Source organism: Peribacillus sp. NPDC076916, assembly GCF_050269675.1.
In the GTDB taxonomy this organism is placed as follows: domain Bacteria; phylum Bacillota; class Bacilli; order Bacillales; family DSM-1321; genus Peribacillus; species Peribacillus aracenensis.
The window spans coordinates 57,519-115,189 of sequence record NZ_JBNNIU010000008.1 but is presented as its reverse complement, the minus strand read 5'-3'; the positions used below and the strand labels follow the sequence as shown (position 1 = coordinate 115,189).

Sequence of the window (57,671 nt, the reverse complement as noted above, 5' to 3'; positions counted from 1 at the left end):
GTTGCAGCATTTTTCGAAAAGTCCTCCGGAATGGTAACGACCATATAATATGTACCATCATCAAATCCTTTTTTCGCCGCTTTTTCCGATACGAAATGCCATTCCAAATCATCATTGTCCTTTAAATTCTCGATTAGCTCATTACCGACTGTTAAGGTTTTACCCTCATATTCCGCCTTCATATCCTTATTCACGACTGCAACAGGCAATTTGCCTGTATTTCCGTATGGATTCCAAGCGGAACTAAGGAATAACCCCCCATAAATAATCGGGACGAACAGTAAAACGATCGCGACACCGACCAGTTTTCGATTTGTAAGGAAAAGCTTCCATTCTTGTTTAAGCATGTTCACTTCTTTTCACCTTTCTTTTCACGCAGTACATCACTCAATGACGTTGAATTCCAATTAAGAGTCGGTATGTCCGTGGTGCCAAAGCTTTCTTTCAGCAAATCTGCCACTGTTTGGCTGGAAAAGAACTCTATTAAAAGTTGATCAGCCCGGGAAAACATCCGACGAAGGACATCCATCCCCTTCTCTGCATACTCTCCATCTTTAAACGCTTTTTCTATAAGTCCCGTATCCGGAAACATCGAAATCGTGCCTTCCATCGCCTCAATAATTTCAAGGTTTTTAATCTTATCTACACTTTTGGCAAGAGTAAGTCCACCATTATTACCAGGAACGGAAGTGATTATCTGCTTAACGACCAGTTTCCTTATGATTTTTTTCAAATAAGAAGGAGACACCTCCAATCGTCTGCTGATCTCATTAGACGAAAGCGGTACATTTTTATCCTGGGTGGAGAGGATAACAATGATGCATATAGCTTGCTCGACCCCTTTTGTTAATTGCAAATCCGTTCACCTCTTTCAGCATCTATGTGGATGTTTGATATCCATAATGGATATTCCGTATCTATAATTAAAACCCGTTTCATCTTAGAAATCAAGTTAATTTTAGAAAAAATTTCTAAAAAAAGGTGAACCCCTTTATGACAGCATCATAAGGGGTTCACCTTTCAAGGTTTTTATAGGTCATTTAGAAATTCATTGACCGCTTCTGGAGTTTTAGCATTTGCACTGTGCAGATGTGCAACCTTTTCCCCATTCTTAAATACTAATAGTGATGGAATTCCCATTACCGTTTGCTCTTCAGAAATCTCTGGGAACTCGTCACGATCGATTGTAAACCACTGTTTATCTTGATGTTCTTGTGTGATTTCATCGATGAACATGTCTAAACGTTTGCAGTCTGGACACCATGTTGTCGTAAAAACCCCGACCGTCAGTCCCTCTTGATTGATTTGTTCACGGTATTCTTGTTCAGTATTGATATTTTTCATGATCTTCTCCTCCGAGCTTTCTTATCATCATACTTAATCCATGAATTAATGTACTCAAGGATTAATATATAATTAATTCCTATACAACACAAACGGTTCATCCTGGATCCATCTAACTCTTGCCCGGTTCATGTACCTTTTCTATGCTGCCCCCATAACTATGGCCAATTAAGGCTAGATAGCTTGGATTTGTAGAACGAAGCTTAATATCTTATTAGGATTTACCCTTAAAGGGGCTAATTCCTGTTATAATGTGTTTCTTAATTAGTAATACCTGATGGAGAACTAACCAACCCCAGCTCGACCACTAATACATACAATCACAATATCTTCTCACATGAATTTTATCTCCCTTGCTTTAATCGCCATTAAAAATTTATATTAAACAAAATGTTAGGTAACAGATCCTCTTTACTTCGAAATGGAGTTTTTAAAGGAATTTATTATATATTAAACGACTTTATTATTATTTAACTCCGGGAGCCGAGGAACTTATTCAGGCGACGGAATAAACTTCATATATGAAAAAAGACCCTTGGGACAAAGTATACCATCCTCGCCCAAGGGTTCAGCTCTTGCAACACTATGCTATTGCACCACCCGGTCGATACATGCAATTAAGCGGTCTTCAATATCTTGGGCAAATCCTTTAATAGAGGAATCGCTGACCATTTCAATTAAAGATGTTGGTCTTGGCATACCTATTTTCGTCTTGCCCCCATCTTCATAAACAACAATTTTACACGGCAAGAAATAGCCAACCATTTGATTTTCTGATAATACCCGTTGCGCTTCTTTTGGGTTACAAACTTCCAATACATGATAGGGTTGATCAAATTCAAACCCCTTATTTTGTAAAGTTTCTTTGATATCAAAATGCCAAAGCACACCGAATTTTTCCTCTTTTAATTTTTCCTCTAAGACTGCCATTGATTCTCCGATTGATTGATTCGTTTCTACGGTGTAATGAAACATAGACTCATCTCCTTATCCACTTTAATCCTATTTATTCCCTGTTTATTAAGGATCAAAACAACTATTGATATATTGCGGCTAATTTCTCCCCTAATATCAAAAGGGAAATATACTCCCTCTTAATCAATGATGGTTATCATTCCCAAGTCAGCACGAATAATATAACCAGAATGAAATAATCCGTTGTTTTTTATTATCGAATTTACACGTTAAACGCAATTTAAATATAAAAAAAAACTAATTTCTCTATGTTGTAAGTGAAGTGAGAAATTAGGCTTTAGTTCCTTCATAAAAGCAGCCATTCAGTTGAATAACTAACAGGACAATCCTTTATTCACATGAAAAAGCAAAATGAGGCCTAGAGAGCTTATCCCCTTGTCTTATTTGTCACTACATTAATTTCATCGTTGTAATACATGTTGGGTCACCTTCGAATGTAGAGAGCTTTAAATCTGCCATTTTTCCGTCGTGCTCTATTTTGATCTGAAAGGTTTTATCTTGCTGTAGCCACAAATCAATAAATCCATTAGATGGAGAGCTAACTACCTCGTCCTGGATAACATTCCCGTCTAAATCCTCAATGTATAAGTTAAACTCTTTATTTGCAAGTTCACCTTGACAACCTGTCAAGCTATGATTCATGCATGGATGGGTTTTATTAATGTAAGGTGCAATCGAAACAAAAAACTCGCCTTTGGGCAAATCATAGGAAGTTTCACTTCCATCATTTTCAGTCACAATGAGTTGTCGAGATGTAATGGAGGCATTTTGTGCATTTTTGTTTTTTGTACTATAATCATTCACTAAGGTCTTAATATCATCTGTTGATTTAACGGGCTTTGCCTCATCTTTACCTGTGCTGGCGCAAGCATTTAGTATAACTACTACTAACAAAGTTAAGAAAAATCCTTTTAATTTCATTTAAGTTAATTCTCCTCCCTTGTCATTGTTAACTATTTATTTAATATATCAAAACTCAAAAAAATATATTTTTTAATCCACAATTAGACATTAATCCACCTTAATTTGACCCATCATTCCATTATCCTCATGTTCGAGAATATGACAATGGAACATATAAACTCCTTTTTCAGGGAACTTAACAGCAATTTTTGCTTTTTGTCCCGGTTTTAAGGAAATGGTATCTTTTAAACCAGATAAATTTTCTGGAGGCTCTTTTCCATCAATCGATATAACTTGGAATTGCGTTCCGTGAATATGGAATGGATGGTTCATGCCCCCCATTGAATCTTTCATATTTTCGATTTCCCATAATTCGGTTTCATTTTGTTTCTGTGTAAAATCGATTCGATTTGCATCAAACTTCTTATTATTAATTGTCACATTTTTTCCCATTCCAGCCAATTTGATTGTTTTTGTGACCTCTTTATTCTTTACTTCATTAGAAATTTCGAGGTTATTTAATGACTTTGTAGTTTTTGCCGTTTTGGAATTATCTGCTGATTCTTTTAAATGAATAGGCAAAATAGTTACGTTATCTTCATTAACAAGTGAAACTTCATTTCCCTTCACTTTTGTTAAATCTACGATAACTTCAACTCGTTCAGCAGGTGCAATTTCAAGCTCTTTTGTTGAATTAGGCTTATTTAAGAAACCACCATCACTTGCGATTTGTTGAAATTCCATATTATTATCAAAGTGTAAAGTGTAACCCCTCATATTGGAACCATTTAAAATACGCAAGCGAACTTTTTCACGATCAGCTTTTAGTTTTGGATTGACAACCCCATTGATCAAAAGAGTGTCTCCTGTTGTCCCATCTTCATTCATTACTTTGTTATAATCAAGTTGTTTATCATCAGTAAATTTTTTATCTTGAAGAATAATTGGAAAATCATCTTCACCATATGTTTTTGGAATATCTAATTTCCTACTATTCTTATCATCAATATAAAGTAACCCAGCTAAGCCTTTAAATACTTGTTTTCCTGTTTCATGCATAGGGTGTGGATGAAACCAGAGTGTAGCAGCATCCTGTTTGACGGTAAAGTGAATTGTTTCAGACTTGCCTGGTTTCAACACTTTATGTGGGCCCCCGTCTTCGTTACCAGGTACTTCAAGACCATGCCAATGGAAAGTCGTATCTTCCTTTAAATCATTCACCAAATGGATGGTGACCTTCATTCCCTTTTCCACTCGAATCACTGGCCCCAAAAAATCCCCATTATATCCGTATGTTTTTGTTTTAATTCCATCAAATATTTCTGAAGTGCCTTGGTGAGCTCGAATGGTATATGAAATGGAATTGTTATCCTCTTGATCTGGTTTTAGTACTTTTGGAAAAGTTAATTCATTTTCTCCAAGACTGCTTTTTAATTCTGTAATGGTTTCATGGCTCATATCCATAGAAGAATGGTCCATACCTTTCATATCCATTGAAGAGTGATCCATATCTTTCATATTGTTACTACTTCCTTGGCTACAAGCCCCAAGTATGCCCAAACTTACAACAATACTCGCAAATATTATTTTCCTCATACTTTCACCATTCCTTTCACTAAAAAGTATATAGAACAGTTATGCAGGAATTATGTAGAAACTGGCATTTGTATACAAAATGTTGTTCCTTTATTTTTGATTTTAGTTTTTGATACTAGATAAACCTTGTTATACAAGGGGTAACGTCAGGAAAATGCGGATTTACAACGTTAAGCATTTTGATACAAGTCTTATGAGACATTACGAGGGCTTGTTATAGACTAACTTTAGATAGGAAACAAGAATAAATAAACAAATAATTTAACTGCTTTTTAGAATGTCTTAAAGTTTTTTTAACTTTTAGACATTCTAAGTACACAGAAAATCATTAGTGCAAACTGATGTGAGCATGATAAAAGGCAGCCGTATTTGCTGCCTTTTTTTGTATACAAAGTTAAAGATATTTAATTTTGCGTATGACCTCGGATAGCAACATCCAAAATAATCCAAAATTCTGATTTTATGAAAATTTTCCCTTCCGCATTTCCTTCGAACATCAAGAAAGGTGTGACTTTCATCCTTCTCTTCAAACTCCTGCTCTTCTTTAATTGAGTTTCTTCATTGAATCACGGCGCCCACCAGTTACCTGAAGCCACGATCATTGTCTGTAGTTTTATCGTATTGGCAAAATAGTCATCATCTTCTTGTTTCTGTATCGTCCTATCCCATAATTGGTTGATCCATTGCTGGTTGGAGGAATCAACCATGGCACTCACCATGAATGGAGCAACGAAGGTTGTACTATTCCCTTCTTCCACGGCTTTTCCGCTCAGCGTATAGCCGGATTGGATATTATCAGGATTGCCATCGGTTTCCGCTTTAATCCAATCATTCATCTTCTTTAATTGCGGCAGGGCTCTTTCATCACCAGTCAGTAAGTAATCGATTGTATAGCGCCAAGGTGTCCTGCTGCTGTTCCAGCTGTAATTGCCGTCATTCTCCCCTTCTAAAAAATCGGCTTGAGCCGGCTGATATTCTTCCCTGGATTGTACAATGAAGTCCGGCATGAGGCCAGTATTGCCGCTTTTCTCCTCATAAATCGAATGAATGACCGTATAAGCCTTATCCGTTACATCTTTCCATTCATCAGTCCCGGCTGCCGCCTCGAATGACTTAAAATGATTGAGAAGAAGGTCGGATGAACGAGTCGATCGTCCGTATACCTCATCTTTATCTTCCGCCCAGTCCCCTAGTTTAACCAGGGACTGCGACCGATTTATCTCATTCGACATGATCGCAGCCAAGATCTCCTTTGCACTGGCTAGATAGTCGATTTCCCCTTCACTTCCCCACTGGCGATCGGCCAATAACAACGAATAGGCGATATCCATATCGCCATCAGTTGCTGAATCGGCGTCCCCTGGCGTATTGATGATCTTTCCCGATTTATCCTTTACTTGCTGCCATGCCATTAAGGACGGGTCATTATCACTTCCATGGGCTTTATAAAAACGATAAAGACCATCGAAGTATTGCTTGTCCTGGCTGCCTGCCATGATTGCCGTTATCATCATCCCATAACCGTGCGCTTCAGAGACGGTCACTGCATTCTTGGGCTCTGCATATCCTTTATCATTGTAAAAAATATAATATTGATCACTTTCAGCAGCTGGCTGCTTAAGATATTCATTTTTCCAGGTTTTATAAAAATTCGCTACGGCAGAATCCAAGTCCTCCTGTGAAACATTGTCAGGCTTTATCGTACCCGCTTGATAGACTGTATGCTGAGGAAATGCTCTTTTACCGAAAAGCTCTTTCTGTTTGGTTTGAGATACCCATGCTATCGAGGCAATGACCCCTAAAACGATCACGCCACAAGCTATCAATAAACTTCTTTTTTTCATGGCTGGCTCCTTGGGTTATACTGCAGTATTCACTGCTATTATATGTTCGGCTAGGAACATTCGATCGTATTGTTCCATTCTTTTAGACTGCTAAACTTGCTGTATCTATTCTTCCTGCTAGCAGCAGGACTTTCCATATGTAATGGCAATATATCATAAGTTATTTTGAATGATTATGTTATGATAAAGTTCGAATTTTGAGTGTTTCTATTCATTTAAAAAAAGGAGTGTATTAATGAAACGAATCTGCAATCAGTGCCAAACTGAAATGATAAATGATTGCAAAGTGAATGTTCAAGGCGGAATGAATGGGATAAAGATTAGTCAAAAGAAAGGGATTTTCAGTAGTGTTTCTGCAAACCCTAAAGCATCTGTATGCCCAAATTGTGGTTATGTAGCTTTCTATATTGATGAGTTTAGAGAATTTAATAAGTAAAAATATAAATATATACAGCTACCTGACGTTTGCGAGAATAGTAAGTCAGCAAGTATATATTTTATGTTTTGTCCTTATCGCTTAAGACGAAATATCAGCTATTTCTTAATCATAGCCTTTTTAAAATTTATTTTTCTCCAAATATTTAATACTGATATTAATCGTAACAAGTTTTTACTTGAACCAGTAATAAGATTAAATGGTGGTTTGGAGATACATCAATGGGCCGAATGAAGTGTTTGACCAAAATATCATTCCACTTTTTTCAATTCCATAACTCCTTTGCCATCTATTGAAATATCCAGTTGCTGATTTATGACTATTGAAAGCGGAAAGGTTTCCGACTCTTTATTCGAAAAAATCCACCGCCGTTTCCTTGGACCTAAAAGTAAAAACGAACCTGCTTCATGTTCCCCCATGAAATTCAATCCATCTTCACTTATTGCTTCACCATTCCTTACAGGTACACCATTACTGATCAACTGGTTTCCGAAAGCCCTTACTTCATCTGTCGTAATGTTTATTTCACTGATGCACAGGACGTTTTGAGCTGAAAAATACTTAGCCTCGGATTTGGGTGATACGGAATATCTCGATATGAACTCGACAATGTTGCCTGAAGGGTCTGTAAAATAAAAAGCATGTGCATTAGAATAGCTGAAATAAACTTCGTCATAATCATTTTCTCTAGTCAATTCCACTTTTGATTTCGCCCATGCTTTTGCCGAAGTGAATAAATTGGTTGGAATGTTCATGGCAAAATGATAAAAAGGCTTTTCATTCTGATGATATTTTTTGATTTCAAGCACACTTTCCCCTGCCTTCATTTCAAAAACATCATCAGTTTGCGATAGTAACTCAAATCCTAGCACATCCATATAAAAATTCCGCATTTCATCCCAAGCATGACTATACAAAGTGACCTTATTGATAATCAACGTTCAATCCCCCTTTCCACCTAACAAATATTGTAAAGTAATCCTGCATTTGTGCAAACATTCCTTACTTTTCAAAATCATATATTCATATACACGCTTCCCATATTTACTATGCCAATTCAAAAAGGACCACCAAATTCGATCGATGGTCACTCGTGTCAGCTCCATTTAGTCATTTTTTCATCTTAAAAGGTTCACTCTTTAATTTTCAGGCCCAGCATGGCTGCAAATACGATCGCTTGGTCCGGGGAAACTTCGCATCCCTTTAAATCTTCCATGGAAACGGTAAGCCTTTGAAATGTAGAACTGCTGATATCAATTCCTTTGAGCGGTGTCCTGGAAAAGTTCACTTCATTTAATCTACATGTTTCGAACTTCACTTTGATGAATTTACACTCATAAAAATCAGCACTTTCCAATGAGCAATGATCGAACTTCACTTGCTTTAAACTGGAATAACCAAAAGCACTTAAATTCAAGTTGCAATTCTCAAAGTAGACATTCCCTAAACTCGCGTCAGACAGGTTAATGCCTAATAGTTTGGATTCTTTGAATTCCACCCGATGAATCGAGCCGCCCATGAAATCGGCATTCGTCAAATCGCAATGATCGAAAATGACATCCGTCAGCTCGATATTCCTGAATGATACATCGCTGAATGTCACATTTTTAAAAACGACCTGGGATAATACGATTTTGTCCATCTTTTCTCTATCGATCGTACAATTGGTTATCAAACATGAATCCAGATAAGGCTCATCTTGATAATATATTTCCTGAAAGTTCGCTTGAGTTAAGTCTTGAGGGATCTTTGGCTGTTCAATTTTGATTTTGCCTGACATCTTATCACCTTTTCACTTTATTTCTTCAATCACTGGAAAACCTTTTCTAACTGCCTCACACTTCTTTACCGGAAACGGTATGATTTATTTTTTAAAGGTCTGAACCGATATGGGTCCACCGCTGGTAATATACTAACCGTAAGCTATATTTCGGTGAAGTTCAATCTAAGAATTTCGCAAAAATGACTATTATTTTTCGTTATTTTATGTCATCTTCCATCAATATTTTGCAAAAAAAAAGCTGCCACATCGGCAGCTTTTTAACTTTAAACTTCAGTATGTAATCCTGTTGGCATCAGGAAATAATATAACGCTGCACCCATTACGGCCATCATACCGCTTATCAGAAAGAAAGCTTGAAAGATATTCCCTCCCACAGTCGGGGAATTGGATACAATACCAGTTGAAAGCAGAAAAAGGACACCCAATCCCAACAGGAAAAGAGCCATTTTTTTAATACTTCTTTTAAATAGGATATATCCCGTAAGTATGATTAAGTACGATGCGGCAAGGACCATAAGAAATGGAAATAGCGGTTTGAATTTAGCGGCATACACGAAATGATCTAAATTCGAAATATCCTTTGCCTCCATCGCCTGAACATCATTTTCTTGTGTGAAATGCGTGGAATACTTCCATTCCCAAGGCTTATCCATAATTTCGCTGCCTTCATACCAGGTACAGAACGTAAAAACCATGAAGAAAAATGCAGCAATAATCATTTGCAACAAATTGTTAAAAGTCAATATCATCTCCTCCAGCTGCCATTATACCAATAAATGGTTTGTATTTAAATATGCCGGTAAAAGCAATATGTAAACAAACACTTTTTCCTGAATAATATAATCTACCCTCTTTTAAGGAGTGTTTGGGAATATGACTATACGTGGAGAAGATCTTCTTCTTTCGGGAGCATGGATACTATTTATTGGTTCACTTATTGATACAACCGGGCAGACCCAGCAAACTTTCACCCACAGCGATCAGGGGAAAGATTTAATCGTAAAAGGAAATGCGATTGAAGCATTCGGAAATTCGTTGCAAGCCATCGGGAGAACTAAGCTGTTAAAACCAGAGAGGGAGCTAGCTCAAATATATACCATCTTCGGTGCTTGGCTTGAGGCTGCTGGTAATAGTACAAATGCAGTTGGAGTAAGTATTGAACTAAATGGTGCTGAGGAAGAGGGAACAAAAATAGATGCCCTTGGCAGCGGCGTCCAAGGTCTTGGTGCAGCTTTTGAAGCAGTAGGTGCATTTCTTGAAGAGGATTCATCCTATAGGGAACTTGCGATTATAGGAAATAGCTTCATTTCCTTAGGCTCTTTTTTAGCAGCGATCGGTAATATTTACGTTTTAAACGAAAAAAGTGTAATTGGAGAACAGATTCTATTGATCGGTAGCTGGATTCAAGTTATTGGTGCATTTATATTACTTCATGCTATTACCCTTGAGGTTGAACACATTAAACACGAGGAACACGAGAAAAATCCGAAACATGGAAACGGCAATTCTTATCCCTATTCTTATAATAATTATTCCTACACCTGATAAAGGCGCTAGCTAATGCTAAAGATGGATGTCGTTAGTTCTTATTTATCATATAGTGCAGTTGCTATGCCATTTTCCTTCATCTTACCAATTAACGAAAATACTTAAGGTGCCGCCAATTCAACTTTCATCCTATCTGGGCCTTCAGAGTAAACAGCATAATGTTCCTTCCCACCGGCGAATGGGTACTTGTCAGCATAGAGGATGGTAATTCCTCTGTCCCTTAATTTTCTGGTGATCTCATCAACCTGATGACGGGAGGTGGCGTGAAAGGCTAAATGGTTAAAACCCACTCGTCCCCGATGATAGGAATGTCAAGATACCTTGTTTCCGATTGTACAAAACCAATGTACATATAATCCAATCTCCAACTCTTCCCGCTTTCCTTGGAATGGCTCATAATTCATTTCCTCCAAAAACCAGCCCCAAAAATCAACGGTCCAATTTAAATTTGAAACATTCAGCTCATGAAAATCCCTGCAGAACAAAAAAGGGCTGTTGCATTACAACCCTTTTCCGCCGACCCCTTTATCAATACCAATAAAGGTCTCTATACAACACTTACGCAGGTCCACTTATTTTAAGATTTCGTCATAAAGCTCGCCGCCGCCATTTATTTTGATAATTTTCAGGCGGTTGGAATTTTTGACGAAAACGGTTTTATATTGTTTTTCACCGTTCAGCTCAATAAGGAAGACTCGTTTATCATCGTTATCCGTTTCCTTATTGAAGGTATAGTCTTCGTTGCCGATTTGCTCGATGATTTTGTCATATTCAGGCAAAGAAGACCACTTCTCATGTTTAGGATTTGCTTGAGTTTCTGTTTGCGAGGGTTGCTTTTGTTGTTCATTTTCAGTATTGGTTTTATTTTCATCTGTTGTTTGTACAGTTTTTCCCTTGTTTTCATCCGCTTTGTCATTATTGCAAGCAGTTAGCATGGTTGCTGCGGCAAGCAACGAGATCATAGGTTTATACATGTTTACATCATCTCCTATTCCTATATTCCCATTCAATTTAACTAAAAACCAAATTTAACTAATCACTTCAAATCCGAGTGGACAGAAATGATTTATTTTGTTATTATAGTTACCCAGGGTAACAATTACTAAAGCTAACTATATATTATATATAAGGGGTGTTTCTGATAGAGACTTACCAAAAGTTCTTTCAGCAATTTTTACTGCTGTACCGTCCGTTTGAAAATAATCTTAATATCCAGCTGAACAAGCATGACTTACACAGGGCCCAATGGTCCATTTTACATTTCTTATTCAATTATGATTCGGCAACGCTAGTAGAGCTTGCCAATTATCAAAGTGTGGAAAAACCCACGATTACGAGGACCATTACCCGTTTGGAAGAGCTGGGATATGTCGAGCATGTGCCCAGCAAAGATAAACGCGAGAAAAGAATGCGGCTTACGGAGCTTGGCTCAAAGATCTACAGTGAAGTCCGCGTGACAATCGATCAATACGAACAGGACATCTTGAAGGGGATTACTGAAGAGGAACAACTCGCAGCCATACGCATCATGGGCGAAATAAGAAATAACATTATAAAGTAAGGAGATAATAACATGGATCAATCAAGACCTAGACTGTGGACGAAGGACTTTGTCATCGTTTCGTCCATCAATTTTTTCATAACATTAATCTTTTATTTACTGATGGTGACACTTGCCATCTATGCTGTTAATGAATTGGATGCTTCTACAAGCCAAGCCGGACTCATATCGGGTATTTTTATTATCGGGACGTTAATCGGACGTTTGTTCATTGGCCGTTTCATTGATTCAATCGGCCGCAAGAAAACATTATTCATCGGTTTGATCTTTTTCACTTTGACAACCCTTCTATATTTTGTGGACCTAGGAATTGGCTTCCTGCTTGTTAACCGCCTGATCCATGGGATGGCAATGGGAATGGCCAGTACTGCGACGGGAACGATCGTCGCGCAGATCATCCCGGCAACTCGAAAGGGAGAAGGCATCGGCTATTACAGCATGAGCGCGACACTTGCGACGGCAATCGGTCCTTTCATCGGTCTGTATATGGCTCAACATACAAGCTTCCAAGTGATTTTCAGTTTCTGCCTGGCTTTAGGGGTGATTTCTTTAATTACTGCATTCTTCCTATATGTCCCGGCATTGAAAGTGGCGGCAAAAGTTACGGAAAGCAAAGGATTCAAGCTTTCCAATTTCATTGAACCTAAGGCACTGCCCATTTCAATCATTACTCTGTTATTGGCATTCTGTTATTCCAGCGTCCTTTCTTTCATCAGCTTCTATGCCATCGAAATCAATCTGGTCAATACAGCAAGCTTCTTCTTTGTCGTTTACGCAGTAGCTGTATTGTTATCGCGTCCTTTCTCAGGACCGTTAATGGACCGGAAAGGATCGAACTTCATTATGTATCCGGCGTTCATACTTTTCGGGATCGGCTTGCTGCTTTTAAGTATCACAACCAATAGTTTCACTTTACTTGCAGCTGGTTTCCTTATCGGCCTTGGATTCGGTAATATGCAATCAAGCTCGCAGGCGATTGCCGTTAAACTTACACCGCCTCACCGAATGGGGATGGCAACGTCCACCTTCTTTATCATGCTTGATGCAGGACTTGGATTCGGCCCTTATATTCTCGGATTCATCATTCCAGTAACGGGTTATAGCACACTTTATGTCATCCTGGGCGTTGTGGTCATCGCAACCTCCGTCCTTTACTACTTCTTGCACGGCAAGAAGGAACGTGCAGCTAGAGCGAATCTGGCTTCCATTTAAATGTTATCAAAAAAAGGGATATCCCATTGGGGGATATCCCTTTTTCATTTAAAGCTTTTGATAGATGGTAGGTCCTTATTTTATTTCCAATTCATCAATATAAAGTCCAAAACTTTTGCTGTTCTTTTTATTTATGACTGTTTTACCTTTATATAAAGTCTTTCCAGTCTTTAAATCGGCTATCAGAAGTTTGGCAGGCTTGTTTGATTCGCCTTCTTGATTCATTTCGTTTAACAGGAAGTACACACGCCCGTTTTTAAAGGCAGCGGTATATTGTTCTTCCTCATTAGCAGCTATATCCAGCTCCGTATCATTCGTTAACGTTTGACTGCTAAGGTCAAATGTTTTAATGCGATATTTTCCTGATTTCATTTCAACTGTATATAGATTTTTCCCGTCTGCATATCCTGATCTTGCCATGTCCAGGCTAAGCGGTCCTTTTTTAACCGTTTCTAATTTTTCCATTTCATAATTATATGATATCAGCTTGCTTTCTTTTAGTTTTTCCTCAAAAGGACCCTCCTCATGATTTACTCCTTTAATTAACGAAATTAATACCATGCTGTTCGGCTGGGAAGGAGCAACATCAATTGGCATTTCAAAATCAACTTGATTAGGGTAAGTAAAGGTTTCAGATAAAAGGGTTTTATCGCTCAAGACTTTTTTATTAGCTAAATCGATCGTATACAGATGAACTTCTTTTGTTTGCTTCTCATTGTTTGAATTCACATCGATCATCGTTAACACCTGTAGTTTTGAATGGACCAACTGCACATCCCTGACATCAACATTCATAATTCTCTCTTGATGGGGAAGTTCAATTTGGAAAGAAGTTTCTCCTTCGTCTTTCTTCTCCAGTAAACCGATATCTAACTCCGCTTCCATTTTGCCGTTATTCGTAAATTCGCTATTCACCCACGCGTAAGCCAAAAAATCATCGTCTTCATATAAAGAACTAATGGAATCCTTGCCACGCATAAACGAACGATGTTCTTTTATTAATCTTTCAATTTGATGATCATATCTGTCAGACCATAATGGCCTATCGCTGCCATATGTGGTTCGATTGGATTCAATCGTCAATGGTTCATAAAAATGACCATTTTCAAGTGTTGCTTGTACGATGACCGGATCAAGCTCTTTATCGCTGCCTTCAATCGTCTTGAATGTATACCTTGGAAGGCTGGAAGCGGAGGAAGCTACTTTGACATAATAGGTCCCGATGCTTAAGAGGACAACCAAGCTAATAATGATGCTGCATAAATAACGTTTCACCTTGTTCACTCTCCTTTTTTGATTGTTTTTATACGGTAACGCGGTTTTTCAATAACCATGAACCAAGCCAAACTGATAATCCTGTCACGATGATTCCCAATGTGAGCAGAAGACCGAATAATTCATTCGAGTAAAAATGGAAAATTCCACTATCCATTATGAAAACAGGAGCTAAAAACAGCGCAGCAGCAACTCCGCCATACACCAACCCCAATATGATTCCTTTAATGCGGAAACTTCGTTCAAACATGATTGCTGTGAATACGACCGACATGACCATAAGGCCGATACCATAGGATAGCAGGAATTCTGTGAAGTTGTTTGGAATGATCATTGCCAAAATCGGACTGGTTTTGGTGATGGTGGGAATTGACATTTTATTCAATAACGCTTCCGGTATTTTTGAATTAAATAGCGCATTTGCCATTGGTAAAATGATGATCTGGAAAGCAACCATTCCTAACACCATCAAGAAGATGGCCGTGGCTTTGGAAAGGTAGATCGATAATCTGGATGCCGGTAGCATCAACAGGCGATAAATGAATGTATTTTTTCCAAACCAATCACGGTACCAAATAAGGAAAATGTAAAAAATAAGGGCAACCGCACACAGAGCAATCGGTCCTGCAAAAAAGAGGGTATGGACGATATTGGTAAAATCAATGGCTCCATAATTGGCAACATAAGCGGCTTCCGATAGTTTTTCATTTGATATGATCTCCTTGGCATCATTAAGAAGACTTTTGGTAACTAAGAGCACTCCTGCAAATTGCGAAACCAAGGTTATCAACAATAAGCTAAGATAGATTTTACTAAAACGGTTGATTTCAAAGTTCAATAGCTTTATATAACGCATCATGCTTGATACACCTCTCTCATTACATCGACTACCGATTTCCCTTCTTCTTCACGCATTTCTTCTGTATTGAACTCTTTAAGCACTGTACCGTTATCCAATAAAATGACCTTGTCGATCAAATGTTCAATATCACCGATTTCATGGGTCGTGATGATGACGCCCCTATCTTCAATAAGGTGGCTCGCAAAGACATCGGCGATTTGCTCGCGGCTGAATATATCGATTCCCGAAAATGGTTCGTCCATCAGCACATAATCCACGTCAAGGGACAGTCCCAGCATCAAGTTAAGCTTAGCCGTATTGCCTTTGGACAATTCCGAAATGCGGCTTTCCTCTTTCAGCTTGAAGAATTCAAGCAATTGAAGGGCCCTTTCCTGATTCCATGAATGATAGAAATCCTCCATGAAAACCATTGCCTGTTTTACCGTCATTTGCGGAAGCATCGTCGGTGCGTCCGGAATGAAGGTGATTTTTTCATAACTATCCTTAGTCATCTTTTGATCATCGATCAGGATTTCCCCTTTATATGGCGTCAAGCCCATGATTGCTTTGAGTGTGGTCGTTTTACCGACACCATTTATCCCGATCAGACAGGTGACTTCGCCTTTATTCGCGGTGAAGGACACACCGTCCAATATTTTTTTACGGCCATAATTTTTGGAAACTCGTTTTACCTCGATCATTTTCCTTCCTCCTCCCTTATTTCTTCCGAATATTTTTCTTTAACGACACGAAGCAACTCATCGACTGGTACATTAATCGGACGAATCGCGTCGACAAACGTATCAACGGCTGCCAAAATCAATTCCTGCCTCACAGCCTGTAAAATTGTTTCATTCGTCGTGATCTGACTGGGAAAATTTCTTTCAGTATGAATCAAGCCCTGTTCCTCCATTTCTTTATACGCTTTTTGAGCGGTATTAGGATTTATGTTCAGTGTAGCCGCCAGTTCTCTTCGGGAGGGAATTTCCTGTCCGGCCACGAATTTGCCTATGGCTATTTGTTCTTTAAAATGCCTAACGACTTGCAGATATACCGGTTCCCGGGTATTTACGTTCATTAAAACCACCCCCTATTTATTTTAAAAAGTCTGATATGCATAAAGTCTTTCGTGTATGTACTATGTGGTTCATACACCTTATAGATGTACTATAACCGTAATACACTTGAACTGTCAATAATGAATTTCAAAAAAACGAAAAGCCCGGATGCGCAGTGCAATTGGGCTTTTTTAAAGGAGATGCTAAAAACTCATTCGAATAGATGATGCAGCAGCCGATCTTTATCTTCAAAAAACTGTTTCATCAGCAAATAGTGATTGGACTCCTCTAAAGTCACTTCACTCATTCCCTCATCTGAAATTTGGAGGATTTTAGCATCCGGGTAGGCCATGATGATCGGGGAATGGGTGGAAATGATGAATTGGGATCCTTGTTGAACAAGCTCATTTATCCTGGCAAGCATCGATATTTGTCTCAATGGCGACAAAGCAGCTTCAGGTTCATCGAGGATATACAATCCATTGCCTTGAAATCGTTCTACAAAAGCTGAAAAAAACGATTCCCCATGAGATTGCTGGTGAAGTGACTTTCCACCGAAGGAATCGATGATTTTCGACCCGAACGATGCCTCCCTGTCCAATTCCTCAATATTGGTAGCTAAATTATAAAAAGTTTCCGCCCTAAAGAAAAAATGATCCTTCGGTTTGTACACGCCTTTTTTCAAACGGAGGTACTCGTCCAAATTGGAATGTGAATCATAATTGGAAAAATTGAAATTCAACGTTCCGCCTTCCGGATTGAAGCCATACGCAATCGCAATGCCTTCAAGCAAGGTGGATTTCCCCATTCCATTTTCCCCGATAACATAGGTAACACTGGGATGAAAAGCCACTTCTTGAAGGTGTTTGATAACCGGCAGGTCAAGGGGGAAATGGTCATACGAAGATATTCGGTCTCTATTCAGGTAGATGCCCCTGATGTACTGTGAATCATAATCTAGTTTCATTTGTAATCACCTTCTGTAGAATATTTGGGAGCGTTGAAATGTCCTTCTTACATTCCACTGCAAACCAAGACGCCATTGATCATCCAAAATTGATGGACTGATAATGGTTTGATTCTAAATGACCGCCCACTTTGGATGCAATTCAATCACTCCCGCTTCTCTTATCAGGGCAGCCAATTCCTTATCCACATACCGTTGATGTAAATATTCATTGTCCCATAATGAGGCGGCCAGGAATCTCCCGGATTGTCCTTTTCCGATTGCACCAGACAGCATGCCCGGTGTCATCCCTTCGTTCCAAATGTCCTTTTGAACCTGCTCAAATCCGGCTGTTTTATCATTTTCAACAGAACAGTCAGCCACCCGAAGTAATTTCCCCTTGCAAAAAAACGCTGTCATGTCTGTTGTTCCTATATTGAATATTTTCTCGTAGATATCGACAGAAATATTTGTATATGTACTTCCTTGGTCACTCTTCCCGAATATTTCATCATGCTGATGCTGCATGAAACTTTGATAGGATTTGAGATCTTTCCAAATGGAGAGAATGCCTGCTTCAAAGGGTTCGTTTCTATTCCACCCTCCGATTTGTCCCATGAAGCCAGCGCAATGGCGCAATTCCCCCCATCCCTCTTGTGCTTTTGAGAATGAACGCTTGTTTTCCTCATTCACTTGGCATTTAATCCACTTCATTAACATGATGATCCCCCTCATTCAAGGACGCCGCCCAATGTTTCGCTCTTTCATCACTCTTTTTTATGAAATCATCTTTCCCGTTTACGTATCCTTTGATATCATCTGGAAATTCCGCTGCCAAGCGCTGCTTTAGCCTGCTATACCTTTGTGCTTCCCCAGGGTGTGCCAGCAAATAATCCCTAAAAGCGAGGTGTCTGGCTATTTCGTCATGTCCTTTTTGAAACAAGTGGATATGGTGCATCCTCTCATCCCCGCCTTTACAAAAAAACCGCCGTCCAGCGATTCCGTTCTCCCCCCTGGCATCATACCCTATCTCATGCATCTCTTTATTGAAATCAGCGACACATTCCACATCTTTTACCACTGCCAAAATATCTATTACTGGCTTGGCATGGATGGCCGTACTGCCAATATGGTATAACTTTATCAACTCAGGCCCGAAAATACCCTGTAATTTTTCGCATTCATCATGAAATAGCTTGGACCATTCTTTCCTATATGGTACGACCTCGACCTTTCTCATGAAAGCCTCCTTTTAGACGTTCCTGGCAGTTATAATTTATGTCGTTTTCTTCATTTGCTGATTCTATGACACTTAATATAAATGGCTCTTTTGCTTTCGTGTACCCCACTATATCAGCAGGATGCTTTTGAGCTAAGGATAATTTTAATTCCTGATATTGTCTTCGTATGTCAGGATGGCTTCTTAGATAGTCCCTGAATGAAAGTTGATTCTTCCACTGTTCACTTCCGTATTTATAGATATGCAAATGGTGTGTTCCCGCTCTCCATTGACCTTTTCTAAAAAAACGCCTTTCGGGAAACTCCTTATGCAGGACAAATTCATACCCAATCGATTTCAAGGGTTCAATGAACATGTCAGCTTCAGCTAAATGATGGACGCCAACCATGATGTCCAAAATCGGTTTTGCTCCCAATCCTTTGACGGACGTACTTCCAATATGCTCAACACAAAGGGAATCGTTCTTTACTACCTCCATTATCCTCGCTTTTTCCTGTTGAAATTCACTAACCCAATCAGGATTATACTCCTCGATCTTCACTGTTTTTTCCATATAAACACTCAACTTTTCATGAAATGGTATTGTCAGTCATTTTTCATCACGTGACCATTTGACGATAGGATCTTGCGTGCTCGGCTCATAGTAAGTTCCGACATACACTTTTTCTTTTCCCGTTATTTTATTCGTCCGGATGACTGTATATCTTCCTTTATCATAATTTTTGGTAAGATAATATTTCCGGTATGAAAACCCTTTTTCCGGACCGGTTAACTTTTCTTTAGTGTTATACCCTTGGGGCTTATTCAAGCTCTCTTTCACTACACTTTTAATATTCAGCGGCGTGCCCTCAAGCTTAACATCACTTCGGAAATTGCCGTTCCTGTTCTCGGTTTTCCCTGACGGCACGGATGCGATTTCGATCGTATCTTGGATTTGTTCCGAGAATGTTTTTGTGACACTGTATGAATAAAGGATATTCATGGAACTTATATTATCTTTCATTTTGCCAGCAAATTCAGGCAGGGCAAAATTCAACAAAAAGGTGATCGATATACATACGATTAATAAGGTAAGCGAAATTTTCTTCATATTTCCTCTTTCTCAACTATGTATTCTTGTAATTCAACTTGTTCATTTTCCTTAGGAATAATCCCAAATTTAGCGATTAATAGAATGGCAAGAAAACTGAAACAGAAAAAACTAGTATTATCACTTGTAATAAATGAAGCCGGTATAATACGGGATGCCAATAATGAATTCAAAATATAAGAAAAAAGAAAACCTGAATAAGATAGGCAAACCAGATAGTTTCCAATCAGTAGCCGCTTGTAATGTGCATACTGCGATTTTTTTCCCTTCCTGATACTAACTATTTGCCGTATTTGTATTATGAGACCGTATGTGAACGCAATGATCAACATTACAATAATAAGAAAACTAATTATTGCTTCAATCACTTTTTTATCCCCCTTTAAAATAGGCCTAACACTAATAGATATAAGCTTTAGGACGGTTAATTACTATCCGTGGCGAAAGTGATACAACCTTTTGAAGTTCATAATCAGTTGGTTTCCTTACTTCCATGAATGAAAGCATCCTTTCTAAGGGCTAGTACATGTTAGTTAAGTAGTTCTATTGCAATTTGAATACTTGTCCTATTAAAAAATATTACTAATACATTTTCTATACTATTTATAAGTATTCTATTGCTTCTATATTCCTTCCCTTAATCAAATTTACATAAAAGAATCTTAATATTATGAGGAAACCTAACAACGACCGCTAACCCCATCCATTTCAAATGGCGTTTTCTTAAATGTGGCTTTCTTGGTTTTTCACGTTCACTACTATCATTCACATCATATACGGATTACGGATGATAAAGTTTCAAAATAAAGGAAGAAACACCAATTTATTTCCGTATAAATAATTAAAAAGACCACCAAATGGTGGTCTTTTTAATTAATTCATATTATAAAACCCAACTGCTTCCATTGAATGTCCCCTTGGAAAGCTATTACCATCAATATCGATGATTCGTTGTGAAGTTTTCACGTTTATCGGTTCGGTTCAGTTCCCGTTGTTATAAAGGCGTTTGTAAGGTTCATTACAACTCTTCCTTAAATCCATAAACTTCATAAAACTTTGTTTTTCTTTTTTTTCATGTAACCGCGAATGATCATTCCGGCAATAATGAGAACCGCCACCACTGCGATTGGCTGGATATAGGGCTTGGCCATCTCATTAATCTGTCCCCAATTACTTCCTAACTTCATCCCGAGGAATACAAAAAGCACAGACCATGGAAGTACGGCAAGTAGCGTATAATTCGTGAATTTTATTAAAGACATTTTAGAAATCCCTGCTGGTATCGAAATAGCATGTCTGACAACCGGAATGAACCTAGCCGTAAAAATGACGCTTGGACCATAGTTAGTAAACCAAGATTCCGCTAGTTCAATATGTTTTTTGTGAATGAATATATACTTTCCATATCGTTCTAAAAATGGTCTTCCCCCATAATACCCGATTAAATAAACAAATATTTGGGCGATGGTTCCTCCAATCGTTCCAGCAATAACCGCCCCAACAAAACTGATGCTACCTTGGGAAACTAAAAAGCCACCATAGGATAATACAATCTCACTCGGAATAATTTCAATCATAAGACCAAGGGTAATTCCAAGGTACCCATATTCCATGAGTGTAAGTAAAATAGTTTGGATAAAGTCGTTCATAATTCAACTTCTCTCTTTCATTTTCGCTTTTTTCAAAACGAATCACAAATGTTGTTATTAACTCCCCTTGTTAATGGGCCACTGGCAACAAGGTTAATGGAATGACCCTTAGCTATAAATAACTTTTGACTGATTTGTGAGATAGGATGGCTTATTGACTTGTTTAAGATTAAGAATCAATTTCATAATGCCCACCATTTCCTCAGGGTTTTCCAATTCCATTTCCTTTTGATAAGTTTCGATTGATTTATCCCACTGATCCATTTTTTTATGGTCCTTTAATATATTAAGCATTTGTTTTTCAAATGAGAATTTGCGATTGATCTCAAATACAAGTTTATTGTCTTTTAAATACTGTAGATTAATTTCCTCCTGTCCCGGCAGCATCGAATGGACAAAAATCGGAAGTCTTTTTCGAAGTGCTTCACTAATGGTAACACCACCTGGTTTCGTAACGATTACATCCACTTCTTCATAAAGGTCGTTCATTTCCGATCTTGATGAAATATAAGGTAATGGTTTAATATGAGCTAAATCCCATGTTTTGATCTCATCAAATAGTTTTTTGTTGTTGCCACAAAGTACAAAGTAATCAAAATTGGTTGATTTCTTTAACTCACCAGCTAAATTCAATATCCCGCCCAGGCCACTATTTCCTCCTGAGATTAAAACTTTGGGCCGATCGGTGTTTTTTAAACCATGGGTCTTTTTAGTGATTTCCTCATGCACAGGAATACCTGTCACCATCATACTATGTTTCGGTATTTGATTCTTGCTTAATAGCTTTTCTTTCAATTTTTGACTTGGAATAAAGTGAAAATCAATCCCCTTGCTTCCCCAGACATTATTAATAAAGAAATCTGTATATACGTTGATAATTGGGACATTGCATTTCCCTTTTAATTTTAACTGGCTTAATAGTTGGGAAGGAAATCCGTGTGTACACACAATTAAGTCTGGATTTTCCTCATCTATCAATTGTTCCATTTTCTTCAAAAATATAAGTTGACACCATTTAAATGGACGTTCCTTTTTCGAGTTAACGTAAAAAAGGTTTTTGTAGGCGAGATTATAGGTTTCAGGTGCATAACGGATCCATTTTAAATATCCGGTCGTTATCATTTTTTCTAAAGAATTATTCGTATAACTTAACAGATCCACTTTTTTCAAAATGACTCCGTTTGTATGTTTTTTTAACAAATCCATTAAGGCCTCTGCAACTTGATGATGTCCCGACTGCATGCGGAAGAGAGGTAAAAACAAAACCTTCTTCATATATGTCATCCCCTATAGAAATCATTCTTTTAATCGATGGATACGTACTAAGCAAAAAGCCCATTTGTATGTTCAAGATCTTTTTCCCCTTACAATATATCACTGTTTTTGTAAAAACCTTTCTTTTTAATCAATTTTTAATGATATGTTCATGGTATTATAAGCCCCAGTCCCCAAACTTAATAGCCCGATTAGAAAACCAATTATAGAACACTGGTTAATCCAATCGGGACGGTAATTTATTCTTTTTTTTCCTCTTCATATAATTGATAAAAATATATATCAATAAAAAGACTAAGAATACGACACCTAAAAGTGGAACATATTCCGGATTTATATGAAAGGCATTCCCTATATAATACCCTGCCACTATAAAAGGGACAGTCCAGAGAACGGTGCCTAACAGGGAAAGGAGAATAAATTTGAACAGGGGAATATGATTGATTCCTGCGAAATACGGACTGATTTGTCTTATTCCAGGTAAATAAAATCCAAACACAATCGTTTTTTTTGTATTTTTCATATACTTTTTCTGTACTTTCTCCCAGCGATCATTGGTAATGCCCACGTATTTCCCATATTTTTTTATAAATGGATACCCCACGTATTTCCCACATACATAAGCGATAAGCATCCCTATAAAGGCTCCGAGAAATGCACTGAGCACGGCTAAACCAAATGAGAGTCTATTTTGCCCAATCAGGACTCCAATTAGAAATAGAAGAGATTCTTCCGGAGCGGGAATCCCCACAATGCCCATGAATAAAAAAAGAAATATGATTAGATAGCCATATAAGTCAATAAAATGCAGGATACTATCTATGTTCATAAAGTCCCCCCGAATCAGTTATAAGTCTTTTAATGTAATAAATTGTGTTCCCTTTTTTATGTTCTCCTCTAGGTAAATTTCCAAAACTTCAATCATATATCGGGGTGCTTCTTTATCCGCCCCTAAGGTTTCCCCACAGTCATGGAGCAGGAGGATCGAATTTTCCGTTGAGGTTGTCCGCAATTGATTAAGCAGGTCATTCCTGCATGTTTCCACTTTCCAATCTCCGAAAATGTCTGACCACATAATCACTTTATATTTCTTGCTGGCTATTTTCGTAAAAATATTAAAATGGCCCCATGGAGGCCTATAAAAAGTGACTTTTTCATGCGTACATTCCATTATCGCCTTTTCCGTCATACTCAACTGTTCCGATAACTGAAAGGGCGAGAGGATCCAGCTTGAAATATGATCAAAATGATGAATTCCAATTGTATGCCCCTCTTCATGCATTCGTTTAATGATATCAGGGCTATTTTTCACTTTACTGCCCACAACAAAAAACGAACCCTTTATCTCGTACTTTTTTAAAAGATCAAGTAATCGTTCCGTATATTCAGGGTTCGGGCCATCATCAAAAGTAAGGGCTATCCCATTATTCCTCTTGTTTTTTTTGGTAATGCCCAGACTGCATACACGAATAATTACAGTAGGGAAAATCGAATAAATTAGAAATAACAATACTATGATACTCAGACTAATTATCCCTATATGTGTCACGCACAGAACACCTCATTCTTGTATTTAGCAGCAAATTACCTTTTGGGTAAGGATAATACCATCTCTGTTCCAATTCCGTCGATACTGGCTACTTTAATTTCCCCATTATGTTGATTCATTATATTTTTGGCTATCGACAAGCCTAGCCCTGTTCCGCCTGTTTCCCGACTCCTAGCCTTATCCACCCGGTAAAAACGTTCGAAGATATTTTCCATTTCATGCTCAGGAATACCAATCCCATAATCTTTTACCCGAATGACCGTAGAGTATAACTGATTCTCTACATACACATCAATTTTGTCTGTACTATATTTGATTGCGTTATCTAAAAGGATAATAATCACCTGTTTTATCTTCAATTCATCTGCTGTAATCGTAATGGTATCTTCTTGATAATGAAAATTTATTTCTCGCCCATAGACCTCTTTGAATTGTTTAAACACGTTCTCACATAAGGTTACTATATTCACTGATTTAATATCTAAAGTATTTTCCATTTCCGTATCGGCTAATTCCAGCAGCCTTTCCGTCATTTCCTGTATTCGGGTTGCCTCTGAATGAATTACATTTATAACATCCAATGCCTTTTCTTCGCTTTTTATCCGGCGTCGGCGCAAGAGATCTGCATAACTCTTTATTATCGTTAGCGGAGTCTTTATTTCATGTGAAGCATCTGAAATGAATTGCTTCTGTTTATCCAGATTTACATCCAATCTGCTCATCATCCGATTGAAAGTAACAGCCATTTTCTGCAGCTCATCTTTTGTTTCCTCTTGGATGACAATTTTTTTCGGAATTCCGCTTTGTTCAATATCCTCCATCGTATCAATCATATTGGAAATAGGTCTCATGATTACACTCGATAACCACCTGCCTCCTAGCAGCGATAACCCCGCCCCTAATAGGGTACAAAATGTGAGAATGGAAAGTAATACATCCTTCCCTAATTCCAGTCCTAGTAATCTATCTCCAATTTCTAAAGTTCCAACAACTTTACCTTTGGATTGGATAGGAACCCTAACGATTAATATTTGTTCTTCTTTATGCGCTTGTTTAATTGTAGTTCTATACACTTCTTGTTCAGAAGAAAATTCCCCTTTAAATTTCGTAAGCAAATAATGGTCGCTGGACACTTCGCTGCTGATTTTAGAATTAGGTTGAATGATCCTTATAAATGAATGATTCGTCAAATATGTGGTTAATTTTTTTTCTAATTCATGGGGCGTATCATCCATTTGTATTTCAGCAATGACATTTTGCGCTTTATGAATTAATATATCCTCTTCCATATTTACAGTAATCTTCATAAAAGAAAAAAATACAACAGCATTGACCGCAATCAACACACAGAGTATCCAAGCCGTAGTAATCAGGTTAATTTTTGTTGTAATTTTCATTGCTTATTTCTCCCTTACAGTATAACCAATTCCTCTTACCGTTTGAATAATTGTCGGGTCAGAAAAACCTTCTTCTGTTTTCTTTCTTAAATGGCGGATATACACATCGATTACATTGGTCTCCCCTTCATACTCATATCCCCAAACATTCATCAAGATATTTTCTCGCGTCACGATTTTGTTTTTATTGGATAGTAAATAAATGAGTAAATCAAATTCCTTTGGGGTTAACGCTATGGAAGAATCCCCCCTCTTAACCTCTCTAGTATCGAGATTAATGAATAAATCTTTTATTGATAAGATCGTTTCCTCTTCTCTCGAAGCATTGGCAGTTATTGAATTATGACGTATAGCTGAACGTATTCTTGCCAATAACTCATCGATTTCAAAGGGCTTCGTTATATAGTCATTGGCCCCTTGATCTAGTCCTGCTACCTTATCCATTGTAATATTTCGAGCTGTTAAGAGGATGATTGGCAGTAAAGAGTTCTCATTTCGGATCCTTCTTAAAACTTCTATGCCATTCAGTTCAGGTAACATAACATCTAAAAGTACTAAATCTAATTTTTCTTGTAATGCAGCTTCCAGCCCCGACTTGCCGGTATGGGCAACAAGCACTTCATACCCCTCATATTCGAGTTCTATCTTTAATATCGTCGCTATCTGGATTTCATCTTCTACAACCAGAATACGTTGTTTCATTTAAAACCCTCCTATTTGAGTGGTATATGGCAAGGAGTTCACCACCACATGTATTTATCGAATCTAGATAGGAATATTACTTGCATCTTAAACACGAAAAATTGTCCTCCGCTAAATAATTCAATCCCCTTTATATTTGCTCCAAAGTCCTGTATTTTAATCGTTTCCTTATTATTGAAATGCTCTTTCTACAATTTAGCATTATTTTGCTTTTTATTTCGCTTTTTAATTGATTTTTAATCCTTTTTTCAAGTTGCGTTAAGGCTGACTTGATATAGTGTCAGGGAACAGTAGAAGTAGACAATAAGGTTTTATCGTAAACGAAATAAAACAAGAGAAGATAAGGAGGATTCATTAATGAATGATACAAAAGGCTCATCCATCGGGCGTCAGATGTTGAACAAGGTTCCAGAAGTCATCATTTACTTCTGGATAATCAAAATAATGGCAACCACTGTGGGCGAGACGGCTGCAGACTTCCTGAGTGATAATCTGAACTTGGGCTTGGCCAATACGACCTTAATCATGAGTATTCTTTTGATCATAACGCTTTTCTTCCAATTCAAAGCAAGTAAGTATGTGCCAAGGATTTACTGGCTCACAGTAGTGATGATTAGCGTTGTAGGCACGCTAATTACCGACAATCTCGTGGACAATCTCGGGGTCAGTCTGGTGACAACAACTATCATCTTCACAATCGCGATGCTTGCGACGTTTGCGGCTTGGTATGCGAGTGAAAAGACGCTGTCCATTCACACTATTTACACATCCAAACGAGAAGTGTTCTACTGGTTGGCCATCTTGTTCACCTTCGCCTTGGGTACAGCAGCTGGTGACCTCATAGCAGAAGGTCTCGATATCGGCTACTGGAAGTCTGCACTTATGTTCGCGGCGTTGATTGGGGTGGTTACCATCGCCCACTACGGTTTCAAACTAAATACAGTGCTTTCCTTTTGGATCGCCTACATCTTGACCCGTCCACTTGGCGCCTCTCTTGGCGACTACCTCTCACAGCCGCGTGATAAGGGTGGACTTGGTCTAGGTACGACGGGAACCAGTTTGGTCTTCCTCGTTATAATCTTAATCCTGGTCGTCTATTTGACCAAAACAAGAAGAGATGAAAGCAAAGTTGTGGAGTAGGGCAGGGCAAGTACAATCTTCTTTAATTCAGCTGTCCAACACTTAACAGGTTACAGACCTCCAGGAAAGAGTACAACCTTTTCCCGATCTATCTGCTACATTTACTTGATACAGCCTTCATTGTTCGGGTTTCACCCTATAGATTGCACCCATGCCGGGTGCACAAAAGAAAAGGCCACCAAATTGGTGGCCCTTTCAATTATTTAAGATCTTTAAATCCGTATTTTTCAAAAACCTTCATTGAATCTTTATTTTGGAGATACTCGTAAAATAGTTGGGCTTCTTTAGCATGTGAGCTTTCCTTAATTACACCTACCGGATAAATAATCGGATCGTGTAAATCTTCCTTGGCTGTTGTAACGATATCAACTTTTGATGAGCTCATGGCATCCGTTTTATAAACAAGTCCTGCGTCCACATTTCCTGTTTCTACATATGTAAGCACTTGGCGAACATCCTTGGCATACACCAGTTTTTCTTCAATCTCTTTCCAGAGGTTCAGATTTTCTAATGTTTGCTTAGCATACTGTCCTGCTGGTACTGACTCAGGGGTACCGATGGATATTTTAGTGAATTTAGTAAGGTCTTCTATCGATTCAATCCCTTTATCAGAACCTTTTGGCACTACTAGCACTAATTCATTGCCTACTAAATCAATCCCTTTTTTCTCTTCAATATGACCTTCATCTACTAATTTATCAAATTTGTCTTCTGCTGCAGAGAAAAACAGATCCACAGGTGCGCCTTGGGAGATTTGTTGTTGAAGAGCTCCAGAAGCTCCAAAGTTATAGTTAACTTTTACATTTGCATTTTCTTTTTCAAATGTCTTTTTTATATCATTTAAGGCATCTTGTAAACTTACGGCGGCCGAAATCGTCAATTCTACTTTCTCGTCAGCTTGTTGCGTCTGCTTTCCTGTGCCTTTTTCTTCATCACTTGAACACCCTGTGCCCACTATCACAAGCAGCATAAGCGAGAAAATCATAAGATATATTTTTTTCAAAGTCTCTCTCCCTTTCTAACTAATCATAACTAGTTATATCTAATTATAATTAGTATAAGACAGATAAAAGATTTTAATCAATGCCTTTTTGCGGTGAATTTTCTTTTTAAAGGACTCTAAGATACAATAAAGAACGGAGGGATGCACATGTCAAAAGAGCTTTCCTATACCATCGAGGAAGTGTCACAGCTTTTAAAGGTATCTAAATTGACGATTTATGATCTTGTAAAAAAAGGGGAGCTCCCTGTATTTCGTGTGGGAAGGCAGATGAGAATGGATGCAAAAGACTTGGAGATGTATATTAATAACCATAAGTCCCATACATCCCCAGTTTCTGTTACCGAACCCCAAAGGAATGAAGCGAAGGATTCCCTTAGCCTTGTCATAAGCGGGCAAGACATGGTGTTAGATATACTAGGGCAGCACATCCAGAAGCGCTCCAGCTATAAAACATTACGATCTAACACTGGAAGCCTAAGCGGTCTTATATCGATGTACAATGGGGATTCCGACATCGTTAGTTTGCATATGTTTGATGGTGATACTGGGGAATATAATCTTCCTTATATAAAAAAGATTTTGGTCGGTTATCCTTATATTCTACTTAATCTTGTTTCGAGGAAAGCTGGTTTGTATGTTAAAAAGGGAAATCCCTTTGGCCTCACAAATTGGACTGATTTAAAACATAAAGACTTGGCCATCATCAATCGGGAAAGAGGATCGGGCGCACGAATCCTTCTTGATGAGCAGCTAAGGATTCACAGGATATCTTCTAAAGATCTTAAGGGATATGAAAACGAAGAGACCAACCACTTAAGTGTGGCTTCAGCGGTTTCTGCGGGGAAAGCGGATGTGGGTGTGGGAATTGAAAAAGCTGCAAAAATCGTTGGAGTTGACTTTGTCCCATTAATTACAGAACGTTATGACCTTGTTATTTTAAAATCTCCGAAAAACGAAGAGCTCATAAACGTTGTTAAGCGGATTTTATCATCGAATCCATTTCAGGCTGAAATCAAAGCTTTAGGCGATTATGATATTTCTCAGACAGGCTCTATCATTTATGAGACATATTAAACAGGAAGGCTACTGATTCAGCAGCCTTCCTGTTTAGTATGCAGTTTTTAATAGGTTAAAGAGCACATTCTTCAATTTCAAATCCTAGGTCTTCGATGATTCCCCAATCCGCTGTGGGTTCTTGACCGGCTGTCGTTAAATAATCGCCGACGAAGATGGAATTGGCTGCATAAAGTGCCATGGGCTGCATGGAACGGAGATTGACCTCCCGACCGCCGGCCAGACGGATTTCTTTACTCGGATTAACGAACCTCATCATCGAAATCAATTTCAGGCATTTAGTGGGGGTCAACTCGGAAGTTCCCTCAAGCGGCGTTCCGTCAATTGCATTGAGAAAATTACAGGGAATGGAATCTGCATCAAGGCTTCGTAAGGATAGGGCGATTTCCACCGCTTCCGCCTCAGATTCCCCCATACCGAAAATGGCGCCAGAACATGGGGACATTCCGGCATCCTTCACGGCTTCCACTGTATCTACCCGGTCTTCATATGTATGTGTCGATGTAATTTTGCTGTAGTTTTCCTGTGATGTATTCAAGTTGTGGTTGTAGCGATGAACGCCTGCCTCTGCCAGTTTGCCAGCATGTTCCTCATTCAGGAAACCTAAACAGCAGCAGATTTTAAGATCAGTCGTTTCGCGGATTTCTTTTACGGCTTCAATGACATGATCGATTTCCCTGTTGGTCGGACGCCGGCCAGACGCAACGATGCAATAAGTACCCGCTTTGCGGCGAATTGATTCTTGCGCTCCCTCGACAATCTTTTCTTTAGTCAGCCAAGCATATTTATCGATCGGGGCTTCCGAAACGATCGACTGCGAGCAGTAGCCGCAATCTTCGGGACATAATCCTGACTTCGTATTGATGATCATATTCAATTTAACCTTTTTCCCATAATGGTGCTTACGTATGAGATAAGCTGCATTCAGAATTTCCAAAACCTCTTCGTCTGGGGCTTGTACGATGGATAATGCCTCTTCCTCCGTCACTTTATATCCTTTGATAACGCTCTCCGCTAACATCTTCCAATCCCTAACCAATGTTTCCAAACCTAATCCCTCTTTTCTTTTAATGTCTATATTCCTTCCCATGAATCCTCGGAACGGATTGAATCATTTTGCACAATCAAGATAAAATAAAACGTTAAATATGTTAACTTTAAAAATTTTTAGTTAACATATAAAATGAATAATAACACACAAACAAAATAGGATTCAATGGTCTTTTTTCAATATTTTCCTAGTCTGCCCTTTAAATCATAAGGAAGCTTGCATTTTATATGTTAACTAAATATATAAATTAGTTGACATATAAAATAGGATTCAGGCAAACTAATAGTGGGCATTCTGCCAGCACTTTCTAAAAAGGAGGTTGAAAACTTGAAAGCAAGGACGATTTCTTATGTGGCCCTTTTTACCGCGTTAACTGCCATTGGCGCCTTTATTAAGATACCTATCCCTTACATACCATTCACACTGCAAATTCTGGCTGTCTATTTGGCAGGCGCATTATTGGGGCCCCGGCTTGGGATGCTCAGTCAGTTATGCTACGTCTTGATCGGACTTATCGGGGTGCCCCTGTTTGCTGAAGGCGGGGGATTCGGATATATATTCAAACCCACTTTCGGCTATTTACTCGGATATATATTGGGAGCCTATGTAAATGGATGGCTGATCAACCGGTTTTCCCTCTCCACGATTCGTTCCATATTCTTTGCTAATGCCGCCTCTTTGCTGACCGTTTACTTTTTCGGCTGCATCTGGCTGTATGGTGCGATGAAGTGGATTGTGGAAACGCCGCTTTCAATCAACCAAACGATACTTTACGGCTTCTTATTACCTGTACCCGGTGATTTACTGCTATGCATTCTATGTGCTGCCATCATTCAACAAGTACGTCCGCGCATTGCAAAATATATAAACATAAAGGAGCTGAATCATCCATGGGCCAAGCCTACTTTATAACCGGAACTGGCACGGATATTGGAAAGACCATCGTCACAAGTGCACTCTATCTTTCTCTTCAAACATTGGGAAAAAGCGTCACGATATTCAAGCCATTTCAAACTGGAATCAATGAGGAAAATAATACATACCCGGATATTTCTTGGTTTGAGCAGGAACTCGGTGTAAAGGAACCAGGGTTTTACACACTGGAGCCCGAAACCTCACCACATTTGGCGATTAAATTAACTGGCAGTCAAATCGATGAGAAGAAAGTCGTGGAAAGGGTTCATGAACTTGAGGAAATGTATGACATCGTATTAGTCGAGGGCGCTGGCGGATTGGCTGTGCCACTCATTGAACGGACGGAAGGTTTCTATATGACGGCTGATTTCATAAGGGATTGCGGCATACCTGTCCTCTTCGTATCCACAAGCGGTTTAGGGGCGATTCATGATGTCGTGACGACCCATTCTTATGCCCAAGTCCATGATATAAACGTGAAAACCATTTTGTATAACCATTACCGGCCAGAAGATCGGATTCATCAAGACAATATCGAAACCATCGAAAAATTGACTGGGTTGAATGGCCTCGCCTGCATCCCGACAATGGCAGATGTCAGAAAAGACTTGAGGAACTGCATCCTTGATTTGCTTGGTGATCAAAATTATACCCAACAATTGAAAGAGGTGTTCAAAGCATGAACAGTCAGGATTTAGAACAATGGGATAAGGAATATGTATGGCATCCGTTCACACAAATGAAAACGTATCGGGAAAGTAAACCGCTGATCATCGAGCGCGGCGAAGGCAGCTACCTGATTGATGTGGATGGCAAACGCTACCTCGACGGCTATGCTTCATTATGGGTGAATGTGCACGGACATAACGAGCCGGAATTAAACGGCGCCCTTATTGAACAAGTGAATAAAGTCGCGCACTCCACGCTGCTTGGATCTGCGAATGTACCATCGATCTTACTGGCAAAAAAGCTGGCAGAAATCACTCCTGGTTCTTTATCAAAAGTCTTCTACTCCGACACGGGATCTGCCGCTGTGGAAATCGCCCTTAAAGTCGCTTATCAATATTGGCAGAATATCGATCCCGTCAAGCATCAGAATAAAAACAAATTCGTCTCACTTGACGAAGCATACCACGGCGATACTGTCGGAGCTGTGAGTGTGGGCGGAATGGATCTATACCATAGAATCTTTAAGCCCCTCTTATTTCAACGGATTTCCGCCCCTTCACCATATGCCTATCACATGACTGAATATGGGGATCAAGAAGCCGTGAAAAACCATTGCTTGAAGGAACTGGAGAAGTTACTGCAAGAACAATCAGAGGAAATTGCAGGATTGATCATCGAACCCCTGGTGCAGGGGGCTGCTGGCATCATAACCCATCCTGGGGGCTTTTTGAAAGAGGTCGAACAATTATGCAAAAAATACAATATCCTCTTAATTTGCGATGAGGTGGCCGTTGGATTCGGTCGCACCGGTACCATGTTTGCCTGCGAACAGGAAGATGTCGTCCCCGATATCATGTGTATGGGCAAAGGGATCACTGGGGGATATATGCCACTCGCAGCCACCATCATGAACGAGCAAATCTTTCAATCCTTCTTGGGGGAACGGGAAGAACATAAAACCTTCTATCACGGCCACACCTATACAGGAAACCAGCTAGCCTGTGCACTGGCCCTGAAGAATATCGAGCTGATGGAAAGCCGCAATCTCATTAAAGACATCCAGAAAAAAGCAAAATACCTATCACAAAGGCTGCAAGCACTATCCGAACTTCCGATAGTCGGCGATATTCGCCAGCGCGGCTTCATGATTGGAGTGGAAATCGTTAAAGACCGTGAAACAAAAGAAACGTTCACCCTCCAAGAGAATGTCGTTTCCGGAATCATCCATACAGCACGGAAAAATGGCCTGATCATCAGGGAACTTGGTCCCGTCATCACGATGATGCCGATCCTTTCCATGTCAGAAAAGGAACTCGATTTCATGGTCGAAACCGTCTACCGTGCCATCCAGGAAGTCTCCATTCATAAAGGATTGATTCCAGCAGCAAACTGATTCAAAAAGAACCGGAAGAGCAGGGCTCATCCGGTTCTTTCTTTTCTTTGCAGGGGACTTCGTGAAGAAAGATGATCACTAATACAGTGATCTTAGATTGTAGGCAGATCATAGGAAAGCGAATTTGCCTACAGTTTTTTCTTGAAAAGTGTTCAGTTGATTTCAGAAATCCACTCCCATTCCGCCGACTGTCTGCCAATCCTCATCAAAGCAAGAGCGCCGAGGGCGGACTCCCGCGGTAAGCGAGAGACTGGAGGCAAAGTTCGACTTTTTTGTTTTCCTCCCTTACACATCGAGGAAGGCAGCTACCTCCGTCTTTCTTTTTCAATCTTTAAATAAAAGACCATGTTAAATAATAATGTTGTTTTTAAGTCAAATAAATGAGACCTTCTCTTATCAGGGGTCTCATAATCATTTTACTTTTTACAATTACTCGTACTCACATAGCTTTGGAACTACAAAATCGGGAAAAGTCTTAATTATCTTTTCATATGTTGAGAAATTCGATTGATTTGAGATAACCGAAATGTAATCTCCATCATAGCCAATCCAAAAAATACTTGTATCGACTTCTACTTTAACTACTACTGTCCCCGCAATTTTCCCTTCCCAATTTCCTTTCCACTCTCTTTGTTCTACACTAAATACATCTTTGTTTGTGGACCATAAAACTAAATCATTCCCACTACCAAGAGTAATATAGAAAGGGAAAATCTCCTGAAACTGCTTTTCATTCTGGATTTCAGTAACAACGTATCGGTTAGTTAAGTATCTATAACTGATATTGAATTTATTGCAATTATGTTCAAACTCATCTTTCCAATAGGAAGAAACTTCAGAACAAAAATAAAGTGGAAATGCTTTAATATTCCTCATCCACAATGGCAGGAAATTTTCATCACATTCTGGTAGATAAAAGCCGTCTATAGAGAAAACATATGGTGTAGCGCATTCTAATGCAAATGGGAAAAAACCTCCAGCATCAGGATTTGAGTCATAATATCTCTTTGGTAAATATCCAACTTCTATATCCAATTTTCTCGCCCCTTCGTTCCAATGTATTCATTTAATAAATGTTGATAATCTTAACTTTTCATAAGTATCATCTGTAGAGAATAGACAACTTTCCACTATAACATAGCCAAATGAAAAAAGAAAAAAATTACTTATTATGGTATTATTTACACAAAGTATTTGAGGAGGTTACAAAATGATGTTGGGAGTTCCTCTCCTGGTTGCTTGTGTCCCTGGAACGTTAGTAATACTTCTGGCGTGGTGGTTTAGGAAATTACATTTATCTATATTTGTAAGGCTTTTACCTGGCATATTAACCGTTATAACTTCAATTATTTTGTTTTACATTGGTTTTGTGAACATTAGAGGGTTTGAAGGAGCTGGATATGGAATACTGGCTTTCTTTTTACTTCCCTTCGCTATTGCGGCTTCAATTATTGGGAGTAAAAACAAAGGTGTACAAAGCTAGAATGCAGTTCAAATAACTATGAAAACAGGAATATATGCAAAGACTAAAAGGCCGTATGTGCCGGGTGTTTCCCCCCACCTTATTAAATAGCTACATGTAATAATGCAATTGAAAAAATCTAAAACTAAGCAGGACCAGCTCGTTATCTACAAGGAATGAAATAATAATAATAAAAAAGATGACCCCGTTTAACTCGGAGGTCATCTTTTTTTTGCTGCTGGCTAAGTGTTAGCGAATGCCTTTCATGTAACCTTGAATCTTTGGTGATAAGACCATAAGGACCAGTCCAAGGACCATTGAAGCAACACCGATCACGCCAAAATAAGCCATTTCGGTTTGGGGCGTGTAGAATCTGACGATTTGTGCGTTCAGTGCTTGTGCTGCTGCACTTGCCAGGAACCACAGGCTCATCGTTTGAGCCGAGAATGCGGCCGGAGCCAATTTTGTAGTTGCTGAAAGTCCAACAGGAGATAAACAAAGTTCTCCAAGCACTACAAGGAAATAGCTAAGTACAAGCCATAGCGGATTGACCAATGCGTCGGATCCACCGAAATAAACAGGAAGCAGGATCACCAGGAATGATAAACCGGCGAACAATAAACCGATTGAGAATTTCTGAGGAATGGTCGGCTGACGCTTTCCTAGTTTAATCCATAACCATGCGAATACTGGTGCAAGGGTAATGATGAACAAAGGGTTCAAAGATTGGAACCATGCCGGGTTTATTTCTAGTCCAGCAAAATTCAACTGTGTCCGTTTGTCTGCATAGCTTGCTAATATAGTTGCACCTTGCTCTTGAATCGCCCAGAACATGACAGCTGCTATAAACAAAGGAATATAGGCAATCAAGCGTGAACGTTCAACAGAAGTTGTTTTAGGGCTGCGATACATGAAAATGAAATAAAGGGTCGGGATAACGATCCCTAGGATACCTACAAGATTAATAAAGGTTTTAATCGTTAAGATGCCGTTAGCGGCGGTAATGCCGATGATGGCAGCTAAGATAAGTGTGGCTATCCCCAATTTCGTAAATACGCTTTTCTTTTCATTCTGTGATAATGGGTTCGCAGGAATAGTTCCAGCAAGGCCCAGGTTCTTTTTCTTTGTTGCAACAAAGACGATGAGACCAATTAACATTCCAATTGCTGCAAGTCCAAAACCAAGATGGAAGCTGTAGCCCATTCCGACGGTACCGACAACAAACGGTGAAAGGAATGCACCCATGTTGATACCCATATAGAATATACTGAAACCGGAATCCCGGCGTTCGTCATTTTCTGCGTAAATTTCACCGACAATGCTGGAAACATTCGGTTTTAATAACCCAGTACCAAGAACAATGAGTACCATGGAAACAAAGAACATGGAGAGACTGCCTGGTACAGCAAGGACAATATGCCCGAGCATGATCAAGATACCACCGTAAAATACGGCTTTGGAAGTCCCGAAGATCCTATCGGCAAGCCATCCGCCAATTATACCTGACATATATACTAAAGATCCGTAAATGGATACAAGGGCAAGGGCTGTGTGTTCATCAAGACCAAGTCCCCCTTTAGAAACTTCGTAATACATATAGTAAACAAGAATGGCCTTCATACCATAATACGAGAAACGCTCCCAGAACTCAGTAAAGAAAAGGGTGAATAATCCTTTAGGGTTTCCAAAAAAACCTTTTTGAGGTACACTATCCACAATTTTCTGTTTATTTATCGTTGCCATACCTAGCCCTCCTTTTATTATTGTATAATAACTTTTATTTTCTCTATTGTAAACAAATATTTAGTATATTTAAATAATTAATTTAAATATAACATAGAAGAGGTTGCCTCCCTACATACCAAATCCTGTATTTCGCAGGAAGAAACACCCTTTATAGTCTAATAGGGAGCTGTCATCAAAGATATATTACCCTAACTTCACCAATGGTATTACGTTTCAGATCACTTTGGTTGCCAAGAACATGCAATGAGCATCGGAAGAATAGACAGAATCATTTTAAAAAAAACCACTTCATCTGTTAAATACACCGTATAATAGATATAACCAAAAATGAGGAGGCACATAATGCTCGGGATCATAACCGTTGTGCTGATTTTTTCCATCCCTATAATCGCCATACTGACAAGCCATTTCGAAAAACAGTCAAAGACGAAACACAAAATGCTGCAAGTTGAATTGGAACTTGAAAAACTGAAGCATGAAAACTTTCTTATGGAGACGGAAAAAATGAGGCTGGAACTGGACCAGATGAAATTCGAACAAAAAAGAGACGAGCCAAGGTTACTGTAAACAAGTAACGTTGGTTCGTCTTTTTTAATGGGTATTTTTCCGTTTTAAAAACCTCCCGCCCATCATAAGAATTACAAGTAAGGCCGTTTTAATGGATATATTGATCGCCCACAAGGAGGGCTGACAGCACCTTTGTCGGGATGACGAACTCGACGGCCCCCATATATCCCGGCGCAGCTTCATAGCTGTTAAAGGCGATGACTAGCTTGCCATCTTCGTTTATATAAAAGTTTTGGTTTTCATCAATGCCTTTAAATGCAGTAAGATCATCATCTTCGACCCAATATATCTTTTCAGGATCTTCAGCCATCTGACGCTTCATCTGTTCCTTGATGTTCTCACTAATCACCTGAAGATAACGATCATCTTTAAATAGGCTATTTAACGTTAATAGCACTTCGTTTTTCTTGTCGACTGTATCAAATTGACTTTCTGTAGAACTGGAAGCAGCAATCTTATCCGTATAACGCTGTACGGATAAGATCGTTTCATTATCCGTCAATATCACATATCCGCTTTCCACCGACATATTGCCCTTTTCCCCTTCCTTCAGTTTTGACATGGAGTCCGTGAACTCCTTATAAAGCTGCTTGCTTTCCGATAAATATTTCTCATTCAAGCTATCTTCGAGCTGTTTATTCTCCAGACCGGATATAGCAGGTGTCTTGATTACTGCCGAGGAATTATTCGCTTCTTCTTTCCATTCGACGAAGGTAATCACTTTGATGACCTTATCGACTATCGGGATTTCACTCATGGCTTTTGCCGCTGCCGGACTGATGTTTACGGAAGCTGTCACAATCAAAAGCGCTGCAGCCGCTGACATGAGGATATTCCTGCCAACCCTTGGCTTCTTTCTGGGCTTTTCATTCAAGGCCGCTTGAACGACATCATTCAATTCCTTTGGTATCGGTGTTTTAAGATATTCTTCCCGCAGATCTTTTAGTTTTTTTTCCATCTTTTCGTTTCCTCCCGTTCAGTCATGTTGATCCGCAATAATTGCAGCGCTTTATATAATCTCGTTTTAATTGTGCTTACATTCTCTTCCAGTACTTCCGCTATCTCATCCAGCTTCAGGTCCTCAAAGAAACGGAGAACGACTACCGTTTTGTACTTGACCGAAAGTCCTTCAAGGGCCTTTTGCAAATCCAGGTCAGGATAGTGATCTTCCTCACCTGCTCGTAAGTATTCTATTGTTTCGTCATCGGCGACAGTCAGTTTCTTTTTCTTCCGCAAAACGTCCAGTGCCGTTCGGACGATGATCTTATATAACCAGCTATCAATAGAAGCAGCGTCTTTGATTTTACTGCTTGACGCCAGCGCTTTCCTGATTGATTCCTGCACGATATCAAGCGCATCCTCTTGGTTTTTAACATAATAAAAAGCAAGTCTGTACAAATTTTCTTGCCGTTCGGTTATCCGGGCCGCGATTAATTGATTCATATCTAGATTTTTCATTGCATGAAAGAGCTCCTTACATTTAAATTACGTATCCTGGGTACAAAAGATAGACGTTCGTGCAGCCCTAAAAGTTTGGAAATGAACATGGAAATATATAAAAATAAAAAAATGAAATTTTTTACAAACTTTTAAGGCTTTTGGCGCGTCTATATAGTAGAATGATTATCGAGGTGGAGTACATCATGAGTAAATTAAATTATAAAAAAGTCTTTATTTTTCTATTTTGTCTAACAGCTACTGTGGGAACGTTGGGGTTAGCCATCAAAAGCCTTGCTTTTGATAAGAAAAGAACCGTTTCGGCCTATACAACTGATAAAAATTACCCAGAAGCCGATATTCAAACGTATGTGAAAGATAATACGAAAGGCGGGTATTCAGCCAGCAGGCCTGTTCTGCATTTAGAAAATATCGACAAGCAGCTAGAAGCCTACATAAAGAAAGAAATTAAGGATTATGAAAAGAAATGGAAAGCATCCGACGGGAAAGCTTCCGAGCTTAACCTCACTTATACGATCCTCCATTTCAGCAAACAGACCATTACGATTTCCTTCGATAAATATGAGCAAGTGGAAGGAAAGAAGCAGTCTGGATCCCAGATCTTCACTTATGATATTCCATCTCAGCAAAAGCTCTCCATAGAAGACATCTTTGCCACGGATACTGATTATTTATCCGTTTTATCCGATATTGTTTTTGAAGAGTTAACCGAGAAGGAAGAAGAAGGCATCTCAAACAGTCTCATTAAAAAGGAAAACAAACTGAAGGCAGCCAACTTCAATTCTTTTTCAGTCTTGAAAAATACACTTGTATTCTACGTCAAGACTGATGATTCAACTAAGACCCATACGATAGCCATCAAGAAGGAACTTTTTAAAGATAGTTTGCTAGATTCATATCAAAGTCAAGATTTGAATGCGGATCGTGTAAAGGAATGGCAGCCGAAACATATCGTCGCCAAACTGCCTGTGCAAAATGAATGGATCGACCCTTCAAAAAAAGTCATTGCCTTGACCTTCGATGACGGGCCGCATCCAAGTCATACCATGTCCATTCTTAAAGACCTGAACAAGTATGATGGACACGCGACGTTTTTCGTGCTTGGAAGCCGCGTACAGCACTATCCGGAAGTTCTGCAAAAAATGCTGCAGCAAGGAAATGAGATCGGCAACCATTCATGGGATCATCCGCAGCTGACGCGCTTAAGCAAGAACAAAATCAAAAGTCAAATCGAAAAGACCCAAGACGCTGTAGAAAAAGCTACAGGTGCTGAGCCAAATCTCGTTCGTCCCCCATATGGAGCGATTAACAATGATGTACGTGAATACATGGAGGATATGAAAGTCACACTTTGGGATGTCGATCCCGAAGATTGGAAAGAACGGAATGAAAAGAAAATCGTAAACAAAGTGATGGGCAAAGCCAAAGATGGCAGTATCATATTAATGCATGATATCTATCAAACTAGCGCCCAGGCGGCAGGAAAAATCATCAAGCAATTGCATGACCAAGGTTATCAAATGGTCACAATTTCGGAATTGGAAAAGGTACAGAAAGACCGTGAACTTTCCGGAATCACCATAAATGAATAATCAAAAGGAAAGAGCCTGTTTCGTGATTCGCAAACAGGCTCTTTCCTTTCAAATAAAATAAGCAGACCTTTGATCATATAGCAAAGGTCTGCTCATTTTATCATTCACCAAGATCTACATTATGATAAACCTGTTGAACATCTTCCAAATCTTCCAATGCATCAATCATTTTTTCGAATTGTGCTTGTGCATCTTCTGGAAGGGTTAGATCATTTTGTGCAAGCATCGTCAGCTCGGCCACTGTAAAATCGCTGATTCCTGCATCCTTGAATGCTTGTTGTACAGCATGGAATTGTTCAGGTTCGGCATAAACGATGACACTTTCTTCTTCTTCAATGATGTCACGTACATCAACATCCGCTTCCATCAACAGTTCAAGAACATCATCAGCCGTTTTACCTTCAATCCCGATGACAGCCGTTGCATCGAACATATAAGCAACAGATCCGCTGACACCCATATTCCCGCCATTTTTCCCAAATGCGGCACGCACATCAGATGCCGTCCGGTTCACGTTGTTTGTCAATGCATCCACGATGACCATTGAACCATTCGGACCGAATCCTTCATAACGAAGTTCGTCATAGTTTTCTTCCGAACCGCCTTTGGCTTTTTCAATCGCACGGTCAATGATCGCTCTTGGAACATTGTACGTTTTCGCACGCTCAAGCACGACCCTTAATGCCTGGTTGGAATCCGGATCTGGTTCACCTTGTTTTGCCACTACATATATTTCCCGTCCGAACTTGGCATAAATCCGACTAGTATTAGCATCTTTTGACGCTTTTTTTTCTTTAATGTTATTCCACTTACGACCCATTATATTCCACTCTCTTTCATCATTGATATATACGAATAGATTATTAAGAAATGGCCCTATGAGAAAACCCACCAGGGGAATTCCTTTGAAGATAGGCTATACGTTTACTAGATTATATTATACATCAATTGTATAATTTTGAAAAAGTCCTGCACATCCCTCACTGGCATTTTCGGTTTCTTGCGCTATTTTATATGAATTACTTTTGAAAACATCAGCAGTGGTATAGTATGAAGTGAACGGAAAGGAGAGATGATCCATGAAGGACAACCAAATCATCATCGGGATACCCGGTAAATGGAAGGACCGGACAGAATTGATTCAAACGGTCGCTTCCCAAAGCGAAGGGTATCTGTTAGCCGGGAATGTTTTTCATAACAGCGATAAAAACATTACTTTTCAGGCTGAAATCCATGATTATGAACCCACTTTGAAAGAGAGCTTTTCCTACGCCAGTAAAGACGCCTTTTCGGAGAATGCATTAGAGGAAATCAATGACCATACCTTTACCGTTTATATAATAGCCGATGTATCCGATACCGGAACTGTAATCAATTTGATCGATGCCGGGGCAGCGATCCTAAGGGCAGGCGGAATGGCAGTGAAAATAGAAACGGCTGGAATTGCCCATTCAAGGGAAGATTGGCAGCATCTTCATCATAGCCCCGATGTTCTCTCGGTATATGCCCATTTTGTCACGATCATCGGAGAGGAAGATTATTATTGTTCATTCGGAATGAAAGCTTTTGGTCTTCCGGATGCCGTGACACTTAACACAATGAGTCCGAAAGAGGCAGCTGCCCTGCTAAACACATTTAATTATTACCATTTAGGCGAACGGCCTATCTTTAAGAATGGCGAAACCTTTAGCATTCAACAGGATGCACCCGACTTTATTTTGACGGGCCTTCAGGACTTTAGATATGAAGAAGGTCACCCCTTCTACAACCCGTTTGGATTATGGAATTTAGGGACAAGTAAATAGAGGAGGGATTCTCTCCCCCCAGACTGTAGGCAAATTTGCATAAAGCGAGTATGCCTGCAGTTTTTTTTTAAAAAAGCGTTTCAGCCGTTTTCAGAAATCCGCTCCATTTCCGCGGAAAGCAAATGCCTGGAGAGGAAATCAACGACCTGGTCTTAATCATCAGCCGGAATGGGACCATCCCGAACCCCCTTTTGCCGAAAAGCTGAGTGGGGTAATTCGCTCCTCCATTTTTATTTTTCAACCGAGTTTTTCACGCTTTTCTTCTTCATGTTCCTTCTTCACAAGGGACATGCCGCTCGCCTGGTATTTGAGGATCTTTTGAATGACCGTGCCAAGATGCGCTCCAGCTTCAACCGGGGGAATCCCTCCTTTATGGATGTTGGAAATGACCATCCTCTCTGCTTCAATGGTGCCCAAACGTGGTTTATAGCAAATATAAGCGCTCAATGATTCCGCACTCACTAGACCCGGCCGTTCACCGATCAACAGGACAATGACCTCAGGTCCAAGGATTTCACCGATATCATCCATCACGGCAACCCGGCCCTTTTCAATATAAAAAGGTGTACCAGTATCCAGACCTGCCACTTCCAAAGATTGTTTGAAAGATAAATAGACATCCTCCACATTTTCTTCGATCGCCTTGGCACTTAAGCCATCTGAAATGATGATTTGAACCGTTGGGGCCTTTATGCATTTGACTTCTATCACCCGCTTTGCTTCATCCGAAAGCTTCCTTCCATAATCCGGACGCCGTAAATAGACTTCCTTATCATCGGCCTTCGTTTTCACCTTGAATAAATCCAAGCGTTTCAAAAGAATATCACTTACTTCACCATATACAGCATCGACGGCCGCCGCATGGTCAAAACGGAATTTCAGCCAAGAATCCGTTTTCGGCCGGGTCCCTGACCTGCCTATCCCTATCCGCGCCGGGGTTTTCGCCATCAATGCATCCAATTCTTCCTTATTATTCATTCCCATATCATCCACTCCTAATGGTTAAATATAGTTGGATCACCAGCACGCTTCGTTAATTTTCCATTCTCCATAATTCCCATCTTCTCCAGCCAGGCTTCATATAATGGGGCAGGCCGCTTATCCATCGTTTGCCTTAAAGTCGCTATATCGTGGTAACTCAAAGACTGGTAGTTTAACATGCAGTCATCCCCCATCGGAGTTGCGATGATGAAATTCACGCCAGCCGCCGTTAAAAGTACACCCAAGTCCTCGATATCATTTTGATCCGCCTTCATATGATTCGTATAGCAAATATCCACACCCATCGGCAGTCCATGCATTTTTCCCATGAAATGATCTTCTAATCCTGCGCGGATGACCTGCTTGCTGTTATATAGATATTCAGGTCCGATGAAACCGACGACCGTATTGACAATGTAAGGATCAAAATAGCGGGCAAATCCATAGTTCCTGGCTTCAAGCGTCACCTGATCGATTCCGAAATGCGCTTCAGCCGATAATTCGGAGCCTTGCCCCGTTTCAAAATAAAGATGCTGCGGGCCAGTGCCCGTCCCATAGGCCTTCGCGACCTCATTAGCTTCTTCGAGCATTTGTGCGTTAATTCCAAAAGAGCGATTGGCCGTTTCCGTTCCGGCGATGCTTTGAAAAATCATATCGGCAGGCGCCCCCTGCTGTACTGCCTTGATTTGCGTGGTCACATGCGCAAGCACACAATTTTGGGTCGGGATGTTCCACTTCTGGATGACATCCTGTGTCGCATGAAGCAACCGCTTTACGCTCTCGACCGAATCATCGACTGGGTTGATTCCAATGAGTGCATCCCCGACTCCATAGGAGAGTCCTTCTTTTAAAGAAGCCAGCATGCCATCGACATTGTCGGTCGGGTGGTTAGGCTGAAGACGCGAAGCAAGCGTTCCTTTGTATCCAATCGTGCTATTATTCTTGGTGAGCACTTCAATTTTATTGGCTGCATGGATAAGGTCGAGGTTCGACATTAATTTGGCCGCCGCAGCAATCATTTCACTATTCAGCCCCCTGCTTAGTCGCTTTAAATCCTCGCCGGTCGTTTCGTCACTCAATATATATTCACGCAGCTCGGCAACGCTCCAATTCTTCACGGTTTGATAGATGGTTCCATTGATGAGACCATCTATGATCCGCGACACCTCATCCTCTTCCGGGGAGAGCAGGGGATGATTCCTGATGTCCGCCAAAGTCAATTCGCTAAGCACCGCTTTCGCCGCAATCCGTTCTTGGACCGAATCTGCTGCAATTCCCGCAAGCCTATCTCCTGATTTCTCTTCATTCGCTTTGGCCATGACTTCTTTCAACGATTTGAATTGATGGATTTCCCCAAAGTATTGAGTGGATAATTTCATCGTATAATCCTCCTTTTCCTAACTGTGAAAGGTTAGCGTTTTTACTACAACCGGAACGACCCCTGTCCGCAGCAGCCTTCCTATATCTAAATAATCACCATGTTCGACTTCAGTCTGATCAATGCAGATGACCGGCAGATCCGGTTGGTTCGCTAGAATGGTTTGACCAAGTGCCTTCCCATAATCACTATCCATGACAATGATCAGAGGCTGCTGCCGATTCGGTTTTTGCATCAAAGCCTCGGTAAAAGCGACTGCGAGCTGGTGAATGTCCCGAAATGATTGATAGGGTAAATTCGTTAAATAAAAGGCAAAATTCAGGCCCTCCTTTAAAGCGTCGTATATCGTGATCGCATCCTGAACAGCTTGTGCCATTGTCGCGGTTACATCATCAATCCCATCATGAAAATCGATCCGATAGACCGGGATATTGCGAACGGGCAGATGAGAGTCATTCACCTCGATGGTCGCACCGCTTATTTCAGTCGTATGTGCGCCAGCTCCAAGAACAGTCGCCCGAACCGTTTCAATCGGCTTTTCCCATTCCCATGCAGCCAATTCTTCATTTTCCTTAATAGAGGCGGCAAGCATCATGCCGATATCCCGGAAGCTTTTGTCCTCCCGTTCTTGATGATAGATGCAATCACTGACACCTCCCGAGAACATCAACACATCAATTCGTCCTGTCCATGATGGCTCCTTCCCCACTAAAAGAAGTTCATCTTCTTTTGTGAATGAGCCAGCCAAAAACCTTGAAAGCACCTTCGCCATTTCATTTGTGATGAATGCCCCATCACCATTCATAGGAGAGTGCCCCTTTGATTTCAGCCATTTCCCTATTGAAGGGGCAACCTTCACCTTCGCTCCCTCCCACTCCACCAAACGCCCTCCTATATGCAGTGTGCAAGTTCCGCAAAGCATCCCGGAACGGTATACGGCAATATTCGCCGTTCCCCCGCCAATGTCTATGTTCGCTACAGTCTTTCTTGTCTTTATGGAATGTTGATAAGCACCCGATCCCTTGGCGGCAATGATTCCCTCCAAGTCCGGTCCGGCTGCCGCTACAAGGAATTCCCCCGCCGCTTCAGATAACCGGTAAACCATTTCTTCTGCATTTTGTTTCGTTGCCGTTTCCCCGGTAATGATGACAGCCCCTGTTTGTATGTTATCGATCGTGATCCCGGCTTGATGGTATTCCCTTTCCACCATTCTTTGAACAGCAGGTATATCGATTACCGTATCGGATAAAAGCGGGGTCCTGAAAATGGGACTTCGATACAGAATTTTCTTATCGGTAATTTCGATTTTTGGCACCTGTCCGCCACCCGCCACATTCCTAAGCGAAAGCTCGCTGATGACAAGTTTCGTCGTACTGGTGCCAATATCAATTCCTGCACTGATGATTCGTTCCGCCTGTTCAATCATTAAAATCACACCCCAGTTTTACACCACTTGGATTTCATTGCTGTTTTCTTCCTCTTTTTTCGTTTTATATTCATTTACGCCGATAACTCCTGCTTCACGATCCTTTTCTTCCAATTCCAAAGCTTTCGGAACGGACAGCCAGTAAGCAAGACCGATTCCAATCGCTCCGGCAGATAGCTTGCCGACAATGATCGGCAATATCAAGGAGGGCTGAAAATTGGCTGTGAATGATAAATGATCCCCTAATAGGAAGGCCGCACACACAGCGAAGGAAATGTTTATGACCTTATCCTTTGGCGGCATATCTTTAACAAGTTTGAACATCGCCAATATATTGGCTACCGTGGCTAATATCCCTGCACTCCCCGCTTTGCTCAGCCCAATTTTTCCGCCCATCGCTTCAAGCGGCTTGCCTGCGTATTTTTGAATGAGGTAAATCATTGGAAAAGCACCTGCCAGCATTATCCCGATATACCCCGCCGTTTCCAGGGCACGGAACTGGTCTGCCTTATCGGCCATGATCGGATGGAACCCCCAAGCACCAAGTACATTGGAAAACAGTCCGGTGAAAATTTCCACAATCGAAAACACGAGTACAAGCTTGATAGCAGCATCCAATATTTTTCCAAACCACATGAAACCTTTGATCATCAAATCCGGCAGGAAATAAAGTCCTAACGCGAGCAAGATCACAAAAATAAGAAGAGGAGAAAGATTCAGGGCGATTTTCAAATAGCTCAACGCGAATTCATATGTAGAATCCGCATTCGTGGAAATCACTTCACGGACTTTCGAATTCGTTGCCACCACCAGCACGCTTGAGATAAAAGCGCCAATCGGAATCGTCAGGATTCCTGACATGACACCAAGTGCCATGTATTTATGATCGCGCTTCTCCAGCATCGCAAGCCCCATTGGAATCGAGAATACAATCGTTGCCCCAGACATGAATCCGACAATCATCGCCATGATCCAGCCTTCATAGGATTCCTGCAGCTCGGCCGCCAATTGGTATCCCCCCATATCCGTTGCCAAAATCGTTGTTGCGGCGAGGGCGGGGTCTGCACCGATCGCAGCGAAAATCGGGCCGCATACTTTATCGATGAACCATGATAAATAAGGGATCGAGGCCATGATCCCAGCTGCCGGGATAAATATATGACCAACGGTATGCAACCCTTCCATGAACTGTTTGCCCAAGCCTTGCTCACTGTCTTTAATCGATGCAATGGCACCGACAACGGCACACACCATAATGATATAAATTACGAATTTACCAACCATCTCCATACATATTCCCCCTGAATTCCGATTTGATTTGGCCTATCGTCTTTAAAAAAAGGGTATAAAAAAAGACGCCTCTTATAGCCCAAACTAGGTTGCTTGGCAGAAATGCCTGCCTATAACCGATTTGGTCCATCAAAGCGCCATTGCTTCATCTATTTACTTGTTTTTGATCATTTGCGATGATTCGACGTGCCACCGTCTCTATGGAAAGCTGCTTATCCATACTTAGCCTTCTCAGCTTATTGTAGGCGATTTCTTCCGTTACATTCTTCCTTTTCATGATAATTCCTTTTGCCTTTTCAATGACTTTACGATTTGTGAGCGTTTCATCCAATTGGGCATTTCGTTCCTGATGCTTCTTCGTATTGGCTGCTTGCTGCAAAGCTATTTCCACTGCCGGAATCAGATTCGCCTCCGTAATTGGCTTTACAAGATATCCGACGATATTCGCGCGCTTCGCCTCGTCGATATATTCACGCTGGCTGAATGCAGTTAAAAGCAGGACCGGAATCTGAAAGGTATTGGATATCACATCGCTAGCCTTAAGCCCATTCATTTTTGGCATTTTTATATCCATCAAAACGAGATCCGGCTGTAGTGCATGTGCCAATTCAATCGCCTTCTCGCCGTTACGGGCATGTCCTACCACATCGAAGCCTGCATCCTTGAGCATGATCGTTATATCAAGCAGAACAATCGATTCATCCTCCACGACCAAAATCCTCTTGACCACTTATTCCACCTACCTCTTGTATGGAAATCTTACAGAAGCCAGGGTACCTTCTTTAATCCGATGAATCGAAAACTCCCCATCCAAATCATTTTCCACCGTCATGCGGATGATATCCAGCCCTAAAGTTGGTTTCACTGCAGGTGAATATCCGATGCCATCATCTTTTACCTGAATCTCCAATTCGGGACCATCCTTTTGAAAGCATACGGTAATCTTCCCTTCCGTCCCTTCCTTGAATGCATGCTTCACACAATTATGAATGAGCTCATTCACAACCAGCGCGACAGAAATGCCAATGTCGGAATCAATGGAATGCAGCTCACCGCCACTATATTCAATGCTCAGGCTTTGACGGGCATGACCCTCCGCATGAACGATCATATCGCCAATTTTCCCAACAAGCTCAAGCAGGTCCACATGATCGACCTGACTGCTTGCCAGAATGATTTCATAAACCGACGATATGCTTAACACCCGATTCAAACTGACCAATAAATGGGGCTTGCTTTCTTCAGGGGCTCCCATCCTCATTTGCAGCCGAAGCAAACTGGCGACAGTCTGCAAATTGTTCTTCACCCTATGATGAATTTCACGAATGGCCACTGACTTGCTAATCAGCTCTCTCTCTTTATCCCGCAGTTCTGTCAGGTCCCGGATGATGATGAACGTTTCATCGGAATTCTTGTTGCCTAAATGGAATTTCTTTATTTGGAAAATCTTTTTACCAATGTTCATTTCCTTCATCAAAATGTCCTCTTTTGAAGCAAGAACATCGGCAATGCCAGGAAAATAATCGAAAATGGATTCACCTAAAGCACAGTCTGTCATACATATATCCGATACTAAATTAATGGCAGCAGGATTCGTATAGACAAGTCGGTTTTGGTTATTAATCAGGAAAATGGACTCCTCGATAAATTCAGGAACCAAGGAATTTTGTTGATCTTGCCTATCAAACTGTTTGGAAGTTTCAGGTTCTTCATGAATCACCTTTTCCATGATCAAAACGGCGATCACCCGATTGCATTCCCCCTTGATCGGAACGACACTTTGCTGGACCATAGCTCCCTCTTGAGTCAATGCCCGATTCACGAACATGTCCTTTCCGGTGCGCAATACATAAAATACTGCCGGTTCAAAAGCCTCATAGGCGAATTTCCCGACAACCGGATGATCATAAACCGATTTCACGGAATGTCCGCATGCCTCTGCCACGACAATGGCATGCTTCCCCTCAAGCACCGGACAATCGATAAACACATTCGCTTTATTCAAATTGGCTATCAACGATAAATTCGTTGATAGGTTTTCAAGAATCTGAATATCCTTGTCCAGTAAATGAGTATGCACCTCACATAATTCTCGGACAGTCATTGTCCGTTCCATAGGCAAAACCCCAATAAATGTTTATTCATGGATATTATTATTGATAATTATAGATACCCTCCTTATTTTTGTCAATATTCAAAATATTCTAATGTAATGTATTCTAACATTAGAAGGTGATATTTAAAGGGATATTTTTTTATAGAGGGATACGTTGTTGCTTTAATTTCCGGGTTAAACTTAACGGAAATTTTCGAAGGATATTAATGAAGGACTTCGAAGCGTTTCGGGTGGTGCAAGGCTAGTGGTCGTTCGAGAAATGTTGTTGGAAAATGGTCGTGTAATGGATACATCATTTAATCTTTTATCCCCGTTAATGTAGTCAGATCCCATGCATGACTCATGAATTTCACCTCTTCTGGTTATAGTAAAGAAGAAAATATCGAGGAGGTACATTCCATGAAAAGTTCAAAGGAATTCGTTGAAAGCATTCAAGAACAGCAGAAAAAGGAAGAAGGCAATTTCCGCCGTCAAGGCAATGGGAATCCCGCTCAGAAATTACCGAATAAAAAACATTAATGCCCATCTTCAAAAGATCCCAGCCTTAACATTAGGGCTGGGATCCTTTTCACCCCGATGTACTTTTCTTCTTCTTCATCTCTTCGATTTCTTTTGAGAATGTGTCTTCTATCTCCTTTTTATTTCCATATAAAAAGAGGTTATCGCCTAATTTGATTTTATACTCATATAGTTCTTTCCTGATTTTCACTTCTCCGCTTTCAATAAATAAGATATTGATGTCGGCTCCATGTGATATGACGTCCAACGCTTTGACATCTATGAATTCGGAGTCTTCATAAATATCGATCTCCATGACCACGTCTTCATCCTCTAAAAATAGAACCTCCTCTATCGGGTGTTCCCATAATTCATAATGATTGTACATTTCACTTTCCATCTTATTCGATAATCTATTATTCAGGAATGGAGCTTTCACTAATACGGCCAGAACCATCAGTATCCCTATAATGATGCTTAACTCCATCAAGCGCAGATCATCTGTAAGCAATGTACTGATCGATGAAATGATGACAGCAAGTGAGAAAGCACCAAATAAAATTAAGAACATGCTTATTTTCCTTCGAATGGGATGATCAATGATTGATTTTGACTCGTCAGTTGTAAAACCAGTCCCTGTCAGCATGGAGATAACCTGAAATCTGGCCACTGTACTTTTTAACCCAGTCAATTTCATCAAGGTAACCGATATTTCAATAACAAGAACAATGATTATAAAATAAAGCAACATAAAAATTAAATTCATCAAAATGATCACTTCCTCATCTATGGTTTACCCCAATCCCGACAAAAGAATCGCATTCGTTGTTCTTTTCAAGTTTTCATCCATCTTTTCGCTTACTGATAATAAAAAAACGCAGTAAGATCCATTGAATCCTACTGCGTTTTTCACTTATATTCTAATCAAATGCATTGCCCGTTATAAATGGCCAGTGGGGGAACTTCGCTTCTCATATGGTCTTCAGCAGCAGTTTTTTTAACAGCGGTGTAAATTGCTCTGGCAATTCAGCTACACTCGGAATCATTAGGCGCTCTTTGCCATAAATGTTTTTCATCGTCAATTCTTCACTTTCCTCGATGCCTCCATCCGCTAAAAACAGGCCGATGACTTCTATGCCCTTTTTCCTGGCTTCCGAAACAGCAAGATGTGTATCGACAATCCCATTTTGATCATAATCGCTTGCTGCCGGCTCACCATCGGAAAACACGAGCAAGAACCGGTTTTTTTCACGCCTTTTTTCCAATTCCATTGTAGCGACCCTGATACTGTATCCGTCCCTGTTGTCTTCCTCTGGTTCAAGCTGCATGATTTTAGCTCCTGAGTTTAGATAAAGAGAATCGGAATGGGACTGGATTACATGGAAGTAGTTCGGCTGATATCCTTCTCTCACTTCATTTGCATCTTCCCAAAATCCAACGATCGAGTGGGGGATCTTTAATTTTTTCAGTACTTCATGAAACAGGACGACCCCTCGTTTCGTTTCATCCATTTTGTTATGCATGGAAGCGGAGCAATCGATCAGCAATGTGAATACGGCATCCATTTCATTTGAATCCTGGTTCTTTTTATAAAAGACCCGAGGATTTTCTTCAAAAACAAGCGGCAGTAATTTCTTCGATAAGCGGCCAAAAACCAAATCCTTTCTTGGTGCGTTCTTTTTATTTTCCAGTGTCTTTTCAATTGTACTGGAAAGTTTTCTCTTGAACGGTTCGATATCCGCAACAAATTCACGGTAGCGTTTCTCTTCCGTAAGTGTTGGCATTTTTGCTTCCTTGATTACCTGAACGACGTCTTTGTTTTCTTCACCAAATGGATGTTCACCACTTTTGCCCATATTCGTTTGTTTCTTCTCCAGCGTTTCCTGCTGATTGTATTCCTTTTGTTTACTTTCCCCTGATGAACCCTGGATGGAAGCCAGTGCTTGGTCGGCATCTTCCGCTTCCCGTGCCCCTCCGCCCATCAGACTTGTTTTCGTTCCCTGCTCCAATTCAAATTGAAGAAAAGTCGAATTACTCTCGCCGTTCTTATTCTCCCGGTGCCATGTCGAGAATTTTTCATCAATGAACTCACTTTTTTCTTCGTCTGCATCTTCTATATCATCATTCAACAGTTCATCATTTCTAGTCAGTTCATCAAATAAGGTATTTGCCTTATACTTTTCCACATTTGCAATGGGAAAGATGAAATATTCATTCATCGTATCCTCGTATTCCTCGTTCACACGGAAAACGATTTGCTCGCAAATCCTCGTGATGTCACTCGTTTTAGTGGCCTCAAAGACAGAATGGATGAACGGTTTGAGTTTCTCCAATTCTTCCAGCTGCCTTACATTGGCTCTTGGGAAAATCGGGTCCGGCCTGTCAGATTGAAGCAGTAAATAGATGAGGCAGTATAATTCATCCAGTGCAAAACTTCTTGTGACATTCGTCGTCAATTGGCTTTCGAAATATTGTTTAAGGTAAGCCCCTCTTACCGAAAACCATTTTTTCGTGCCCGGCCTTTCCCTCTTCACCAATTCTTCCAATCGCAAGTCTTCCAGTAAAGCGAATAATTGGGCCGCAAACTTCGGAAGCGAACTTTCCCCGATAATATCCTGGTACTCCTTCATGCTCTGGATTGTTGAATGATGCAGCGTACCTATCGTCCTAAGGAGCACGTCCGTTTTCAGTCCCGCTTCTTTCACTTCCTTATTGCCATTTTCCCAAAAATGGCTGGCTGTTACCTTATTCTCGATCAAATCAATGAAAGAGCCATAATTGTATTCGAATTCCAGCTCAGGAATGCCGGATAAAACAGTCGAGAGATCCTGCAGCTGTAAAAAAAGAGCCGTATCTATTATTGAATCATTGAAACGGATATACTTCATGTGGCATTCTCCTAGTTAGAATAATGTGTCAGCCAAGTTCTTCACAAACTCACGCTCCCGTTCCTCGTCCAACTTATCCACTATGGAACGAAGAATCGCCCGTTTCGGCGGGATCAACACACTCAGATCGCAAGCATCAAGCAAAGCCCTGATTGACGCCGCATCTTCAGCCACCTTCCCTTGATTCACGGCATTTATCAAATCACTCGACAGTTTAACGAACAGTTCAATGCTTTTTGGGTCCTTCAACTTCGTATTGGTTTCTATCAATTGCTTTAACTGCTCCCCTTCGATATAAGGAACTTCAATTACGACAAATCTATTTTTTAGCGCTTCATTCAGCGGCACTGTACCGACATACCCTTCGTTGATTGCAGCAATTACATTAAAGCCATCTTTTGCCGTTATGACTTCATTCGTGAACGGATTCGTTATCGTCCTTCTGTAATCAAGCACACCATTGATAAGCGGCAGAGTTTCCGGCTTTGCCATGTTGATTTCATCTATATATAGGAAATGACCGTGATTCATCGAATTTGTCACTGGTCCAGGTACGAATTCTATCACTTGTTTTTCCTCTTTGTAAGCCAACGTCTTGAAGCCCAATAAGCTTTCGGCATCCAAGTCGACTGAGCAGTTGACACTGAACATCGGCTGGTTGAATAAATTCGATAATGTCTCGGCAAACTTTGTCTTTCCAGCCCCTGTCGGACCCTTCAAAAGGATATTCTTCCCCATGCTTAAGGCCGTGATGGCATCCACCATCAACTCCATCTCGGGAGGGAGATATCCGCCGCTCCTGATCAATTCCTCGAATTGAACAGGATTTTTTTTGCTTGCTTGTAATATATTTGCGATTTCTATTGGTAATCGATTGATCATTGTGTTCCTACACCCCTTTCTGAACATTTTAAGGCTCTTTCCCATTAAAAACAAACACTAAGAAAAGGAGCTGTCATCAAGACAGCTCCTTTCATGATTCGAAGATTCTCATATAGTGAATGATATCCCTTAATAGGCTTCCTTAGGGTCACCTTTCATAAGGTATACCATATAGCCCAATACACCACCGATGATGGCAGGAATCACCCATCCCACCCCTACACTATATAGTGGAAGGTATTGATTGAAAAGGTCCGAAACAACTTCCATTTTAATGCCTGATGCCACTATTCCATCCATTATGCTGATGATCGCCGTTAATAATAAGCTTCCTAAATATACCTCCGATTTCCCTTTGAAAAAGGAATGAAAGAATGTCAGAACAATCAAAACGATCGCTACAGGATAAAGAGCCGTTAACACAGGCACAGTAATGGAAATGAGCTTGGTCAAACCTACATTGGCAACAGCCGCACTAAAAACAGCGAAAATGACGACATATGATTTATACGATACAGCAGGCAGTATTTTATTGAAATACGTAGCACAAGCCGTTATCAAACCGATGCTTGTCGTTAAGCAGGCAGCGATCACAATCATCCCTAACAATACGGCACCAGCCGGTCCGAAAAAATGATTCGAGGCTTGAGCCAAAACGTCTCCGCCATTCCCCAGCTGACCGAGTTTTTCCACACTTGTTGCCCCTACATAAGTCAATGACGTATAAACGATCACCAACAAAGTGGCAGCTATTAAGCCAGCTTTCACACAAGATCCTAACACTTCTTTTCTTGATGTTATCCCTTTATCTTTGAATGCATTGATGACAATGATTCCAAATGCAAATCCGGCCAGCGTATCCATAGTCAAATACCCTTCTTTGAACCCCTTAAAGAAAGAATTATCTGAATAATCAACCACTGGTGACTGGATTTCACCCATTGGATTAATGATGGCGACCACGATGAGGATCCCGATGAAAATCAATAATAATGGTGTTAATATTTTCCCTACGATATCCAGCATTTTTGATGGATTGATGGATAATAAACAGGCAATTCCAAAGTATATGATCGTGAATATCAGCAATGGTAAAAAGCCAACATCATTAGGAAGGAAAGGTTTAATCCCTATTTCGTAGGATACACTCCCTGTTCTGGGAAGCGCGAAAAGCGGTCCCAAAGACAAATAAAGAACGACTGTGAAAATGATGCCGAATAATGGGTGTGCCCTGCTTGCAAGCGATTGAACATCATTTTTTCCCGAAAAACCAAATGCCAATATTGTAATGAATGGCAAACCGACCCCAGTAATGATGAATCCTAAACTGGCCGTCCATAAATTAGTCCCGGCGGATTGCCCGAGCATGGCAGGGAAAATTAAGTTTCCTGCACCAAAAAATAAAGCAAAAAGCATTAACCCTGTTACAATGATAAAAGAAAGTGGTGCTTTCTGTGTCATATAGAGCCCTCCATTGTGTTGATTATCTTAACGAAGAAAAGAGTCGTCCATCAATTTCCCGTAAAAAAAGTGCCAAGAACTGCGAACGTATTCTACCTATCTGTTAAAATATACCTTCATGAAACTATCAATCATCCATAACTCTCCTTACTATAAAATCAGGCGGAACGTTTGTCAAAGTTATTTCATTCATTATTCGGAAAAATCTTTCTTTTCTAATTTCTTTTTCGAGGAAATGAGCGAGACATTTAGATTCAACAGAAAAGTTGAGTAAAAAGTACTGCAATTTATTTTGCAGAAAAAATATTTAAATATTCTGATATTTATTAAAACCATCTAAAAACAAAGTATATAGGAGGAGTTAACATGTATTCGGAAAAAGAAAAAATGGTGAGCGGGGAACCTTACATGGCCGCTGATCCGGAATTAGTAAGAGATAGGGAAAATGCCAGAAAGTTGACCCGGTTATACAATCAGACAGCGGAAAGCCAAGGGGATGAACGAACCGCCCTGCTGAAACAGCTTTTAGGTTCCACTGGTCTAAATGTATATATTGAACCCACTTTCCGTTGTGACTATGGATACAACATTTCAGTCGGGGAAAACTTTTATGCTAATTTCGATTGTGTCATTTTGGACGTTTGTGAAGTGAAAATTGGCAGGGACTGCATGTTGGCTCCCGGAGTGCATATCTATACAGCCACACACCCGCTGGATCCCTTTGAACGCAGTTCTGGAGTGGAATACGGAAAACCTGTTACGATCGGGGATCATGTATGGATTGGCGGAGGGGCTATCATCAATCCTGGCATAACAATAGGGAAACATTCCGTCGTCGCTTCAGGGGCAGTCGTAACAAAGGATGTTCCTGAAGGCGTTGTTGTCGGCGGAAACCCAGCGAAGGTCATCAAGCATATTGAAGGAATTAAATAAGGCAGGGCCACTCCCCCTGAGTGGCCCTGCATCCTTTTTTCGTTAAATTTTCCTTAATGCTTCCGCGATTGCAGTATCACCAGAGATTAAATCAAATGAACGCTTGTAGGTATTTTCTTCAGTTAATGAAGCAAAAATCGTTCGAGCCACATCTTCACGGGCAATCTGACCTCTTTCCAATTCTTCGGCGGCTGCCACTTTGCCTGTCCCCGGTTCATTCACCAGGCCGCCTGGCTTAATGATGGTATAATTTAAATCGCTTTGTAACAATGCCCTATCCGCGTAGTGCTTGGCCACATAATATGGTTTGATGGCTTCATTCCAGTTTTCGCGATTATTGGCCTGAAAAGCACTCACCATGATGAATCGGTTGATTCCCAAGTTTTCTGCCGCTTCAATCGTTTTAACAGCACCATCCAAATCAATCAACAGCGTTTGATCAGCACCGGTGCTTCCTCCGGATCCTGCTGTAAACACGATGGCATCGCAGCCTTTTGCCGCATTCGAAATCTCATCCACCGATCCGGTTAAGCTCACGAGAGCAGATTCAATTCCATTTTTCTCTAAATGCTTACTTTGTTCTTCTTTACGAACCATTGCCCGTACACTATGTTCCGGGCTATCTTTTAATAAATCTACAAGATATTTACCGATCTGCCCATTTGCCCCAACTACGAATACTTTCATAAAGGTCAGCTCCCATAATGGTTAGTTTGGTTTCCATTCAAATTATTTCATGGACTCAGAACATTATCAAACAATCAGCCCGCCGAGTCATCTTTAACATTGGAAATAGTTTGGCAACCACCCTTATATATTTTATAATAAAAACAATACGTGTTCTTCAGGGACATAACGGGGAGGTGTAAAGATGGCAAACAGAATGTTAATGCCACCTTCTGCAGCATCTCATGCAAAGCCTAGTATTGGAGGCGATACTTTGCATGGGGTTGAATTAAGCTAAACTTAATCGCCCGCCTTATCATTTCTAATATTCGGCTTTGCACCTTATTTCATTTTAAAAAAAGAATAAGGGGCTGGCAGAAATGAAATATGTAAAAGCGACGGCCGTTTTGCCTGAAAAGCTGATCGTTGAAATTCAAAAGTATGTGCAAGGTGAAACCATATATATCCCTAAACCTGAAAAGGCCCACCACAAATGGGGAACCCGTTCGGGATCAAGGGAATTGATCGATGACCGAAATGCCTCTATAAAATATGCATTCAAAGACGGTCATACCATCCATCAATTAGCAGAGGAACATTTTCTCTCCGCGGAAACCATCAAGAAAATCGTCTATTCCAAATAGGATTGCATGGGTAGCACTGGTAATGATATCAGTGCTATTTGTATGCCGAGTATGTTTCTTAGTCGTTTTCCCCCTTTTAAAGCAGATGCGATTTCTATAAAGTAAAGAAAAACGATATCATGTGAAAAGTAACGAGCAACAGAAACAGGAGTGAAGAAAATGGAAGCTTTTATCAGGAGTGAGCAGTATAACTTCATAAAATCCCAAACACAGATTCTCATAAATGGACACGCGACGGCCAACGATAAGGATGTGATCAACACCCTGAAAACAGTCGCGAAAGAACGAGTATTAAGCTTATTCAGTGACCTGAGCGAAGAGCAAAAACAACTGCTGGATCCAGTAGATACCATTAAAGATCCCGCACAAGCCGAAGCCTTTCTCTTACAGGTAAAGCCATTTGTGATCC

At 40.3% G+C, this 57,671-nt stretch carries 61 protein-coding genes and 2 pseudogenes (2 of these 63 cut by a window edge); 17 read left to right on the top strand and 46 right to left on the bottom strand.

Going from position 1 to position 57,671, the window contains the following annotated elements; translation table 11 throughout:
* The 7 genes from ACQKFG_RS20645 to ACQKFG_RS20615 all read right to left on the bottom strand — a co-directional run.
* Window positions 1–347 carry the 5' portion of a YhgE/Pip domain-containing protein gene (locus tag ACQKFG_RS20645; protein WP_228467632.1) on the bottom strand. 2,503 nt of this gene lie to the left of the window's left edge, so only the first 347 of its 2,850 coding nucleotides appear in the window; the start codon lies at window positions 345–347; its stop codon lies off the left edge, out of view.
* A 2-nt stretch (window positions 348–349) separates the two neighbouring features.
* On the bottom strand, window positions 350–856 hold the full coding sequence (locus ACQKFG_RS20640) for an RrF2 family transcriptional regulator (protein WP_192206742.1): 507 nt from the start codon (window positions 854–856) through the stop codon (window positions 350–352).
* Between the two features lie 173 nt (window positions 857–1,029).
* Window positions 1,030–1,344, bottom strand: coding sequence for a thioredoxin family protein (locus ACQKFG_RS20635; RefSeq protein ID WP_192206743.1), 315 nt, complete (start codon window positions 1,342–1,344; stop codon window positions 1,030–1,032).
* A gap of 588 nt (window positions 1,345–1,932) precedes the next feature.
* Window positions 1,933–2,319, bottom strand: a complete 387-nt coding sequence (locus ACQKFG_RS20630) for a DUF302 domain-containing protein (RefSeq protein WP_342614672.1) — start codon at window positions 2,317–2,319, stop codon at window positions 1,933–1,935.
* Between the two features lie 390 nt (window positions 2,320–2,709).
* Window positions 2,710–3,240: a CueP family metal-binding protein gene (locus ACQKFG_RS20625; protein WP_427562282.1), complete on the bottom strand. Its 531-nt coding sequence runs from the start codon at window positions 3,238–3,240 to the stop codon at window positions 2,710–2,712.
* A 90-nt stretch (window positions 3,241–3,330) separates the two neighbouring features.
* Complete coding sequence (locus tag ACQKFG_RS20620; protein WP_427562279.1) at window positions 3,331–4,818, bottom strand: multicopper oxidase family protein; 1,488 nt, start codon at window positions 4,816–4,818, stop codon at window positions 3,331–3,333.
* 566 nt (window positions 4,819–5,384) lie between these two features.
* Complete coding sequence (locus ACQKFG_RS20615) at window positions 5,385–6,662, bottom strand: glycosyl hydrolase family 8 (RefSeq protein ID WP_427562276.1); 1,278 nt, start codon at window positions 6,660–6,662, stop codon at window positions 5,385–5,387.
* Window positions 6,663–6,897: 235 nt separating this feature from the next.
* On the opposite strand from ACQKFG_RS20615, the gene ACQKFG_RS20610 reads away from it, so the two are divergent.
* On the top strand, window positions 6,898–7,098 hold the full coding sequence (locus ACQKFG_RS20610; protein ID WP_349729847.1) for a hypothetical protein: 201 nt from the start codon (window positions 6,898–6,900) through the stop codon (window positions 7,096–7,098).
* A 251-nt stretch (window positions 7,099–7,349) separates the two neighbouring features.
* On the opposite strand, the gene ACQKFG_RS20605 is transcribed toward ACQKFG_RS20610, so the two are convergent.
* The 3 genes from ACQKFG_RS20605 to ACQKFG_RS20595 form a co-directional block, all read right to left on the bottom strand.
* On the bottom strand, window positions 7,350–8,036 hold the full coding sequence (locus ACQKFG_RS20605; RefSeq protein ID WP_427562273.1) for a VOC family protein: 687 nt from the start codon (window positions 8,034–8,036) through the stop codon (window positions 7,350–7,352).
* Window positions 8,037–8,230: 194 nt separating this feature from the next.
* Window positions 8,231–8,878, bottom strand: coding sequence for a pentapeptide repeat-containing protein (locus ACQKFG_RS20600; protein ID WP_349729849.1), 648 nt, complete (start codon window positions 8,876–8,878; stop codon window positions 8,231–8,233).
* A 266-nt stretch (window positions 8,879–9,144) separates the two neighbouring features.
* Window positions 9,145–9,624, bottom strand: coding sequence for a DUF4306 domain-containing protein (locus tag ACQKFG_RS20595; RefSeq protein WP_427562269.1), 480 nt, complete (start codon window positions 9,622–9,624; stop codon window positions 9,145–9,147).
* Window positions 9,625–9,754: 130 nt separating this feature from the next.
* Here ACQKFG_RS20595 and ACQKFG_RS20590 point away from each other — a divergent pair, with 130 nt between their 5' ends.
* A complete protein-coding gene (locus tag ACQKFG_RS20590) occupies window positions 9,755–10,426 on the top strand; it encodes a DUF6944 family repetitive protein (protein WP_192206752.1) in 672 nt (223 codons plus the stop codon).
* Between the two features lie 104 nt (window positions 10,427–10,530).
* Here the strand turns inward: ACQKFG_RS20590 and ACQKFG_RS20585 are convergent.
* Both ACQKFG_RS20585 and ACQKFG_RS20580 read right to left on the bottom strand, forming a co-directional pair.
* A pseudogene (locus ACQKFG_RS20585) lies at window positions 10,531–10,833 on the bottom strand (VOC family protein).
* A gap of 168 nt (window positions 10,834–11,001) precedes the next feature.
* Window positions 11,002–11,403, bottom strand: a complete 402-nt coding sequence (locus ACQKFG_RS20580) for a hypothetical protein (RefSeq protein ID WP_427562266.1) — start codon at window positions 11,401–11,403, stop codon at window positions 11,002–11,004.
* 167 nt (window positions 11,404–11,570) lie between these two features.
* Between ACQKFG_RS20580 and ACQKFG_RS20575 the strand changes: the two genes are divergently transcribed.
* Both ACQKFG_RS20575 and ACQKFG_RS20570 read left to right on the top strand, forming a co-directional pair.
* Window positions 11,571–11,990, top strand: a complete 420-nt coding sequence (locus tag ACQKFG_RS20575; protein ID WP_370662604.1) for a MarR family winged helix-turn-helix transcriptional regulator — start codon at window positions 11,571–11,573, stop codon at window positions 11,988–11,990.
* A 12-nt stretch (window positions 11,991–12,002) separates the two neighbouring features.
* Complete coding sequence (locus ACQKFG_RS20570) at window positions 12,003–13,202, top strand: MFS transporter (RefSeq protein ID WP_427562263.1); 1,200 nt, start codon at window positions 12,003–12,005, stop codon at window positions 13,200–13,202.
* 75 nt (window positions 13,203–13,277) lie between these two features.
* Here the strand turns inward: ACQKFG_RS20570 and ACQKFG_RS20565 are convergent, their stop codons facing one another.
* From ACQKFG_RS20565 to ACQKFG_RS20490, 16 genes are all read right to left on the bottom strand, one after another.
* Window positions 13,278–14,477, bottom strand: coding sequence for a hypothetical protein (locus ACQKFG_RS20565; RefSeq protein ID WP_427562260.1), 1,200 nt, complete (start codon window positions 14,475–14,477; stop codon window positions 13,278–13,280).
* 28 nt (window positions 14,478–14,505) lie between these two features.
* Window positions 14,506–15,336, bottom strand: a complete 831-nt coding sequence (locus ACQKFG_RS20560) for a hypothetical protein (protein ID WP_427562257.1) — start codon at window positions 15,334–15,336, stop codon at window positions 14,506–14,508.
* Complete coding sequence (locus ACQKFG_RS20555; protein WP_260285186.1) at window positions 15,333–16,019, bottom strand: ABC transporter ATP-binding protein; 687 nt, start codon at window positions 16,017–16,019, stop codon at window positions 15,333–15,335. The genes ACQKFG_RS20560 and ACQKFG_RS20555 overlap by 4 nt, the downstream gene beginning before the upstream one ends.
* Entirely contained in the window at window positions 16,016–16,396 is a 381-nt protein-coding gene (locus ACQKFG_RS20550) for a GntR family transcriptional regulator (protein ID WP_192206758.1), read from the bottom strand. The genes ACQKFG_RS20555 and ACQKFG_RS20550 overlap by 4 nt, the downstream gene beginning before the upstream one ends.
* Window positions 16,397–16,587: 191 nt before the next feature.
* A complete protein-coding gene (locus ACQKFG_RS20545; protein WP_427562252.1) occupies window positions 16,588–17,343 on the bottom strand; it encodes an AAA family ATPase in 756 nt (251 codons plus the stop codon).
* A 114-nt stretch (window positions 17,344–17,457) separates the two neighbouring features.
* Window positions 17,458–18,042 (bottom strand): YdbC family protein, encoded by a 585-nt coding sequence (locus ACQKFG_RS20540; RefSeq protein ID WP_427562249.1) that lies wholly within the window; start codon window positions 18,040–18,042, stop codon window positions 17,458–17,460.
* A complete protein-coding gene (locus ACQKFG_RS20535) occupies window positions 18,023–18,562 on the bottom strand; it encodes a GrpB family protein (RefSeq protein ID WP_427562246.1) in 540 nt (179 codons plus the stop codon). Before ACQKFG_RS20535 ends, ACQKFG_RS20540 begins: the two co-directional genes overlap by 20 nt.
* The gene (locus ACQKFG_RS20530) at window positions 18,534–19,115 is read right to left on the bottom strand and encodes a GrpB family protein (protein ID WP_427562243.1); all 582 of its coding nucleotides are present in this window, start codon (window positions 19,113–19,115) and stop codon (window positions 18,534–18,536) included. The genes ACQKFG_RS20535 and ACQKFG_RS20530 overlap by 29 nt, the downstream gene beginning before the upstream one ends.
* Window positions 19,116–19,151: 36 nt before the next feature.
* Window positions 19,152–19,652 carry a hypothetical protein gene (locus tag ACQKFG_RS20525; RefSeq protein ID WP_192206764.1) on the bottom strand — a complete coding sequence of 167 codons (501 nt, stop codon included), beginning with the start codon at window positions 19,650–19,652 and terminating at the stop codon, window positions 19,152–19,154.
* Entirely contained in the window at window positions 19,649–20,020 is a 372-nt protein-coding gene (locus ACQKFG_RS20520; RefSeq protein ID WP_427562240.1) for a hypothetical protein, read from the bottom strand. The genes ACQKFG_RS20525 and ACQKFG_RS20520 overlap by 4 nt, the downstream gene beginning before the upstream one ends.
* Before the next feature lie 678 nt (window positions 20,021–20,698).
* The gene (locus ACQKFG_RS20515) at window positions 20,699–21,304 is read right to left on the bottom strand and encodes a DedA family protein (RefSeq protein WP_286182411.1); all 606 of its coding nucleotides are present in this window, start codon (window positions 21,302–21,304) and stop codon (window positions 20,699–20,701) included.
* Window positions 21,305–21,409: 105 nt separating this feature from the next.
* Entirely contained in the window at window positions 21,410–22,576 is a 1,167-nt protein-coding gene (locus ACQKFG_RS20510; RefSeq protein WP_427562237.1) for an MGDG synthase family glycosyltransferase, read from the bottom strand.
* 217 nt (window positions 22,577–22,793) lie between these two features.
* On the bottom strand, window positions 22,794–23,405 hold the full coding sequence (locus ACQKFG_RS20505) for a DedA family protein (RefSeq protein WP_427562234.1): 612 nt from the start codon (window positions 23,403–23,405) through the stop codon (window positions 22,794–22,796).
* 18 nt (window positions 23,406–23,423) lie between these two features.
* On the bottom strand, window positions 23,424–24,125 hold the full coding sequence (locus tag ACQKFG_RS20500; protein ID WP_427562231.1) for a polysaccharide deacetylase family protein: 702 nt from the start codon (window positions 24,123–24,125) through the stop codon (window positions 23,424–23,426).
* 35 nt (window positions 24,126–24,160) lie between these two features.
* Window positions 24,161–25,522: a sensor histidine kinase gene (locus ACQKFG_RS20495; protein WP_192206769.1), complete on the bottom strand. Its 1,362-nt coding sequence runs from the start codon at window positions 25,520–25,522 to the stop codon at window positions 24,161–24,163.
* A gap of 3 nt (window positions 25,523–25,525) precedes the next feature.
* Window positions 25,526–26,224, bottom strand: a complete 699-nt coding sequence (locus tag ACQKFG_RS20490; RefSeq protein ID WP_192206770.1) for a response regulator transcription factor — start codon at window positions 26,222–26,224, stop codon at window positions 25,526–25,528.
* Window positions 26,225–26,581: 357 nt separating this feature from the next.
* On the opposite strand from ACQKFG_RS20490, the gene ACQKFG_RS20485 reads away from it, so the two are divergent.
* Window positions 26,582–27,364, top strand: a complete 783-nt coding sequence (locus tag ACQKFG_RS20485; RefSeq protein WP_342614692.1) for a COG4705 family protein — start codon at window positions 26,582–26,584, stop codon at window positions 27,362–27,364.
* 199 nt (window positions 27,365–27,563) lie between these two features.
* On the opposite strand, the gene modA is transcribed toward ACQKFG_RS20485, so the two are convergent.
* Complete coding sequence (gene modA, locus ACQKFG_RS20480) at window positions 27,564–28,367, bottom strand: molybdate ABC transporter substrate-binding protein (RefSeq protein WP_369619622.1); 804 nt, start codon at window positions 28,365–28,367, stop codon at window positions 27,564–27,566.
* 147 nt (window positions 28,368–28,514) lie between these two features.
* On the opposite strand from modA, the gene ACQKFG_RS20475 reads away from it, so the two are divergent.
* A complete protein-coding gene (locus tag ACQKFG_RS20475) occupies window positions 28,515–29,441 on the top strand; it encodes a substrate-binding domain-containing protein (protein WP_427562226.1) in 927 nt (308 codons plus the stop codon).
* Between the two features lie 55 nt (window positions 29,442–29,496).
* Here ACQKFG_RS20475 and bioB read toward each other — a convergent pair whose 3' ends face one another.
* Entirely contained in the window at window positions 29,497–30,462 is a 966-nt protein-coding gene (bioB, locus tag ACQKFG_RS20470) for a biotin synthase BioB (RefSeq protein WP_427562378.1), read from the bottom strand.
* A 357-nt stretch (window positions 30,463–30,819) separates the two neighbouring features.
* Between bioB and ACQKFG_RS20465 the strand changes: the two genes are divergently transcribed.
* The 3 genes from ACQKFG_RS20465 to bioA are packed head-to-tail and all read left to right on the top strand — an operon-like array spanning window position 30,820 to window position 33,469.
* The gene (locus ACQKFG_RS20465; protein ID WP_192206774.1) at window positions 30,820–31,404 is read left to right on the top strand and encodes a biotin transporter BioY; all 585 of its coding nucleotides are present in this window, start codon (window positions 30,820–30,822) and stop codon (window positions 31,402–31,404) included.
* Window positions 31,383–32,090 carry a dethiobiotin synthase gene (bioD, locus tag ACQKFG_RS20460; RefSeq protein ID WP_192206775.1) on the top strand — a complete coding sequence of 236 codons (708 nt, stop codon included), beginning with the start codon at window positions 31,383–31,385 and terminating at the stop codon, window positions 32,088–32,090. Before ACQKFG_RS20465 ends, bioD begins: the two co-directional genes overlap by 22 nt.
* Window positions 32,087–33,469 carry an adenosylmethionine--8-amino-7-oxononanoate transaminase gene (gene bioA, locus ACQKFG_RS20455; RefSeq protein WP_342614697.1) on the top strand — a complete coding sequence of 461 codons (1,383 nt, stop codon included), beginning with the start codon at window positions 32,087–32,089 and terminating at the stop codon, window positions 33,467–33,469. The genes bioD and bioA overlap by 4 nt, the downstream gene beginning before the upstream one ends.
* 429 nt (window positions 33,470–33,898) lie before the next feature.
* On the opposite strand, the gene ACQKFG_RS20450 is transcribed toward bioA, so the two are convergent.
* On the bottom strand, window positions 33,899–34,504 hold the full coding sequence (locus ACQKFG_RS20450; RefSeq protein ID WP_342614698.1) for a hypothetical protein: 606 nt from the start codon (window positions 34,502–34,504) through the stop codon (window positions 33,899–33,901).
* A 175-nt stretch (window positions 34,505–34,679) separates the two neighbouring features.
* On the opposite strand from ACQKFG_RS20450, the gene ACQKFG_RS20445 reads away from it, so the two are divergent.
* The gene (locus ACQKFG_RS20445; protein ID WP_427562220.1) at window positions 34,680–34,952 is read left to right on the top strand and encodes a hypothetical protein; all 273 of its coding nucleotides are present in this window, start codon (window positions 34,680–34,682) and stop codon (window positions 34,950–34,952) included.
* Between the two features lie 228 nt (window positions 34,953–35,180).
* Here ACQKFG_RS20445 and ACQKFG_RS20440 read toward each other — a convergent pair whose 3' ends face one another.
* Complete coding sequence (locus ACQKFG_RS20440) at window positions 35,181–36,674, bottom strand: peptide MFS transporter (RefSeq protein ID WP_192206780.1); 1,494 nt, start codon at window positions 36,672–36,674, stop codon at window positions 35,181–35,183.
* Window positions 36,675–37,019: 345 nt separating this feature from the next.
* On the opposite strand from ACQKFG_RS20440, the gene ACQKFG_RS20435 reads away from it, so the two are divergent.
* Window positions 37,020–37,244 carry a hypothetical protein gene (locus tag ACQKFG_RS20435; protein WP_192206781.1) on the top strand — a complete coding sequence of 75 codons (225 nt, stop codon included), beginning with the start codon at window positions 37,020–37,022 and terminating at the stop codon, window positions 37,242–37,244.
* 88 nt (window positions 37,245–37,332) lie between these two features.
* Here the strand turns inward: ACQKFG_RS20435 and ACQKFG_RS20430 are convergent, their stop codons facing one another.
* Both ACQKFG_RS20430 and ACQKFG_RS20425 read right to left on the bottom strand, forming a co-directional pair.
* Complete coding sequence (locus ACQKFG_RS20430; RefSeq protein ID WP_427562216.1) at window positions 37,333–38,202, bottom strand: RsiV family protein; 870 nt, start codon at window positions 38,200–38,202, stop codon at window positions 37,333–37,335.
* Window positions 38,187–38,702: a sigma-70 family RNA polymerase sigma factor gene (locus tag ACQKFG_RS20425; protein ID WP_192206783.1), complete on the bottom strand. Its 516-nt coding sequence runs from the start codon at window positions 38,700–38,702 to the stop codon at window positions 38,187–38,189. Before ACQKFG_RS20425 ends, ACQKFG_RS20430 begins: the two co-directional genes overlap by 16 nt.
* Before the next feature lie 185 nt (window positions 38,703–38,887).
* Between ACQKFG_RS20425 and ACQKFG_RS20420 the strand changes: the two genes are divergently transcribed.
* On the top strand, window positions 38,888–40,294 hold the full coding sequence (locus ACQKFG_RS20420; RefSeq protein WP_349729871.1) for a polysaccharide deacetylase family protein: 1,407 nt from the start codon (window positions 38,888–38,890) through the stop codon (window positions 40,292–40,294).
* Window positions 40,295–40,394: 100 nt separating this feature from the next.
* Here ACQKFG_RS20420 and ACQKFG_RS20415 read toward each other — a convergent pair whose 3' ends face one another.
* A complete protein-coding gene (locus tag ACQKFG_RS20415) occupies window positions 40,395–41,114 on the bottom strand; it encodes a YebC/PmpR family DNA-binding transcriptional regulator (protein WP_192206785.1) in 720 nt (239 codons plus the stop codon).
* Window positions 41,115–41,373: 259 nt separating this feature from the next.
* Here ACQKFG_RS20415 and ACQKFG_RS20410 point away from each other — a divergent pair, with 259 nt between their 5' ends.
* Window positions 41,374–42,099, top strand: a complete 726-nt coding sequence (locus ACQKFG_RS20410; protein ID WP_369619628.1) for a DUF4261 domain-containing protein — start codon at window positions 41,374–41,376, stop codon at window positions 42,097–42,099.
* A 237-nt stretch (window positions 42,100–42,336) separates the two neighbouring features.
* Here ACQKFG_RS20410 and eutC read toward each other — a convergent pair.
* From eutC to ACQKFG_RS20380, 6 genes and pseudogenes are all read right to left on the bottom strand, one after another.
* Window positions 42,337–43,062: pseudogene (gene eutC / locus ACQKFG_RS20405) on the bottom strand (ethanolamine ammonia-lyase subunit EutC); the annotation flags it as partial.
* A gap of 32 nt (window positions 43,063–43,094) precedes the next feature.
* Complete coding sequence (locus tag ACQKFG_RS20400) at window positions 43,095–44,459, bottom strand: ethanolamine ammonia-lyase subunit EutB (protein ID WP_192206788.1); 1,365 nt, start codon at window positions 44,457–44,459, stop codon at window positions 43,095–43,097.
* A gap of 18 nt (window positions 44,460–44,477) precedes the next feature.
* Window positions 44,478–45,884 (bottom strand): ethanolamine ammonia-lyase reactivating factor EutA, encoded by a 1,407-nt coding sequence (locus ACQKFG_RS20395; RefSeq protein WP_427562210.1) that lies wholly within the window; start codon window positions 45,882–45,884, stop codon window positions 44,478–44,480.
* An 18-nt stretch (window positions 45,885–45,902) separates the two neighbouring features.
* Window positions 45,903–47,174, bottom strand: a complete 1,272-nt coding sequence (gene eutH, locus ACQKFG_RS20390; protein WP_192206790.1) for an ethanolamine utilization protein EutH — start codon at window positions 47,172–47,174, stop codon at window positions 45,903–45,905.
* Between the two features lie 145 nt (window positions 47,175–47,319).
* Window positions 47,320–47,904 carry an ANTAR domain-containing response regulator gene (locus ACQKFG_RS20385; RefSeq protein ID WP_342614705.1) on the bottom strand — a complete coding sequence of 195 codons (585 nt, stop codon included), beginning with the start codon at window positions 47,902–47,904 and terminating at the stop codon, window positions 47,320–47,322.
* 9 nt (window positions 47,905–47,913) lie between these two features.
* Window positions 47,914–49,290 (bottom strand): sensor histidine kinase, encoded by a 1,377-nt coding sequence (locus ACQKFG_RS20380; RefSeq protein WP_342614706.1) that lies wholly within the window; start codon window positions 49,288–49,290, stop codon window positions 47,914–47,916.
* A 399-nt stretch (window positions 49,291–49,689) separates the two neighbouring features.
* Between ACQKFG_RS20380 and ACQKFG_RS20375 the strand changes: the two genes are divergently transcribed.
* Complete coding sequence (locus tag ACQKFG_RS20375; protein ID WP_061465287.1) at window positions 49,690–49,809, top strand: DUF4023 family protein; 120 nt, start codon at window positions 49,690–49,692, stop codon at window positions 49,807–49,809.
* Window positions 49,810–49,858: 49 nt separating this feature from the next.
* Here the strand turns inward: ACQKFG_RS20375 and ACQKFG_RS20370 are convergent, their stop codons facing one another.
* The 4 genes from ACQKFG_RS20370 to brnQ form a co-directional block, all read right to left on the bottom strand.
* Window positions 49,859–50,554, bottom strand: coding sequence for a hypothetical protein (locus tag ACQKFG_RS20370; protein ID WP_192208057.1), 696 nt, complete (start codon window positions 50,552–50,554; stop codon window positions 49,859–49,861).
* 205 nt (window positions 50,555–50,759) lie between these two features.
* Complete coding sequence (locus ACQKFG_RS20365; protein WP_427562205.1) at window positions 50,760–52,676, bottom strand: vWA domain-containing protein; 1,917 nt, start codon at window positions 52,674–52,676, stop codon at window positions 50,760–50,762.
* A 15-nt stretch (window positions 52,677–52,691) separates the two neighbouring features.
* Window positions 52,692–53,558 (bottom strand): ATP-binding protein, encoded by an 867-nt coding sequence (locus tag ACQKFG_RS20360; protein WP_192206794.1) that lies wholly within the window; start codon window positions 53,556–53,558, stop codon window positions 52,692–52,694.
* A 129-nt stretch (window positions 53,559–53,687) separates the two neighbouring features.
* Window positions 53,688–55,019, bottom strand: coding sequence for a branched-chain amino acid transport system II carrier protein (brnQ, locus tag ACQKFG_RS20355; RefSeq protein ID WP_427562201.1), 1,332 nt, complete (start codon window positions 55,017–55,019; stop codon window positions 53,688–53,690).
* A gap of 366 nt (window positions 55,020–55,385) precedes the next feature.
* On the opposite strand from brnQ, the gene ACQKFG_RS20350 reads away from it, so the two are divergent.
* Window positions 55,386–55,952, top strand: coding sequence for a sugar O-acetyltransferase (locus tag ACQKFG_RS20350; RefSeq protein WP_427562198.1), 567 nt, complete (start codon window positions 55,386–55,388; stop codon window positions 55,950–55,952).
* A 42-nt stretch (window positions 55,953–55,994) separates the two neighbouring features.
* Here the strand turns inward: ACQKFG_RS20350 and ACQKFG_RS20345 are convergent, their stop codons facing one another.
* Window positions 55,995–56,639, bottom strand: coding sequence for an SDR family oxidoreductase (locus ACQKFG_RS20345; RefSeq protein WP_349729881.1), 645 nt, complete (start codon window positions 56,637–56,639; stop codon window positions 55,995–55,997).
* 359 nt (window positions 56,640–56,998) lie between these two features.
* Between ACQKFG_RS20345 and ACQKFG_RS20340 the strand changes: the two genes are divergently transcribed.
* On the top strand, window positions 56,999–57,262 hold the full coding sequence (locus tag ACQKFG_RS20340; protein WP_101225543.1) for a CD3324 family protein: 264 nt from the start codon (window positions 56,999–57,001) through the stop codon (window positions 57,260–57,262).
* Between the two features lie 159 nt (window positions 57,263–57,421).
* Window positions 57,422–57,671: the start of a FusB/FusC family EF-G-binding protein gene (locus tag ACQKFG_RS20335; RefSeq protein ID WP_349729882.1), read on the top strand. 386 nt of this gene lie beyond the right edge of the window; only the first 250 of its 636 coding nucleotides appear in the window; its start codon is at window positions 57,422–57,424; the stop codon falls past the right edge of the window.

Coding starts and splice junctions, on each gene's coding strand:
- ACQKFG_RS20635 (WP_192206743.1), bottom strand. CDS start 1,344: ATGAAAAATATCAATACTGAACAAGAATACCGTGAACAAATCAATCAA.
- ACQKFG_RS20630 (WP_342614672.1), bottom strand. CDS start 2,319: ATGTTTCATTACACCGTAGAAACGAATCAATCAATCGGAGAATCAATG.
- ACQKFG_RS20625 (WP_427562282.1), bottom strand. CDS start 3,240: ATGAAATTAAAAGGATTTTTCTTAACTTTGTTAGTAGTAGTTATACTA.
- ACQKFG_RS20620 (WP_427562279.1), bottom strand. CDS start 4,818: ATGAGGAAAATAATATTTGCGAGTATTGTTGTAAGTTTGGGCATACTT.
- ACQKFG_RS20615 (WP_427562276.1), bottom strand. CDS start 6,662: ATGAAAAAAAGAAGTTTATTGATAGCTTGTGGCGTGATCGTTTTAGGG.
- ACQKFG_RS20610 (WP_349729847.1), top strand. CDS start 6,898: ATGAAACGAATCTGCAATCAGTGCCAAACTGAAATGATAAATGATTGC.
- ACQKFG_RS20600 (WP_349729849.1), bottom strand. CDS start 8,878: ATGTCAGGCAAAATCAAAATTGAACAGCCAAAGATCCCTCAAGACTTA.
- ACQKFG_RS20590 (WP_192206752.1), top strand. CDS start 9,755: ATGACTATACGTGGAGAAGATCTTCTTCTTTCGGGAGCATGGATACTA.
- ACQKFG_RS20580 (WP_427562266.1), bottom strand. CDS start 11,403: ATGTATAAACCTATGATCTCGTTGCTTGCCGCAGCAACCATGCTAACT.
- ACQKFG_RS20570 (WP_427562263.1), top strand. CDS start 12,003: ATGGATCAATCAAGACCTAGACTGTGGACGAAGGACTTTGTCATCGTT.
- ACQKFG_RS20560 (WP_427562257.1), bottom strand. CDS start 15,336: ATGATGCGTTATATAAAGCTATTGAACTTTGAAATCAACCGTTTTAGT.
- ACQKFG_RS20555 (WP_260285186.1), bottom strand. CDS start 16,019: ATGATCGAGGTAAAACGAGTTTCCAAAAATTATGGCCGTAAAAAAATA.
- ACQKFG_RS20550 (WP_192206758.1), bottom strand. CDS start 16,396: ATGAACGTAAATACCCGGGAACCGGTATATCTGCAAGTCGTTAGGCAT.
- ACQKFG_RS20545 (WP_427562252.1), bottom strand. CDS start 17,343: ATGAAACTAGATTATGATTCACAGTACATCAGGGGCATCTACCTGAAT.
- ACQKFG_RS20540 (WP_427562249.1), bottom strand. CDS start 18,042: ATGTTAATGAAGTGGATTAAATGCCAAGTGAATGAGGAAAACAAGCGT.
- ACQKFG_RS20535 (WP_427562246.1), bottom strand. CDS start 18,562: ATGAGAAAGGTCGAGGTCGTACCATATAGGAAAGAATGGTCCAAGCTA.
- ACQKFG_RS20530 (WP_427562243.1), bottom strand. CDS start 19,115: ATGGAAAAAACAGTGAAGATCGAGGAGTATAATCCTGATTGGGTTAGT.
- ACQKFG_RS20525 (WP_192206764.1), bottom strand. CDS start 19,652: ATGAAGAAAATTTCGCTTACCTTATTAATCGTATGTATATCGATCACC.
- ACQKFG_RS20510 (WP_427562237.1), bottom strand. CDS start 22,576: ATGAAGAAGGTTTTGTTTTTACCTCTCTTCCGCATGCAGTCGGGACAT.
- ACQKFG_RS20505 (WP_427562234.1), bottom strand. CDS start 23,405: ATGAACATAGATAGTATCCTGCATTTTATTGACTTATATGGCTATCTA.
- ACQKFG_RS20495 (WP_192206769.1), bottom strand. CDS start 25,522: ATGAAAATTACAACAAAAATTAACCTGATTACTACGGCTTGGATACTC.
- ACQKFG_RS20490 (WP_192206770.1), bottom strand. CDS start 26,224: ATGAAACAACGTATTCTGGTTGTAGAAGATGAAATCCAGATAGCGACG.
- ACQKFG_RS20485 (WP_342614692.1), top strand. CDS start 26,582: ATGAATGATACAAAAGGCTCATCCATCGGGCGTCAGATGTTGAACAAG.
- ACQKFG_RS20475 (WP_427562226.1), top strand. CDS start 28,515: ATGTCAAAAGAGCTTTCCTATACCATCGAGGAAGTGTCACAGCTTTTA.
- bioB (WP_427562378.1), bottom strand. CDS start 30,462: ATGTTAGCGGAGAGCGTTATCAAAGGATATAAAGTGACGGAGGAAGAG.
- bioD (WP_192206775.1), top strand. CDS start 31,383: ATGGGCCAAGCCTACTTTATAACCGGAACTGGCACGGATATTGGAAAG.
- bioA (WP_342614697.1), top strand. CDS start 32,087: ATGAACAGTCAGGATTTAGAACAATGGGATAAGGAATATGTATGGCAT.
- ACQKFG_RS20445 (WP_427562220.1), top strand. CDS start 34,680: ATGATGTTGGGAGTTCCTCTCCTGGTTGCTTGTGTCCCTGGAACGTTA.
- ACQKFG_RS20440 (WP_192206780.1), bottom strand. CDS start 36,674: ATGGCAACGATAAATAAACAGAAAATTGTGGATAGTGTACCTCAAAAA.
- ACQKFG_RS20435 (WP_192206781.1), top strand. CDS start 37,020: ATGCTCGGGATCATAACCGTTGTGCTGATTTTTTCCATCCCTATAATC.
- ACQKFG_RS20430 (WP_427562216.1), bottom strand. CDS start 38,202: ATGGAAAAAAAACTAAAAGATCTGCGGGAAGAATATCTTAAAACACCG.
- ACQKFG_RS20425 (WP_192206783.1), bottom strand. CDS start 38,702: ATGAAAAATCTAGATATGAATCAATTAATCGCGGCCCGGATAACCGAA.
- ACQKFG_RS20420 (WP_349729871.1), top strand. CDS start 38,888: ATGAGTAAATTAAATTATAAAAAAGTCTTTATTTTTCTATTTTGTCTA.
- ACQKFG_RS20415 (WP_192206785.1), bottom strand. CDS start 41,114: ATGGGTCGTAAGTGGAATAACATTAAAGAAAAAAAAGCGTCAAAAGAT.
- ACQKFG_RS20410 (WP_369619628.1), top strand. CDS start 41,374: ATGAAGGACAACCAAATCATCATCGGGATACCCGGTAAATGGAAGGAC.
- ACQKFG_RS20400 (WP_192206788.1), bottom strand. CDS start 44,459: ATGAAATTATCCACTCAATACTTTGGGGAAATCCATCAATTCAAATCG.
- ACQKFG_RS20395 (WP_427562210.1), bottom strand. CDS start 45,884: ATGATTGAACAGGCGGAACGAATCATCAGTGCAGGAATTGATATTGGC.
- eutH (WP_192206790.1), bottom strand. CDS start 47,174: ATGGAGATGGTTGGTAAATTCGTAATTTATATCATTATGGTGTGTGCC.
- ACQKFG_RS20380 (WP_342614706.1), bottom strand. CDS start 49,290: ATGGAACGGACAATGACTGTCCGAGAATTATGTGAGGTGCATACTCAT.
- ACQKFG_RS20375 (WP_061465287.1), top strand. CDS start 49,690: ATGAAAAGTTCAAAGGAATTCGTTGAAAGCATTCAAGAACAGCAGAAA.
- ACQKFG_RS20370 (WP_192208057.1), bottom strand. CDS start 50,554: ATGAATTTAATTTTTATGTTGCTTTATTTTATAATCATTGTTCTTGTT.
- ACQKFG_RS20365 (WP_427562205.1), bottom strand. CDS start 52,676: ATGAAGTATATCCGTTTCAATGATTCAATAATAGATACGGCTCTTTTT.
- ACQKFG_RS20360 (WP_192206794.1), bottom strand. CDS start 53,558: ATGATCAATCGATTACCAATAGAAATCGCAAATATATTACAAGCAAGC.
- brnQ (WP_427562201.1), bottom strand. CDS start 55,019: ATGACACAGAAAGCACCACTTTCTTTTATCATTGTAACAGGGTTAATG.
- ACQKFG_RS20350 (WP_427562198.1), top strand. CDS start 55,386: ATGTATTCGGAAAAAGAAAAAATGGTGAGCGGGGAACCTTACATGGCC.
- ACQKFG_RS20345 (WP_349729881.1), bottom strand. CDS start 56,639: ATGAAAGTATTCGTAGTTGGGGCAAATGGGCAGATCGGTAAATATCTT.
- ACQKFG_RS20340 (WP_101225543.1), top strand. CDS start 56,999: ATGAAATATGTAAAAGCGACGGCCGTTTTGCCTGAAAAGCTGATCGTT.